This window comes from Sphingomonas sp. HMP6, assembly GCF_013374095.1.
Lineage (GTDB): Bacteria > Pseudomonadota > Alphaproteobacteria > Sphingomonadales > Sphingomonadaceae > Sphingomonas.
This window is the reverse complement of the sequence record NZ_AP022672.1, coordinates 724344-781335: the sequence shown is the minus strand read 5'-3', so window position 1 is coordinate 781335 and position 56992 is coordinate 724344. Positions and strand designations below refer to the sequence as shown.

Here is a 56992-nt window from a genome sequence, read left to right as displayed (position 1 = left end):
TCGCGGGGCGTCGGCGTTTCGCGTTGTTGGACATGCGCTGAGAATGGTGCCCCCGAGTGGATTCGAACCACCGGCCTGCGGTTTAGGAAACCGTCGCTCTATCCACCTGAGCTACGGGGGCATCGTGGGCTTTGGTAAAGCGCACGCTCGGGACGGTCAATCGGCGGGTTGGCGCGTTGGCTGGCGGATTAGGATTGCGAGAGCAAGACCTTCCAGATCGTACGCCGCCCGCCTACCATGCCGCATGACCCCGAACGACCAGACCGAAATCGCCTTGCGGATCGTCGTCGAACATCCCGTGCCAGGCGTACCCCACAGCCTGCAGGCCAAGGACGACACGCCGCTCGATCCCAAGGTTTCACTGGCTGGAGAACCGCTTGCGTTCAACATTACGGTTCGCGTCGGGCCGGGGCCGAAATTTTTCGGGGACCAAGTTCGGCGGGAGGGTCCTGTGCGCCGCTTCGTCTATGTCCGCATCGGTCAATCGGCGGGCGATGGCCAGTCGACATGGAACCGGCGCATGAAAATCGACGTCCACGATATTGCGAAAGATCTGTTGGACCGCGCTATCCGTGGCGAAGGCGTGCTGGAAATCACCGTCAACGGAACGGCTAAAGACGGCACGCCCGCCTGCGCCACGGTCGCGCGCACCGATCAGCGCCTCCACTAACGTCTTTCGATCAATTTACCGCCTCCGGCGGCACGATCGGCAGCGGTAGAGCGGCCACGGGCACACCCTCGTCGATCAGCGCCTTCGCTTCCGCCAAGGTGGTTTCGCCGTGGATCGGCGCAGTGGCCACATCGCCCTCGTGCATCGCACGCGCCGTATCGGCAAAGGCGCGGCCGACCCATCGCGACTTGGCCAACGCCTGTGCCTGCGCCGTGGCGAGCGCGTGGAGTGCTGCCTTCAACGCCGCCGGGCTTGGCAAAGCGTTGGTCTGCGGGGTCGGAGCGACCACCGTGCGCGTATTACCCTTTGCGCCGACGTTGGGCGCCATCACCGCCTTCACGATCTCGACATCGCCGCATATTGGGCACGCCAGCAGTCCGCGCGCGCGCTGATCCTCATACGCCGCGCCTGACCCGAACCACGCCTCGAACACATGGCTTTGCGGACAGCGCAGATCGAAGACGATCACGCCTGCGTCACGACAGGGATCGGGCGGCGATGCGCGATGACCGGCACGCGGGCGCGCACATCGGCGATCCGCGCCGGGTCGATCTCGGCATAGCCGATGCCGGCGCTCTCACCCATGTCGAGGAGAATCTCACCCCACGGATCGACCACCAGCGAATGGCCATAGGTGGCGCGGCCATCGGCATGGTCACCGGTCTGCGCGGCGGCAACGACATAGGCCCCCGCTTCAATCGCACGCGCGCGCATCAGCACGTGCCAATGCGCGGCGCCGGTCGGGCGTGTGAAAGCGGCGGGGATCGCCAGCACCGTTGCACCCGCATTGCTGAGGGCACGGTACAGATCGGCGAAGCGCAGATCGTAGCAAATCGACAGGCCGATCGCGCCGATCGGCGTCTGTACGACCACCGCCCCCTCGCCCGGCGCATAGGAGGCGGATTCGCGCCAACTCTCACCGGTCGGCAAATCCACGTCGAACAAATGGAGCTTGTCGTAACGCGCGCGGATCGCACCCGTATCGTCGATCACGAAGGCGCGATTGGCGAGCTTACCGCCGCCGTTCAGCACCGCGAGCGAACCGATATGGACCCACATGCGATGCGCCGCCGCCGCCGCGCGTACCGCCGCCAGCACGACATCCTCGTCCTCGCTGCGCAGCACCGCCGCTGCCCGCGCCCGGTCGCGATCGAGCAATCCGGACATTTCGGGCGTGAACAGCATCACCGCCCCGTCCGCCGCTGCGCTCGCAACCGCGTCTACCAGGATGCGCGCATTGGCCTCGGGGTCGATCCCGCTCGTCACCTGAGCGAGCGCGATCTTCATGCGGCGAGCAGCGCGTCCAGCTTGCCCGCACGATCGAGCGCGGCAAGATCATCCGATCCGCCGACATGCTGCCCGTTGATGAAGATCTGCGGCACCGTACTCGCACCGCCCGAACGTTCGAGCATCTCGGCGCGCTTCGGCCCGCCCATCGTGATGTCGAATTCCTCAGGCGAAGTGCCCTTCGCCGCGAGCAATTTCAGCGCGCGCGAGCAATACGGACAGAAGGCTTTGGTGTAGATTTCGATCTTGGCCATGGGGCAGAAATGTGGGCTGACCGGGTGATTGTCAATTCCCAGCGCCCGTGAGAGTCATTCTTCATCGTCCAGCACGCGCGTCCAGCACAGGATCGTCACGCGCGCGGCACCGGCGCGGAGCAGCACCCGAACGCACCCATCGGTGGTCGCGCCGCTGGTGTGGACATCGTCGATCAACACGACCGACTGGCCCTTCAGCACGGCGTGCGGATCAACCACGCGAAACACGCCCGCAACCGCGCGCGCCCGCGCCTTGGCCCCCATCCCGCGCAAGGGCGGCGTGGCCTTGACCCGGCGCAGCAGCAGTGGATCGTTCGGCACCCCCGTCGCCCGGGTGAGCGCGCTCGCGATCAAGGCCGACTGGTTGAACCCGCGCGACCAGATGCGCCAGCGGTGGAGCGGCACCGGCACCAGCAGATCGGGAGCCTCGGGCATCAACCGCGCCATTTGCCGCCCGACCGTTTCGGCAAAGGCGGTGCGCCCGCCATACTTCAGCCGCAGCACGACGGTGCGCGCGACATCTCCGTACGCCACCGCCGCGCGGATCCCGGCATGGCGCGGCGGATCGGCGAGGCACCGCGCGCAGTGCGCGTCCGATCCACGATCATAGTCGAACGGCACATTGCACCCGGCGCACCACGGCGGCCCCAGAAATCGCAACGACCCCCAGCACGTCGCGCAGAAGCGGTGGTCTTCGCCCGTTACCGCGCCACAGCCGGGGCAGCGCGGCGGCAGCGCGAAATCGGCGATATAGCGAAAGGGGGCGAGCCAGAGCGACACATCGCCCTTGTCGCGTGCGCGGCGGAACGGCACAAGCCACCCGATGTCGCTCTCCCCCTCAACCGATGTTCCGGAAATCTTCGATCGCGCCGCACGCCGCGTGCGCCGCGACCGTGCCGCGCCGATCTTTGCCGACTTCGATTTCCTCCGCGCGACTATGCTCGACGGGATTGCGGAACGCCTCGCGAGCGTGACGCACCGTTTCACCGATATGCTCGATCTCGGCTGCTTCGACGGTGCCATGCCGGCGCCCGATGGCGCGACGGTCACGCGCTGCGACGCGGGCGCGCTATTCGCTGCACAAGCGGGCGGCGTGCAAGCCGATGAAGACCGCTTGCCCTTTGCGCCCGGCAGCTTCGATCTCGTGATTTCGGCCGGCGTGCTTGATAGCGTCGATGATCTTCCCGGTGCCCTGACGCTGATCCGCCGCGCGTTGCGGCCGGACGGGCTGTTCCTCGCGGCGTTCTGCGGTGCCGGCACGCTCTCCACCCTGCGCGCCGTGCTGCGCGAAGCAGAGCGCGACCGCCCCGCCGCGCGGATCCACCCGCAGATCGACGTACGTTCATCGGGCGATCTGTTGATGCGCGCGGGCTTCGCGCTGCCCGTCGCGGATGTCGAAACGTTGACGGTGCGCTATGGCTCGATTGGCGGCATTCTGCGCGATCTGCGCGGTATGGGTGCGACCAACGTTCTGCGCGCACGCACCCCGCTGCGCCGCGATACGCTGGCGCGCGCCGCCGAGCTGTTCGCTGCGCGCGCCGACCCGGACGGGAAAACGCCCGAGCGTTTCGACCTGGTCTACCTGACGGGTTGGTCCCCTGCCCCATCGCAGCCAAAACCGGCGCGACGGGGCAGCGGAACGGCGTCGCTGGAGGGGGCACTCCGCCGTCCTCCGGGGGTCGGGGAGGGTTAGATGCGAGATGCGGCGATGATCTTGCCGCCCTTGCCCTGCTGAACGAGGATGGCGCTGCGATAAGCCCGGTCGCCGGGTGCCGGGACGCCGAACGTTACGGGCGCGCCGTTCCAATGTCCGAGCGCGACGAGCGAGCGGACGACGTTGCGATGATCGAGCGACCGCCCGCCATTTTCCCCCGCACGGATCGGTACCGTCAGCGTGCGCGGATCGTATTGCACGATCCACACGGTCGCATGCCCCCTGCCCTTGCCGACGGTGACCTTGCCGTTGGCTGCCATGATCTGCGGGCCGCCGAGGCCACGCGCGTTATCGTGGATCGCGCGCGCGAGGGTTTGCGGGTTCGCGCCGACCACAGTGCCGCCGCCGTTGATGATGACCTGCGGCGTCGCGACTTGCCCGCGCCCGGCGGCATTCGAATAATCCCACTGCCGCGCGGTGTAAGCGGGCTTGGCGAACGTGTCCTTCCAGCCGAGCTGATCCCAATAGGTCACCGCAAAATTGAGCGCGAGGATGTCGGGGCGCGCCGCGAGCGCGTTGACGTTCGCATTGGCAGGCGGGCAATCCGAACAGCCCTGGCTCTCGAACAGCTCGACCACGGTCGGATGCACGGCATCGGCCCCGGTCGATACCGCCGGCGCTGCCACCGCCGCGGTTACCCCGCCGCTCGGATCGATCGGATTGAACCCGCCGAACGCAAAAGCGCCGCTTACGGCTAATGCGGCACTGGCGAACAGCAGGGAAAACGATGCGGTGCGAGTCATGGTATCAAATCTCCGGCGGGCGATGCGTCACACCGTCATCGACGCGACATGCCGCTCATTCGCGGAAAGCGCGTGCGGCGTTACAGGCTGCGTCGGAGCCGACGCGCCGCTGCGAAAGCGGCTCGGGTCCGCCCCATAAGCCAAGGCGAAGGCGCGGCTGAAATGGCTGCGACTGGCAAAGCCGATGCTGGCGGCGATCACTTTCACCGGCAAGCGCGTCGATTTCAGCAATTCGGCGGCATGATGCAGCCGCGTTTTGGCTACGAAGGCCATCGGGCTCATCGACAAGGTAGTCGAAAATTCACGCGCGAAGGCCGATCGGCTCATCCCCGCAATGCTGGCAAGGCTCGCGACGCTGTGCTGCGCGGCCGGCGTGTCGAGGATCGCCGTGATCGCCTTGCCCAGCCGCGGATCGCGCAACGTTCCGAGCACGCCCGAGCCATGCCCGGCGCGCGCGAAATGCCGGCGCAGCACGATGATGAGGCACGCCTTCATCAAGGCGCCTGTCAATGCACGCGTGCCCAGCGCGCCGCCGCCAATCTCCTCGATCATCATGCGATAGCCGCTCTGGACGATCGCCAGATCGGAGAGATCCTCGACGATCGGGCGTCTTACCGCGTCAAGCAAGCCGAACGAGCCCGAGATGTTCGCGAACACCAGGCCGCACACGACGCGTACGTCGCCGGGTGCTCCCTCGGCAGCATCGAACAGCATCAGGCCGTCGCGGGTCATCCGACAATTGTCGGCCGCACCGACATCGCGCGCAGGGTGCTGGTCCGCCGCGATCACTTGGGAGACGCCGGGTGGAACAATGACGACGCTGCCGGGCGGGCAGATCATGACCGGCTGGCCCGGCACGGTCAGGTACATCGTGCCCGACAGCACATAATGCACCTCGATCGCCTTGCTCGCACCACCGATCAGTCGGAGACCCTTGCGCACCTCGCACACCGCGAATGCCTCGACGGCGACGTCCATCGTCGCCAGTAGGTGATCGAGAAGAGGTTCGGGCATGACGCACTCCAGCGAGGGGAATGCGCGCTATACGCCACTTATCGGTCGATCGTTACGCGGCCGATCTAGCCCGGATTATTCATCGGGAGCGATAATCGGTGGTGGCGATCGTGGTCTAAGTCTTTGGTTTGGAGTAGAGAAAGGGTGCTTACGCCATCCCTCTGCTCCAGACAGAAAGTGCCACGACCGCCATGGCCGACGATAGTGGGTTCTCCTTCACCTTCCCAGCCATTCGTGGTCGAAAAATCACCGCCGCGTTCGACGGCGGTCGGCTGACGTCGGACGGCGGCGTGCTACTGCTCGCACAGGCCGAGCGGCGGTTGGGGATCGCGGATCGGCTCGCCGCCTGCATCGCTGATCCGCGCGATCAGGGTCGGGTGATCCACCGGGTCGCCGACATCTTGCGCGCCCGCATGCTCGCGATCTCGTGTGGGTATGAAGACGCCAATGATCTCGACGCCCTGCGGCATGATCCAGGGTTCAAGCTGGCGCTCGGCAAACTGCCGGGTGATCCGTTCGGGCTGGCCAGCCAGCCGACGATGAGCCGGTGGGAAAACGCGCCGACTACGCGCGAGTTGATCCGTCTGACCGGTACGCTGGTCGACCTTTATTGCGCGAGCTACCCCGTGCCACCTGCGGCGGTGACGCTCGACATCGATGATACCGTCGACGTCGTACACGGCGCGCAGCAGCTCTCTTTCTGGAACGGCCACTACGGCGAGCGCTGCTTCCTGCCGATCCATGTCTACGACACCGCTACCGGGCGGCCGGTTGCGATGCTGCTGCGCACCGGCAAAACGCCGTCGGGCAAGGAAGTCGCCGGCCATGTTCGCCGGCTCGTGCGACGTATCCGTCGCCACTGGCCCGATACCCGGATCACGCTGCGCGGCGATGGTCATTACGGTCGGCCAGAGCCGATGGCCTGGTGCGAGGCGAACGGAATCGACTACATCTTCGGGCTGCCCGGCAACCGCACGCTCCACGCCGATCCCGTCATCGTTCGGGAAGGCGATGCCTGCGCGACCGACCGGGCATTGCAGGGACTGGTCGAACTAAGGCGTTACGCAGAGACGCGCTACGCTGCGAAAACCTGGGGGAATACCGAACGTCGCGTCGTTGCTCGCATCGAGGCGAGCAGCCTCGGCCTCGACATCCGCCTCGTTGTCACCTCGCTTGCCGAGGGCAGCGCTGAACGGATCTATGACACGCTTTACTGCGCCCGCGGCCAGGCGGAAAACTTGATCAAGCTGCATAAAACGCAGCTGAAGAGCGACCGAACCTCCTGCTGCTCGGCCAACGCCAATCAGATGCGGCTCATCCTTCACACCGCCGCCTACTGGCTGATGTGGGCCGTGCGGCACGCTATGCCCGCAACCGCCACGCTCCGCACCGCCGAGTTCGCGACCATCCGCCTGCGGCTGCTCAAGGTCGCCGCGCGCGTCGTCGAAACCACCAGCCGCATCCGCATCGCCTTCGCAAGCGCCTGTCCCGATGCCGCGCTGTTCCGATCCATCGCGCTCAACTTGCGCACCACGGGACCATGATCGATGCGGCAGTGGCCGCCAAACGAACCCCGCCCATCAACTCCGCCCCAAACTGTGAACCCGCGATGAGACAGGCGCTTGGGACCCATGCGCCCTGCCTGCGGCTACACGACGCCTGCGCTGACCCATCGGCTGAGAAACGCTGCCGGTGAATAGATCAGGCTAGTCGGCTCCGCGCTATACGATTGCTGGACGATCCGGCACCGGATCAGCCGATCATGCCGTCTCCGGCACCTTTCGCGAGCATCCGCCCGATCGCATCGAACAGCGAATCCATCGCGACCGGCTTGAACAACACTTCATCCGCACCGTCGGCGAGACACCGCTCGCGCAGATCGACCGCTGTATCGGCGGTCAGAATGATAACCGGAAGTTGCGCTTTCGCATCGCCACGCGCGCGGATGTGCCGCAACGCTTCGAACCCATCCATGCCCGGCATGCGCAAATCGAGGAGGACCATTTCGAAATCATGCTTGCCGATCAGCTCGAGCCCGATTTCGGCACTTTCCGCACCGGTCATGGTCGCACCGGCGACATCCAGCATATCCTTCACGACACGCCGGTTCATCGGGTCATCTTCGATGAACAGGATGTTCATCGTCTGCGGCTCGCGCGACGATCAAAGGTGGAGGGTGCGGGCATATCGGCCATCTCTATCGGGTCACGCCGCTTGCGATACAAGTCGATTGAGCCCGGCTTCGCCGCGACTTGGCGCATTGAACAAGATGGCGGCAAGCGCTGCACCGGCGATCGGCTTGGCGATGACATGGTCGATGCCGAGTGCGGTGAACCGATCGCGATCGGCCGCATCCGGCGCAGGCCACAGCAATGCCGTTATCACGTCGAGTCCGCCCAGCGCTTGCAACGCAGCGTCGACATCGTCCGCCGCTTTGATCGTCGCATCATCGATTAGCACGCGGGCCACGCGGCGGGTGCCGATGTGCGCAATCGCCTCATCGGCGCTCGACGCGAACAGCACAGTCCCGGCGCGCGCTTCCAGGACAGCGCGCAGCATCGCGCGTGAAATCGGATTGCGGTCCAGAATCAACAGCGCGCCAGGCCCGCTCGGGGCTTCGTCGGGCGTGGCGTCGGGTGCTTCAGCGAGCAGCAGCGGAATTTCGAGCGTGAAAATGGTCCCGGCATTTGGCGTGCTCGAGACGCGAACATCGCCGTCCATCGCCTGCGCGAGGTTGCGACAAATCGCCAGCCCCAGGCCAGTGCCGCCATATTTGCGCGTCGTCCCCGCATCGACCTGGCGAAACGATTCGAAGATGATGTCCAACTTGTCCGGGGGAATGCCGAGGCCGGTGTCCGCGACCGATATCGACAGCATCGTATCGCTGGCAAAGGCGCGCACGGTGACATCGCCACTATCGGTAAACTTCAGCGCATTGGACAGCAGGTTGAACGCGATCTGGCGGATCCGCGCCGGATCGCCTTCGATCATCGTCGGTGCCTCTTGCACGTCCAGCGTGAAGTCCAGACCCTTGGCGCGGGCTTGCTCCTCCCACATCCGGCAAACGTCGCGCAACGTCGCCGTCAGATCGAACGGCACGCGCTCGATCGTCAGATTCCCGGTTTCCATCTTCGCAATATCGAGAATGTCATCGACCAGCGCGCGCATCGTGAGGCCCGCGCCGTGCACGACGCCGATCCGGTCACGCAGCGGCGCGCTGAGCGCCGCATCGGCCAACATCACTTGCGTCATCCCGAGAATGCCATTGAGCGGCGTGCGGATCTCATGGCTGGTCGTGGCAAGGAATTCGGTCTTGGCGGCCAGCGCCTTGCCGAGTGCGGCGTTGGTCAGGCCAAGATCGACGTTGGCAGCGCGCACTTCGTTACGGCTGCGCCGGATTGTGATCAAACCGAACGCAAGCATCGCGACGATGATCAGCGACGCGAGACCAAGCACCGCAAAGATTTGCTGCTGCGTCTGGGCGCGTTGCTTCGCGTCATCGATATTGCGCTGCAACTGCGCGCGCTTCAGCTTTTCGATCTTTAGTTCCTGATTGGCAAAATCGAACCGCGCGGCGGCAAGCGACGTATTGGCCGACGCCGCCAGCGTGGAGGTCTTGTCATCAAATTTCTTGAGCGCCTCCAGGTGGAGCAGCGCTTGCCCCTGGTTTCCGGTTTTCTTGAAGATGTCGTACGCCGTCTGGTGTCCCTCGCGCAGATCAAGCGTGGAGCTTTCGGTGCCGACCATGCCAAATGCCCGCCGGATCAGACGCTCCGCCTCACCCATGCGTCCGTGGAGCCGCGCCGACCAAGCCGAAAGCACGAGAAAGTGCGCGCGCGACGACGCGGCATCGCCACCCCGTGAAGCCTGGAACCCCAATGCGATGCTGCGATCAGCGGCGCTGAGTTGCCCCGCCTCCAATTGACCACGCGCGATATTGCGCAGCGTCTGGCCTTCAAGATTAGGGCTTTTCAGCGCGCGGGCGACCTTTAGCGCTTCGCGGAACTCAACTTGCGCCGCGGCAAAACGATGAAGTTCCTGCAGCGACACCCCGCGATTTGTATATACCGAGAAAAGAAGCTGCTGATCTGCCTGATATACATCCAGCGCTTGCTTGAAGTATTTCAGCGCATTCTCGTGATCGTCCGCTTCCGTGTAAAGGACACCCATCAATACCAATGCGATCGCTTGGCTGCGGGTTTCGCCGATCGAACGAAACACATCGTGCGCTTGTTGATAGGCAGCTAATGCGCCCGCCACGTCTGCCTGCGCTGTCATCAACCCACCACGCGATAGCAAGAGGTCGCCATTCAATTTGGTGACCACCCCTGCCTTGGAAACCATCCTGATGGCGCTGTCGATCAGCGGCGCGGCGGCGGCAGCGTTATTTAGACGGACATAGGCTTCGCCTTGCAACCATTTCGCTGTCGCGATTGCGACGGTTTTCTGCCGGTCCGGCATCGTGGATGCCATCTGCTCGGCCGCTTTCGCCTGGACGATGGTCTGCGCCGGATCAATCAGCATTTGTGCCCGTGCATCGGCGATCAACGTCTCGAACAGGGCGCTGGATGCCACTGGCGCTTGCGCGGTTGCGGCAGCTATGACGAGGCGTGGCTCGACCGAGGCAAGCAGCAAGATCGCAAACGCGCGGAGGTAAAGGCGCCTCATCACGGCGACCATGCTCGTGAAGTCGTTAAGACCGGGCTAAGCGGCTAACACTTATGTTCAAGCGCTTTTCCAAAAGGTCGCTGGGCGCTTGAACATCGACTGGCGCGCGTCCTCCAGCGGGCGCGCAACATCGTCGCGCAAGTACCGCCGAAACGCGTCGATGGAGACCGGACGACTGATCAGGTACCCTTGGATCATGTCGCATCCCATCACCGACAAAAGCGCCATTGCCGCCTGGGTTTCGACACCCTCCGCGGTGACTTCCATATCCAGTGCATGGGCGAGATCGATCGTCGAGCGAACGATAAGCGGATCGCGGTTGCTGCTCGTCAACTGCAGCACGAACATCTTGTCAATTTTCAGTTCGCGCGCCGGCAATTGTTTGAGATAGGCGAGCGACGAAAGGCCGGCACCATAATCATCGATTGCAATGGTGATGCCTTGGTCTGCGAAGATCTTCAAATTCGCAATCGCGCAGTCGGGGTCGCGAATAACGGCAGTCTCGGTAATTTCGAATCCGATTTTAGCGCCGCCGTCGCGGACCTTTTCGCACGCCGCTTCAACGAACGATTTTTCACCCAGCAACTGCCCAGAAATGTTGACGAAAATCGTAAGATCGTGCCCATCTTTGGCAATCGTCCGCTGGTCTCGAATGACTTCATCCAGCGTCCAAAGCGTCAGCGCCGAAATTTGCCGCGCTTCCTCGGCTACCGTGATGAAATCGCTTGGCAGGATCAGGCCGCGCGTCGGGTGCTGCCAGCGCACTAGCGCCTCCGCACTCGCGACTTTTTGATCGCGCACATGCAGCTTGGGCTGATATTGTAGAAACATCTCGCCATTTACGATGGCAAGCGGCAGTTCGCGCGTGAGCGTCAGACGGTCGAACGCCGGCGTTCCAGCGGACAGGTCGCGAAGCACGCTGCGGCGCTCTTGCCGCGCTTCCTCCAACGCTCCTTCGGCTTCTTCGGTAAGCCGGACATCCTCGGTCGTACCGATCGGCGCACCGGCAGCGCCGATGACAATCTCGATCGTGTGCATTTCATTGTCGATATCGAACGGCGCTGAAATCGCAGCACGCAATTGTGCATTCGTGGTTTCGAGGTCGGCGTAGGAAGCACCGTCGAACGTTAGTTCGATCGTCGGCCGACCGATTACTGTCGATATTGTTGTCGGCAAAGCGGAGACGATCCGTTTTTCTAGGTCAAGTACCAACGCGTCGGCGCGCGTCCGACCGAGATATCGCCGCAACGCCGCAAAGTTCGTTATCTCAACAAAGGCGATGAAGGTCCAGGTTAGATCGCGGCCGACCCCATCGGATAGCGCGGGTAGTATCCACGGCGCCGACCCACTATTTCCCGAATTACGCCGGGGGATTGGGCCAGCGAGTTGTGGCGCCTCAATCCTGTCATCGGGCTGGCGTAAGACCGCTTGTGTCGGTCGGCGCGTTGCCGCTGGTGGATGCCGGGCGTTTCCCATGGCAATCGCGGTACTCCAAAGGCCTCAACGAACGGTTAAGCAGTCTTTCCGCGACTCCCGACCTTGGCCGATCTTGATTTGCTTTGTCCTTAAGATTCCATTAAGAATCTTGTGCACTCGCCTGAGTGCACAAGGGAGAAACGTTATGTTGAGCTTCATTCTGAAACTGGTTTACGGCGAAACTTCGCGCCCCTGGTAAACCGACCATCCGATCCGATGCGGAGCTAACTCGGTCGACTTTTGAACGGGTTATTGCCGGATCGGATCGGAACTCTCACATCCGACAACGCTCCAATCCGAATTATGTATTGAGTCTACTCAGGCCGTTTCTTTCCCGATTCGGGACACACGAAGTTTCCAAGAAACCCCGGCGGAATTGGTCAAAAAAAAGAGCTAAGTAAGAATTTTGGCGCTTTTGTAGCGTTGAAAATCACGCCATCGCGTCACAAAGCCGCGTCATGAACGCCGCGCCACGCTCGAATTGCGTAATTTCCATATATTCATCGGCTTGATGTGCTTGCTCGATCGAGCCGGGGCCGCAGATGATCGTCGAGAAGCCAGCCCCCTGAAACTGGCCCGCTTCCGCCGCATAGGCAACCGCGCGCGCAGGTCCATTGTCACCGGCCAGCCGCCGCGCGAGCAACTCGGCCGGACCGTCGATCTCGGGCGCGAAGGACGGCGTGGCGGAGCGCCGCTGGACTTGGACCCCGGCGTCGGAAAACTGCCGCTTCAAAGCCGTATCCTCCGCCCCGCAGGCGGCGAGAAACGGGGCGATGATCGCATCTGGGTCCTGACCGGGTGGCGTGCGCAAATCGAACACGAAGCTGCATTCGCGCGCGAGGATGTTGACCGCGGTCCCACCCTGGATCAGCCCGATTGTAAGGGTCGCGTGTGCCGGATGGTAAAGCGATGCCGGATTGCCATGGTCTTCCAGCGCGGTCGCCAGGTCGCGCAACCGCGCCATCAGGCCGACCGCGACCATATTGGCCGAGATGCCGAGGTGCGTCAGGCTCGAATGCGCTTCGTGGCCGGTCACGGTCACGCGCCAGGTCGAGATGCCCTTGTGCCCGCTGACGACCTCCATGTTCGTCGGTTCGCCCACGATCACCGCGAGCGGGCTCGGCAGACCGGTGACGAGTTCGCGGATCATCGACGGGGCGCCGAGGCAGCCCACTTCTTCGTCATACGAGAAAGCCAGGTGCAGCGGACGCGCGGTCTGCCCCTTTGCAAAGGCCGGCACTGCCGCCAGCGCAAGCGCCAGAAACCCCTTCATGTCGCACGTGCCGCGCCCGTACAGCCGCTCGCCGCGCCGGGTCAGCGTGAATGGATCGCTGCTCCATGCCTGCCCATCGACCGGCACGACATCGGTATGCCCCGACAAGACCACGCCGCCCGGCACCGAAGGCCCGATTGTCGCGTAAAGATTGGATTTTGTGCGATCCGCGTTCACCACCCGGCGGCTGGCCACGCCATATCCGTCCAGAAAGGCCTCGACATATTGGATAAGCGTCAGGTTTGAATCACGCGACGTGGTGTCGAACGCGATCAGCGCTCCGAGATGGGTGAGCGCGGCGGCGCGTAAGTCCTTGGTATCCATGGCCTGGACTTTAGGCCCTTATGCCCGCCCGTGCCAGTCACCCGCTCGGCGTTTCGTCCCAGCCGCCGCCGATCGCCTTGAACAGCGCCGCCGTGTCCACCCGCAATTGGGCGTCGCTGGCAACCAGCTGCTCGCGCGCGATCAGTACGCTGACTTGTGCGTCGATCAGCGCGGTCTGCGCGACGAAACCGGTGCGATATTGCGCGTTCACGGCGCGGGCGGTCGCTTCGGCATCGGCAACGGCGCGCGTCAGCGCAGCATTGCGCCGCCGTTCCGCATCGATCCGCGCCAGCGGGTCTTCAACGTCGCGGAGTGCGCCAAGAACGGTCGCCTTGTAACGCAGATACGCCTGTTCGCGGTCTTCCTTGCGGATGCCCACCGTCGCCTTGCGTCGCCCCCAATCGAGCAGCGGGAAACTGACGCCGCCGACACCGGTCGCCTGGATGCTGTCACGCGACAGCAGCGACGCAAGCGAAGTCGACAGGAATTCCGCCATCCCCGTCAGCCTGAACTTCGGATACAGATCGGCAACGGCCACCCCGATGTCGGCGGTGGACGCGGCCAGTTGGCGCTCGGCCGCGCGGATATCCGGGCGGCGGCGGAGCAAGTCCGACGGCAGGCCCGCCGGCACCACCGGGATCGACGCAGGCGCGACCGGCAGGGCCTTCAACACCGCGCTCAGGCTTTCGGGCTCGGCACCGAGCAGGATACCGAGCGCATGGATGCGGACGCGCGTATCGGCGCGCAACGGCTCGAGCCGCGCCTCGAGGCTGGTGATCGACTGGCGCTGTCGTGTCACATCGATCTGCGGGCTCAAGCCAACCTTCGCGATGTTCCCGGCAATCTCCAGCGCGCGCCGCTGGTGCCCGCGCTCTTCCTCGACGACGGCAATCTGCGCCTGATCCTGACGCAACGCGAAATAGGCTTGCGCCACTTCGGCGCTCAGCGTCACCGCGGCATCGCGCTGCGACCAGATCGCGGCATCGGTTCGCGCAACCGCGCTCTCCACCCCACGCCGCCCACCGCCGAACAGGTCGATCTCCCAACTTGCATCGAACCCGGCGGCAAAGGTGGTGATGCCACCGCCGGGCAAAGCGATGCCGCCGCCCGAGGAACTCCCGCCACCGCTCCCGCCCGAGAACAGGCTTGCGAGCGAAGAAAACCCCGCATTCTTGCTAAATTCGACGTGCGACACATTGCCGACCGCGTGGACCGTGGGTCGACCGACCGCGTAAGCCGCAATCTCCTGCAGCCGTGCTTGCCGCACACGGGATGCCGCGATCGCAACGTCGGGGCTGTCCTTCAAAGCGCGCTCGACCAGCGCGGTCAGCACCGGATCACCAAACGTGGTCCACCACCGCGCGGGATCGACCGCCGCGCCGGACGCGCTGCCTTGCGGCTCGGCAAAACTCGGCGGCACGGCCAGCGTCGGCGCGCGATAGTCTGGGCCAACGGTGCAGCCGGCAAGCAGCGTCGCTCCGAGGAGCGCAATTGCCACGGATAAGCGGGTCAATGTCCCATGCCTCCACCACCGCCACCGGCCTTGCCGGGGCGCATAAAGAATACCAGCGGTGCCACGCACAGCACCACGATCATCAACGATTGGAACACATCGAGAAAGGCGAGCATCGCCGCCTGCCGCTGCACCGTCTGATACAGCACGGCAAGCGGCGTCGTCGCGTCGCCGAACGCCCCTTGCGCCTTTTGCATCCAGTCATTGTAATTGGGATTCAACGGGTTGAGCGGATTGACCAAATTCGATTGATGCCGCTGCAACCCGGTCGCCAACAACGTCTGCGAGATCGAAATTCCGATCGATCCACCCAAATTGCGCGCGATATTGAGCAAGCTCGATGCCTGCGCGGTCTTGTTCTGCGGCAGGCCGACATAGGCGACGGCGTTGATTGGCACGAACAGGAACGGCAGCGCCATGGCCTGGAACAGCCGCGCGATCGCCGCATCGTGAAAGGTGATGTCGGCATTCAGGTGCGTCATGTTCCACAATGCAAACGCCTGCACGAGCAACGCCGGAAACAGCAGCAACCGCACATCGACTTTGCCGGACAGGCGCCCCGCAAACGGCACGGCCGCTAGCGTCGCAAGCCCGCCGAACGTCAACGCCAGCCCCGCCTGAAACGACGTGTACCCGAGCACTTGCTGCAACATCTGCGGGATAAGCTGCGTCGTGCCGAACAGGATCATGCCCGTCACCCCCATCATCAGCAGCGTGAGCGAAAGATTGCGGCTCTTCAGCAATTTCAGATCGATCACCGGATCGTCGTTATTCAGCTCCCACAGCACCAGCGCGATCAGCGAGACCGCCGAGATCGTTGCTGTCGTCACGATAAAGCTGCTGGCGAACCAATCCTCGCGAAGCCCGCGGTCCAGCGTATATTCGAAGAAGCCGAGCCCGAGAATGATCAGGATGATCCCGATATAATCGACCCTAATGCCGCGCTTCAGCAGCTTGGCGTGGTCGTCCTTTATCGCTTTGGGCTCGTCGACGAAGATATTGACCAGAAACAGCGACGCGATCCCGATCGGCACATTGATCAAAAACACCCAGTGCCAGCTCGAATTTTCGGTGATGTATCCACCCAGCGTCGGTCCGAGCACCGGCCCCACCACCACCACGATCGCAAAGGCAGCAAACGCCATCCCGCGCAACCGCGGCGGGAAGGTGTCGGCTAGAATCGACTGCTCGACCGGGGCGAGACCGCCTCCGCCGATGCCCTGCAGCACGCGCGCGATCACCAGCGTCGTCAGATTGGGCGCAAGCCCGCACAGCAACGACGACAGGGTGAACAACGCGATCGAGATCATGAAATAGCGTTTCCGCCCGATCACGTCGGACAGCCAGCCGCTGATCGGGATGATGATCGCATTGGCGACGAGATAGCTGGTCAGCACCCACGTCGCCTGGTCGTTCGAAATCGACAGGCCACCGGCGATATGATCGAGCGCGACGTTCGCGATCGAGGTGTCGAGCACTTCCATGAAGGTGGGGATCGAAATGATCGCCACGATCAGCCACGGGCTGTAGCTGCCCGCCGCCGATCGTGAGGGATCCCAGCCGTCCTGCGCGCCGGCCGTCGCCATCCTAGCGGACCTTCACCGTCGGCACGACCGACATGCCCGGCCCGAGCGGGTATTTACGCGGATCGGGGCCACCCGGCTTCACGTCGAACTCGATCCGAACCGGGACGCGCTGCACGACCTTCACGTAATTCCCCGTCGCATTTTGTGGCGGCAGCAGCGCGAACGCCTGCCCTGCCCCACGCTGGACCGAATCGACATGCCCGGTGAATTTCACATCGGGATAGGCATCGACCGTGATCATGACTGGCTGGCCGATCTTCATCCGCTGCAACTGGGTTTCCTTGAAATTCGCAGTAACCCAGATGTGATCCGGCACGATCGCCATCAATTGCGTCCCCGGCCCGACATAGGATCCGACATTGACTTGCCGGTTGACGACCTGGCCGGAAACCGGCGCGGTCAGCCGGTTGTCGCCAAGCGTGACATTGGCCTGACGCACCGAAGCTTGCCGCGCCTCGATCACGGCGCGCGCGGCGGTGACTTGACGCCGGGCAACTTCGACATTGGCGGCGGCACTGCCAATTTGCTGGCGCGCAGCGGTCGCTTCGGCAGCGGTCGAACGCGCGACGGCGCGGGCGGCATCAAGCTGTTGCCCGGCCACCGCAGCCGAATCGATCCGCTGCAGCGCCTCATAACGGGCCAGGTCCTGCTGCGCCTTGGCCGCGGTGGCGAGCGGACCGCGCGCCTGCGCCGCAGCCTGATCGCGCGTCGCCTGTGCTGCGGCGACCTGCGCGCGCGCCTGCTCGAACTGTGCCTCGGCCTGCTTCACATCGGCGGCCGCTTCCGAAAGCCGCGCTTCCGGTCCTGACGCGCTAATCACCGCGAGCAGACGCCCTGCCTCGACATGGCGATTGTCGACGTCCGCCACTTGTTTCAGAGTCCCCGCCACGGTCGGCGAAATCCGCACGATATGCGCATCGACGAACGCATCGTCGGTCGTCTCATATTGCCGCGCGTCGAGATAATAGAGCACCGACCCGATCACGATCGCACCCACCACGACCACCAGCACGACCCAGAACAACGGCTTGCTGAAGATCGAGGGTTTCTTGGGGGCGTCGTCGGGCTTGGCGGTGTCGTCTTGCGGCTGCTTGCTCTGGTCGGCGCTCATGAACGGTCCTGGCCTTCGGTGATCAACCGGTCGAGTATGGCATCGGTATTGGCAGCAATGCGTTGCTGCAGCGTGGCAACGGCATCCGCATCGATCGTGTCGCGCTTCATCAGCTTCAACACCGTCGCACGCGACGCACGCAGGACAAGAACTTGGCCCATCAGCGTGATGACCACGATCCGCGCAGCATCGCGATCCTCGCCCCGCGTCGCGATGCACACCAATTCGCAGAGCGTTTCGAGCATCTTGCCCATCAACCCGCCGTAAATCCGGTCGAACGCTTCGGTCGGCGCCATTTGCTCGCGCATGATGAACAAAGACCAGGCCGCGCTCTTGTCGCCGGCCATCGTGTCGATCATCTGGCGCAAGATATCGTGGATGCGGCGCCGCGCCTCAACCGCACCGATCTCCGCCGAGAGATCGATCTCGTCGATGACGGGGGCCATTTCTTCGCAGAGTTGCACCGCGATGTAATCCGCCGCGGCGAGGTAAAGCCCTTCCTTGCCGCCATAATGATAGGTAATCGACGACATCGCCGTGCCCGCCGCGGTGGCGATGCCACGCGTGCTCGCGCCCTCCAGCCCCTTGGCGGCGAATTCGGCGATCGCGATCTCGAGCAGTCGGTGTTGCAGCATAGCGCGCGCTATTAGTTCGTTCGAACGAACACCGCAAGCAACAATGTCGCTAGGACGTGCAAGCATCCCGTCGAGCGACACGTTGCGTAGGCGTCAGACCGAAGCGGTCTCGCGCGCCACAGCGACCGGCGCGGGGTTGGAGAACTCCATCCCGTCGTCGACCGATCCGTAGCGCAGCGCGAGCAGATCGCGCGCGTAATTCTGATGCACGCGCCACGGCGCTTTGCTGCCCTGCTTGGGGAATTTCTCCATCGCGCGCGTCACGTAACCCGAGCTGAAATCGAGGAACGGCGCCGGCGTCAGTTCGACATCGCCGACCCGCGGCGTCGCCTGCCGCAGCCCGCGCGCCTTCATCGTATTGAGCAAGCGACAGACATAGGCGCAGGTGAGGTCCGCCTTCAGCGTCCACGACGCATTGGTATAGCCGAACGAGGTCGCCATGTTCGGCAGGTCCGAGAACATCATACCCTTGTAATTGAACGTCTTGGACAAATCGACCGGCGCGCCGTCGACGCTGAACGTCACGTCGCTCAGCAATTGCAATTCCAGCCCGGTCGCGGTGACGACCACGTCCGCTGCCAGCTCCTCGCCCGATGCGAGCGCGATGCCGCCGGGTGTGAAATGGTCGATCGTGTCGGTCACGACCGAGGCCTTGCCGCTGCGCAACACTTCGAACAGATCGGAATCGGGGACGAGGCACAGTCGCTGATCCCACGGATTGTATTTCGGCGTGAAGTGCCGGTCGATGTCGTACTCCGGCCCGAGCTCATCGCGGACCATCCCGATCAGCCGGTCTTTCACCTTCGCCGGGCGCTTTCGCGCCATGTTGAAAAAGAACATCCCGAACAGCACGTTGCGCCAGCGCACCAGGCTATAGGCAAGTTTCGCAGGCAGTTTGGAGCGCAGCCAGTTCGCGGCCGCATCCTCGGCCGGGCGCGAGACGACATAGGTCGGGGAGCGCTGCAGCATCGTCACATGCGCTGCCGTATCCGCCATCGCCGGGATCAAGGTGACCGCCGTCGCGCCACTGCCGATCACCACGACCTTCTTGCCCGCGTAATCGAGATCGTTCGGCCAGAATTGCGGATGCACGATCCGCCCGGCAAAGCTATCGGCGCCTTTCCACTCGGGCGTGTGGCCACGCGCGTAATTATAATAGCCGCTGCACATGAAGAGGAAATTGCAGGTGTAGCTCACCGGCCCGTCCGGCCCCTCGGCATCGACTGTCCAGCGTGCGTCGGCGGTCGACCAGGCGGCGCGCTTGACATGGTGCTTGAAGCGAATGTGCTGGTCGATTCCGAAGTCGCGCGCCGTGTCGCTGACATACTTGAGGATCGACGGGCCATCGGCGATTGCCTTGGCCTCGGTCCACGGCTTGAACGAATAGCCAAGCGTGTACATGTCCGAATCCGAACGGATGCCGGGATAGCGGAACAGATCCCACGTCCCGCCAAGCGCCGCCCGCCCTTCGAGAATGACGTAAGAGCGATCCGGGCTCATCGTCTGCAGATGATAGGCCGCGCCGATCCCGGACAGGCCTGCGCCGACCACCACAACGTCGAAATGTTCGATTGTCATATCCGGCACCGTCCTCGTTCGAGGATACCCGATATTCGATTTTTCGGCTTACGGGAAGAGATAGGTTGCGATTAGAAATCTTTCTTGTAGCGCACCGTGATATTCGAACCGCCAAACGACCCCGCCTGCGACAGCACGCTGAGCGCCTTGGTCAGTGAGACTTCCAACTGCGTCGCGGTAAACCCGCGCGAGTCGGTGATCACTTCGACATAGATGTTGTTAGTGATGTACTTGCCCGCAGCCAGCGACGTCCCGCGCCCGGTCGCTTCGTCCGCACCCAGAATTCGAAGCCGGTCGATTCCCGCCACCGAGCGCAATTTGCCGAGCGGATTGAGCCCGCCGCCCGATCCGCGCAGCGAATTGAGCGCGGAGGCGAGCTGGATCGCCTGGATCGCCGACAGATTCGTCACAGAATCCCCAAACAGCAAGCGGCTCAGCACCTCATCCTGCGGCAGCGCGGGGGTTGAGTTGAACGCGATCTGCGGCTTCTGCCCAGTGCCGGTAACGTCGATCACCACCGTGATGTCGTTGGTCGTCGTGGTGGCGCTGAGTGCGATCTGCGGATCGGCCAGCGGACCGCCGTCGAAGCGCACATCCCCCTTGGTCACGTCGAAACGCTTGCCCGCGAACGAATAGGTGCCGCGCACGATCTGCAGCCGCCCGACGATGCGCGGTGCCGCCGACGTCCCCTGGACGCGCAAGTCCATCTCCCATTCGGACTCGAGCCCCATGCCCGACACGAACAATTGATTGTCGGAGCGGACGCGCAGATCGAGCTTGAACAAACCGACCGGTGCCTCGGCAGGTCCGGCGGCGGCGGCCTTGACTAGGTCGCTCTTGCGGCGGACCCCGGTCAGTTCGGCGACTTCGGCCTGGCCCTGACGGATGATCTCGTAGCGCGCCTCGGGAATGCGCAAATCGCCCTTGATCAGTCCGCCATTGGCCTTGCTGTTGGTGACCGCGATCGTGCCCGTCGCCGTCGCGCCGAGCGCATCGCTGCGCGCCAATCGCGCATTGTTGAGCGTCGCGCGGAAATCGATCGGGAAGCCCGCGGCCGAGGAAAATCCGACCGAACCCTGCGCCTGCACGGTCCCCTCGCCCGCGCGCGCCGACATTTGTGTGATCTCCAGCCGGTCGCTGGTGAAACGCCCGGCCAGCTTCATCTGCGTCAGCCGCGTGCCATATGTCTCATTGTCATAGGTCAGCGAATCGGCACGGATCAGCCCGGTCAGTTGCGGCGCATCCACGCGCCCGCCGAAATCGGCGGCAAGCGCGATCGGGCCCGACAATTGTTGCTTCGACAGCCCGGCGAAAGAAAACAGCACGCCCGAGGGACCATTGTAGCGAATGCCGCCAGACAGCGGTGCCGACAGCAGCCGCTCGGTCCAACTCGCGCCACCGCCCAGCGGCCGCAGCGCCGCGACCAGCCGCCCGACCGTCGTGCCGCCGCGCTGGATCAGCGCGCGCGCCTCGCCACCGGCGTTGCTCAGCCCGACCTGCGCCACCAGATCGACCGGCTCGGATACGCTGGCGAGGCTGGAGCGCGTGAAGTTCTTCACCCGGAATTGCCCGGCGATCTGCGGGACCGAAGCACCGCGCGGCTGCGTGTAATCGAGCGATCCTGTTGCCGATCCCCCCAGCCCAAGATCGGGGATCAGCGCATTGGCGACTGACAGATCGAGCGCATCGAGCCGCAATTTCGCTGACAGGCCGGAGCCATAATCCGCTGCAATCCGCGCCGATCCGGCGCTCTTACCCGCGCCGAACCCGATGCGTGTTGGCTGCAGTCGATACACGCCGCGGTCGATCTCGATCCGCGCCGGGGTATCGGTCTTGAAATCGATCCCGTTCGCCTGGCCCTGCGTCGCGACCAGCCACAATTTCGGGCTGAGCCGCGCGTTGGCGGCGACGCGGAACGGCACGCCGTTCGATCCTTGCGCCACAACCTGCGCGGTGCCGCTGCCGCCGGTGTAATTCACCTTCGCGCGTGCAGTGGATAGCACCGTCGGCCCATACCGCAGGTCGGCGACCTGCGCGTCGGCGACAATCTGCGGTGCGTTGGCATAGAGCACCGCGCGCGCGTTGATGATTGCGCGGCCGATCGTGAAATCCACATCGCCCGGAATCTTCGCGTTGTTCGCCCGCGCCGCAACATCGACGCGCTGCACTGACCCTTGCGCACCCAGCAACGCCGCGCCGCTGATGCCAGACCCGGCAAAGGTCACGCGCCCGCCGAACGGACCGCTGCCAAGTTGCTGGACGCGCCCCTTGAAATCGACCCCAGCGAAGCGCGCGTTGCGGATATCGACGGTCAATTGCTTGGCCGGATTGACCAGCAAATCGGCGCTGAACGGGCCATATTGCGTCCCACCCTTGGCCAGGACTGCGTAGGCGGAGCCGGTCCCGCGCACCCGCGCCTCGAGGTTTACGAGCCCGACCCCGACACCCGGACGCGGCGCGCGCAGCAAAACGACGGGCTGCGTCGCCGTGCCCGAAACCCGCGCGAACAGCGGCCCGTAGGCTGTCGAATAGGCATCGGCATCGACCAGCAAAGGCCCCTTCGGATCGTACCGCCCCTGCCCGCGCGTCACGCGGAATTGCGGCGCATTCAGCCGCAAATTGCGAAAGGTGATAATCCCGTTCGGATCATAGCCGACATCCGCCGTCGCCACCGCATTCCCGCCCAGGAAGCTCCGCGCGCCTTCGTTGAAAATCTGCGACGTCCGCGCCGCGACATGGCCGGTAATCCCGAACCCGCCGCTCGGCACCGTTATCAATTTGGCATCGGTGCGCAGCGATACGATCCCGACCCCGTCGATCCGGTAATCGTTGACGCGCCCGTTCAGCGCACCGCGATACAGGCCGGTCGACAGATCGGCGACGACCAGGGCAGTCGCATCGATCTTGCGCGATCGGATCTTCAAATTGTCCGACAGCAGCTTGTCACCCGCAATCGCGAAGTCGCCGTTGATCGTCACGTTATCGAGCAAGCCGCCCGCCGCCGCGTTCAGCCCCGTCACGCGCGCAGCACGCGCGGCGACCGGAACGATGATATGGTCGGTGTCGATCCGCGCCAGCCCCGACGCATAGAGCCGCTCGACCCGCGTCTCGCCAAAGCCGAGCACGCCCGCCGTCACGACATAATTAACCGTCGGCGTGGCGAATTTGCCGTCGAGCACCACGCGCGCGGTAACATCGCGCCCGTTCAAATTGGGGGCGATCGCGCCGGGGGTGAGCAGCCGCGCATTGACCGCGAACTGCCCGAACGTGCTCGCCGCAAAGTCGAGCAAGCCCTTGGCATCGACCGCCAGCGCATCGGAACGCGCGGTCGCCGACAGCGTCATCTTGCGCTGATCGAGCGTCGCATCGGCCGCAATATCGAGGCGTGGCGCGGTCAACCGCGCGAGCGGATTGGTCGGCGTCGCCTGATCCTTCGGCGCGCCGCCTGGATAGAGTCCGGGATTCGCCGAGCCGCGCACCGTGAAGCGCCCGCTCTTCGCGGTCAGCGCCAGATCGGCAAACGATGCACCGCCCAGCGTCCCCGAGGCCTTGCCGGTCCACGCCTTCCAGCTTCCCGTGCCGCCAACCGTGAAATCTACCGGCGCCTTGATCCCGCTCATCGCCGCGACCACGCCATTTGCGGGCGCCGTCAGCCGCGTGTCGATGTCGAGCAAATCGCGATCGGGTACCGCGTCGAGCTTGAAGCGCAACCGATCCCCACCCGCGACGCCCGCCCCGGTCAACGCGGCCACATCCGCCGTCACTTGCGCGCGACGGTCGGCAATATGCGTCGCCCCGTCGATCCTGAGGATATGCACTGTCCCCGTCACCGGCTTGGCCAGGACCATCCGGTCGACCGTCAGCCGCCCGATATCGATGTCGAGATCGGGCAGGATCGGCGCATTGGGGTCGCTCGGTACTGGCTTGAACACCGGCGAGCGCGCCATCGTCACCCGTGCCGCCTGCGCCGACTTCACATCGATATGGTTGCTGGCATAGGCGAACGGTCGCCAATCGACCGCGATCCGGGGCGAACTCAGGAACACCCCCTGCGGATCGCTGACACGTACGTCGGTCAGCACCATCTTCCCGTAAAGCGAACCCTCGATCCGCCCGACCTTGATGTTGAGTCCTGCGGCGGTGGTATAGTCGCCCAGATAGTTCGCGATGACCCGTCGCCCGGGAGCGGTGTTCAGCCCCAGCACGACCAGCCCGACCAGCGCCACCAACCCGATCAACGCGACGCCGGTCCATTTCAGCACGCGTTGCCAAAGCGGCGCGCGCACCACGATCACCTCTTCGTCGGCCATCAGAACGCTTGTCCGATCGAGATGTAGAGCGCGACCTTGCCGTCGCCCTTGCGTGGGTTCAGCGGCGTCGCGACGTCGACGCGCAGCGGCCCGAAATTGGTATAGAAGCGCCCGCCAATACCGGCACCCAGCCGCAAATCGCCACCCTTGGGCAGCGAACCTTCATAGGCATTGCCGCCGTCGATAAACGGCACGATCCCATAATTGCCGAAGCGATAGCGCGCCTCCAGCGCGAATTCGTTGATCGATCGCCCGCCGACCGGATTGCCCTGCGGGTCGAGCGGCCCAAGCCGCTGGAAGCCGTAGCCGCGCACCGATCCGCCACCGCCGCCATAATAGCGCCGCGACGGCGCAAGATCGTCGCGGCCCGTCCCCGCGATCGACCCCGCGCGGACGCGCCCGGCCAGCACGATGCTGCCGCCGACCGGATAATAGCCGCTCGCCTCGATCAGCGTCCGCGCATAGGGCCGCACCGCGCCGCGCACCGACGTCTCCGGGCTGAGGCTGAATTTCAGGCGATAACCCTTGGTCGGATTGAGCAAGCTGTCCGACCGGTCGAATTCGACCTGCCCCGGGAGCGCAGCGATGAAATAGGTGCCGCGCTTGCGCGCGCCCAGCCCGAAATCGAACACGCTCTCATTCGTGCCGGTCAGTTCGAAGCCATAGGCATAGGTGAATTTCTTCTGCCAGATCGGCGTAGAATCGTACGAAATCCGACCCGAAACAGTGGTCGTGAAAGCATCGAACGCATCATAATTCGAATGGTTGGCACCTGCCGTCAGCGTCACCGTCTTGTCGCGCCGCCCGGCATTGGCGCGGCGGAAGGTAACGGTCGCCCCCTGTTCCTGCGTCCCCGCCACCGCCGTCGCGATCAGCGCGCCTTCGGGCGGGAACAAATTGCGGTGCGTGAACGCACCTTCCAGCCGGATACCCTGCCCGGTGCTGTAGCCACCGCTTACCGACAATGACCGCGGCGGACCGCGTTCCTGCTCGATCAGCAAATTGACCTGCTCGGTCCCGTCGGGATTGAGGTTGCCGGTCCGCAGCGGCTCGACCGAGACGGTGGCAAACAGCCCGGTCGCAATCAACGCCGCGCGCAGATCGTCGACTTTGCGATTATCGTAGAGTTCACCGGGCTTGAAGCGTGTCAGCACGCTGACATGCTCGGCCCCGAACGCCAGCCGCCCCTCGGTGGTGAACGTGCCGAACGACGCGCGGGGGCCGGTATCGACCGGCAAGGTGTACGCACCCGTCCCGGCCAGATCGTCGAGCAGAATATCGCGCTGGCCGACCTTGGTGAACGGATAACCCCGTTGCGGCAGGATCAGCGCGACGTTCGCCTCCGCCCCCTGCACGCGCGCGGCGTCGATTGGATCGCCGATCTTGAGCGCAAGCTGACTTTCCACCAACCCCGGCGGCGTCGTCGGCTGCGCCTGAACGGTGATCGACCCGAGCGTATATTGCTTGCCGGGCGTCGCCGAAACAACTGCGCGCACGCGCGCCGTCTCACCGGGAATCACCTCCAACGTGGAAACGGCAGTCCCATCATAATACCCGAGCGACTTCATCAGCCGCACCGCCAGCGCCTCATCCTCGCGTGCGCGCGCCGAAACGACCGTCGCATTGGGCGCCTTGCCGCCGCCACTCTTCAACGCCGAGAGGCCGTTGAACTGCCCGGTGAGGCCAACCGCATCGAGCCCGCGCAGCGCGGTATCATAGCGGATGTCGGGCGCCTTTGCGTCCGTCACGATCACGTCGTTGAGCGGCGTCGTGTCGAACGCCGACAACGCCGGCAACGGTTGGATCAATTCGGGAGGTGCAGCCACTTCAGGCACCGCTGGCGCTACTGGCAGCATCGGCTCCAGCGGCGCGTTGATGTCGTTCGACAGCGGCGGCAACGCCTTGTCGAACGCATCGTCGGTTACGATCGGCGGCTCTGCCGTTTGCTGCGCCGCCGGTGGGGTCACCACGACAACCGGGGGCGCTTGCTGCGACTGCGCCGACATGGCGATCACGCTTGTCGAAAAAGCTCGTAAAAACAAAGTGTTTGCGTCCCCGCTCGATTGCACAGGTGCCACGCAAACAGCCCGTACTTTGTCCCTACAACGCGCGAGCCGCCGTTCGTTTCCCTAAGCCGCCTTTAATCGCAAACGATAAGCGTGCAGCAGCGGCTCGGTATAGCCACTCGGTTGCGTGATCCCCTCGAAGACCAACGCCCGCGCCGCCTGCAAGGCCAGGCTTTCGGGATGCCCCGCCATCGGCCGGTACAGCGGATCGCCCGCATTTTGCGCGTCGACCTTTGCCGCCATCCGCTCGAACGCGGCATCCACCTCCTCGCGCGTCGCGACACCGTGGAGCAGCCAGTTCGCAATATGCTGCGACGAAATGCGCAGCGTCGCGCGATCCTCCATCAGGCCGATGTCATGGATGTCGGGCACTTTCGAACACCCCACCCCCTGGTCGATCCACCGCACCACATAGCCGAGGATGCCCTGCGCATTGTTGTCGAGCTCCGCGCGCACTTCCTCCGGCGTCCAGTTGCGCCCCTGCGCGACCGGCACGGCGAGCAACCGATCGAGCCCCGGCACGGCTTCCTTCGCAATCTCCTTCTGCCGCGCGAAAACGTCGACCTTGTGATAGTGCATCGCGTGCAACGTCGCGGCGGTCGGCGACGGTACCCAGGCGGTGTTCGCGCCCGACATCGGGTGGCCGATCTTCTGCTCCATCATGTCGGCCATCCGGTCGGGTGCTGCCCACATCCCCTTGCCGATCTGCGCCCGCCCCGCGAACCCGGCGGCGAGCCCGATCCGCACATTGCGATCCTCATACGCCTTGATCCAGTCGCTCGCCTTCATCTCGGCCTTGGGGATCATCGGCCCGGCGCGCATCGCGGTGTGCATTTCATCACCGGTGCGATCGAGGAAGCCGGTGTTGATGAACACCACGCGGTCCTTCACCGCCCGAATGCACGCGGCGAGATTGGCCGAGGTCCGCCGCTCCTCGTCCATCACGCCCACCTTGACCGTATGACGCGCCAAACCGAGCAAATCCTCGACCGCATCGAACAGATCGTTGGTGAACGCCGCCTCGTCCGGCCCGTGCATCTTCGGCTTGACGATATAGACCGAACCCGCGCGGCTGTTCCTGAACGTGCCCAGCCCGCGCAGATCGTACAGCGCGATCGTGCTGGTGACGATTGCATCAAGAATCCCCTCGGGCGCTTCGCTGCCATCGGGCAGGCGGATCGCCGGGTTGGTCATCAAATGCCCGACGTTGCGCACGAACAGCAAGCTGCGCCCCGGCAGCGTCAGGCCGTCGTCATAAACCCGGTCGGGATTGAGCCGCCGCGTCACCGCCTTACCGCCCTTGTCGAACGTGTCGGCCAAATCGCCCCGCATCAGCCCGAGCCAATTGGCATAAGCCGCGACCTTGTCCTCGGCATCGACCGCCGCGACCGAATCCTCGAGATCGCAAATCGTCGTCAGCGCGGATTCGAGGATGACGTCGGCGATATGCGCGGGATCGTCGCGTCCGATCGGATTGGCGGCGTCGACCACGACCTCGATATGCAGCCCGTTGTTCACGAAAAGATAAGACGCACCCTTCCGCCCGACCAATTGCGCCGGGGTCCGCAACACCGGCGCATCGTCATTCAGCAAGTCTTCCCAACGCCCCTGCGCCAGCGGCACCGCCTGATCGAGAAACGCCTTTGCCGCAGCCACCACCTGCCGCCCGCGCACCGGATCATAGCCACCCGGCACCGCCATCCCCGGCAACGCATCGGTGCCATAGAAGGCATCGTACAGGCTCCCCCAGCGCGCATTGGCGGCGTTGAGCAGGAAGCGCGCATTGAGGATCGGCACGACGAGCTGCGGCCCGGCCATCGTCGCGACTTCGGCATCGACATTTTCCGTGCCGATCGTGAAGGGCGCCGGTTCGGGCACGAGATAGCCGATCGCGCGCAGGAACGCCTCATCGACCGCCTCACCCGCCTCATAGCGCGCGTCGATCTGCGCTTGCAGCGTGTCGCGCACCGCCAGCAAAGCGCGGTTGCGCGGCGCGAACCTCGCGTAGATTCCCGCAACACCCTGCCACCAGCCCGCCGCATCGATCCCGAGCCCGGGCAGCACGCGGTCTTCGATAAAGCTGGCGAGCGGGGCGGCGACCGAAAGGCCGGCGCGGTCGAGCATGTCGGGCATAAATCCTCCTTGGGAAACGTAAGCGCGGCCTGGGGAGGGCTGACCCCGCGCTTAGGCCAGCAGGGGCGCCTGCATCAACCCCGTTCCGCGCACCCGTGCTCCTGCGAAGGCAGGAGCCCTGATCAACGAAGCGCAGCCCCCGCAACCCAAAGCTCCGGCCTCCGCAGCAGCACGACTACCGCTCGCTATCGAACGGTGCCGCCGACGCTTCGATCCGCTCGAGCATCGCGGCGAACGTCGCGATTTCCGTGGGGGTGAAGCCGGCAAACACCTCCGCCTCCAGCTCGAGCGCTTTCGGCGCGACATCCTCGTACAGCGCGCGGCCCGTGGCGGTCAGCACCAGCAGATGCGACCGCTGGTCCCCCGGATTGGGCCGCCGCTCGACCAGCCCGCGCTCGACCAAAGTCGCCGCCGCCCGGCTGACCGTCACCTTGTCCATCCGCGTCGCCACGCCCAGCGCCTGCTGCGTCGCGCCCGCCCCCTCGGCGATCACCGCGATCAGCCGCCATTCGGGGATCTTGAGCCCGAACAGCGCCTGATAGGTGCTCGCAATCGCCGCCGACACCCGGTTGGAGGCGATCGACAGGCGATAGGGGAGGAAATGGTCGAGCTTGAGTTCCGGCATGATGCCGCGACGTTACGGGATGGACGGCTCTGCGCAAGCCCGCTATATGGTTACATATGAAACCAGTTGGAGTGGATAGCGTGACCCCATCCGAGACCAAGCCCGAAAATCCGATGGGCCTGAACGGCTTCGAATTCGTCGAATTCACCTCGCCGAACCCCGAGGCAATGGCCGATCTGTTCGAGAAGATGGGCTTCACGCACGTCGGCACGCACAAATCCAAGAATGTCCGCCGCTACGCACAAGGCGACATCAACTTCCTGCTCAACATGGATGAAGCGGGCCAAGTCGCCGGCTTCCGCAACGCGCACGGACCCTCCGCCAATGCGATGGCGTTCCGCGTTGCGAACGGCGCGGACGCGGTAAAACTCGCGCTCGACCGCGGCGCGACTCAGGTCACCGGCCACCACGGCCCCGGCGAGCTCGACATCCCGGCGATCGAAGGCATTGGCGGCGCCAACCTCTATCTGGTCGACGCAGCATCGCGAATCTACGACACGGATTTTACCCCCACCGGTGCCGGCGTCGACGATCACAGCGTCGGCCTCCACACGCTCGACCACCTCACCCACAATCTGCAGCGCGGGCGGATGAGCTATTGGGCTGACTATTACGAGCGCATCTTCAACTTCCGCCAGATCCGCTATTTCGACATTGAGGGCCAATCGACCGGCCTGTTCAGCAAGGCGATGACCGCGCCCGACGACAAGATCCGCATCCCGCTGAACGAAAGCCAGGACGAGCATTCGCAGATCGAAGAGTTCATCAAGGACTATAAGGGCGAAGGCATCCAGCATCTCGCGCTCGCCACCGACGACATCTTCACCACGGTCGACACGCTGCGCGCCAACGGCATCCGCTTCCAGACGACGCCGCAGACCTATTTCGACCTGATCGACAAGCGCCTCCCCGGCCACGGCCATGACGTCGAGGAAATGCGCAAGCGCGACATCTTGATCGACGGCGCGCCCGAGACCGGCGGCGGGCTGCTGCTACAGATCTTCACCGAAAACATGGTCGGCCCAATCTTCTTCGAAATCATCCAGCGCAAAGGCAATGACGGCTTTGGCGAGGGCAATTTCAAGGCGCTGTTCGAGTCGATTGAATTGGACCAGATCCGCCGCGGCGTGGTCCCGGCCAAGGTCGAGGCGTAACCGATCCGAGGGGGCAACCGGGTGCCCCCTCCACCGTTCGTTTCGAGCGCAGTCGAGAAACCGAAACGAGCGCACCGCCAGGCTTCTCGACTGCGCTCGAAGCGAACGGAGTGTACGATGACCACCTACCAAACCGGCTTCGGCAACCACTTCGCCACCGAAGCCATCCCCGGCGCGCTCCCGATCGGCCGCAACTCGCCGCAGCGCCCCGCCTTCGGCCTCTACGCCGAGCAGATCAGCGGCAGCGCCTTCACTGCGCCGCGCCACGAGAACCACCGCTCATGGCTCTACCGGCTGCGCCCGAGCGCCGCGCACCCCGCCTTCACGCGCTACCAAGGCGCGCCGCTGTTCGCGCCCGGCCAGTCGAAAGAACCGCTCGCCCCCAACCGCCTCCGCTGGGGTCCGCTCGACGTGCAGGACACCGACTGGCTCGACAGCCTCACCACGATGCTCGTCGCGGGCGAAGGCCCGCGCACGCAGACCGGCGTAGCAATGCACCTCTACCGCTGCGCGAAGGACATGGAGAACCGCGCCTTCGCCTCGGCCGATGGCGAGTTGCTGATCCTGCCCGAACAGGGCGCGCTCACCCTCCTCACCGAACTCGGCCGGATCGACGTGAAACCCGGCGAGATCGCGCTCATCCCGCGCGGCGTCCGCTTCCGCGTCACCCTCCCCGATGGCCCCGCGCGCGGCTATGTCGCCGAAAACCACGGCCAGCCCTTCCGCCTGCCCGATCTCGGCCCGATCGGCGCGAACGGCCTCGCCAACCCGCGCGATTTCGAAACCCCCGTCGCCTGGTTCGAGGATGTCGAGGGCGACTACCAACTCGTCCAGAAATTTCTCGGCAGCCTATGGACCACCAACCTCGGTCGCTCCCCGCTCGATGTCGTCGCGTGGCACGGCAATTACGCGCCGTGGAAGTACGATCTCGCGCGCTTCAACACGATCGGCAGCATCAGCTTCGATCATCCCGACCCGTCGATCTTCACCGTGCTGACCTCGCCCAGCGACGTGCCCGGCACCGCGAACGTCGATTTCGTAATCTTCCCGCCGCGCTGGCTCGTGGCAGAGGACACCTTCCGCCCGCCCTGGTTCCACCGCAACACGATGAGCGAATGCATGGGCCTGCTCTACGGTGCCTATGACGCCAAGGCCGACGGTTTCGTCCCCGGCGCGCTGTCGCTACACAATCAGATGAGCGGCCACGGTCCGGACGTAGCGTCATGGCAAGGTGCGACCAATGCGGACCTGAAGCCCCAAAAACTCGACAGCACGATGGCGTTCATGATCGAGAGCCGCTGGGTCTTCACCCCCACCGATTTTGCGCTCCAAACCAGCGCGCTGGATGCGGAGTACGATCAGGCGTGGGACGGTTTCCCCAAGGCGATCCTCCCCGCCGCTTGATCCAGATCAGACCCATTCTTTCGGAACTTAGCGCCCGAAAATGCGTCTTATTGGGCATGCCTACCCCATCGACCCCCCTCTTCCCTTGGCGTCACCGCGCCCAGGGTGATTTCCAGGCGTTGCTCGACGCCCATGTCGCAGCGGCCGAATTCCCCTGCGTCGGTGCCAAGGCCGCGCTCGCCAAGGGCACGCTATCGGTGCTCGCCTGCGACCGGATCGACAGCGCGTGGGACGACCTTCGCATCCACGACGGCCTGCTCAACTTCGCCGCCGATTATCGCAAAAATCCCGGCCTCTTCCGCAGCTTCGCGGTGATCTTCGGTGGCCCCGACGATCTGAGCGAAGAAGCGTTCGAGGCGGCGCTGTGGCAACGCGCGCAATCGCTCTCCGACAAGGACCATTGGCGCGGCCAGGGGTATGACGCCGGCGTCAGCGCCGATCCCGACAGCCCGCATTTCTCGCTGAGCTTCGGCGGCGAAGCGTTCTTCATCGTCGGCCTGCACCCGCGCGCCAGCCGCCCTGCGCGGCGTTTCGCGCAGCCGACGATGGTGTTCAACCTCCACGACCAGTTCGAAACGCTCCGCGCGCAGGGGCGCTATGAGGGCATGCGCGAGAAGATCCTCGTTCGCGACGAAACGCTGGCGGGGTCGCGCAACCCGATGCTCGCCCGCCACGGCGAGTCGAGCGAAGCGCGCCAATATAGCGGCCGCGCGGTCGAGGATGGCTGGAAGTGTCCCTTCTCTTATGCAGGCGCACCCGATTGAGCGACACGATCGAAATTCCAGAGCGCAGCGGCACCGCCTTTCGGCTAGCGGCCGGCCAAACGCTGACCGTGATCGATCCACGCGGGATGCAAGTGGCCGACCTGCTCGCCTACAATGCCGATGACATCGCCGAGGTCATTTCTTCAGGCCGCACGCTCGATTATGCCGAGACGATCCGGCTCACCACCGGCCACACGCTCTATTCGAACCGCTCGCGCCCGATGCTCGAAATCATCGCGGACACCGTCGGCGTCCACGATTTCCTGCTCACCCCGTGCAGCTACGCCACCTTCCACCATTTTTACCCAGACCTGCCCCCGCACCGTGGCTGCTTCGGCAATCTCGCGGCGGCGCTCGCCCCGTTCGACATAGGCGAGGACGATATTCCCATCGCGTTCAACTGCTTCATGAATGTGCCCGTCGATCCCTCGGGCAAGCTCTCGGTCCTCCCGCCGATCAGCAAAGCCGGCGACCACATCACCTTCCGCGCCGCAATGGACCTGATCATCGGCCTCACCGCCTGCTCCGCCCCGGCGAGCAACGGCGGGAGCTTCAAGCCGATTGCATATCGGATCGATTGAGCCGGACCACACCTTTCGTCACCCCGGACTTGGTCCGGGGTCCACCGCGGTCTGGCCAAACCATCGGTTGCGTGCACGGCGCGGTGGATGCCGGAACAAGTCCGGCATGACGGAAGTTACTTCATCTGCCGCTTCACGCTAGCCATCGTCGCCTTGCCATAAGGCGGCTTCAGCCCCGCCAGCTTCGCCACGTCGAGCTTCGCCTGCTTGTACACCGCTTTGGCATGGCTGAACGTCTTGAACCCGTCGGTCCCGTGATACGACCCCATCCCCGACGGCCCGATCCCGCCGAACGGCAGTTCCTCCATCGAGACGTGGAACACCACATCGTCGAGCGTCACCCCGCCTGAGATCGTCCGGTCGAGCACACGCCGCCGCTCGGCTTCATCCGGCCCGAAATAATAGAGCCCCAGCGGCCGGTCGCGCCGGTTCACCTCGCCGATCGCATCGTCGATCGCGCGATAGCTGCGCACCGGCAGGATCGGCCCGAACAGTTCCTCCTGCATCACGATCATGTCGTCGGTCGCGTTCCGAACGATGTGTAGCGGCATTTTCCGCGCGTTCGATCCGGCGAAATCCTCGCCCGCCGGATTGACCACCTCGACCGTCGCCCCCTTGGCGCGCGCATCCGCGACCCAGTCGGTCAGCCGCTGATGATGCCGGTCGTTGATGATCGCGGTATAATCGGGGTTGGCGAGCAAGGTCGGATACATCGCCGACACCGCCGCCTTGATCCCGTCGACTACCGCTTGTTCCTGCGCCTCGGGCACCAGCATGTAATCGGGTGCGAGGCAGATTTGTCCGGCGTTGAGCATCTTCCCGATCGCGACGCGCTCGGTCGTCTTGGCGATATCGGCACCCTTGCCGACGATCACCGGCGATTTGCCGCCCAGTTCCAGCGTCACCGGCGTCAAATTGTCGGCAGCCGCATGCAAGATGTGCCGCCCGATCCCGGTCGCGCCGGTGAAGATCAGATGGTCGAACGGCAGCTCCGAAAACGCTTTCCCCACATCCGCCCCGCCGCTGAAGAAAGCGAGTTCGTCGGTGGGAAAGTATTTGGGGCACACCTCTTCGAACAAAGCCGCCGTGCGCGGGGTGAACTCACTCGTCTTGACCATCACCCGGTTGCCCGCCGCAAACGCGCCCGCGACCGGCCCCATCACCAGATTGACCGGGAAATTCCACGGCGCGATCACGCCGACCACGCCCTTGGGCTGATATTCGACCCACGCCTTGGCACCAAGCAGCCCAAGCGGGAATTGCACCGCGCGCGTGTCGCGCCGCATCCATTTCTCGACCGATTTCAGCGCGTGCTTCAACGGCGCGATCGACGACGCGATATCGGTCAGCATCGATTGTTCGCGGCTGCGATGCCCGAAATCCTCGCTCAGCGCGTCGCAGAACGCATCGGCATTGTCGGCGATCATCGCGACCGCGCGCTTCAGCCGGTCTTTCCGCGCGCCGATCGTAACCGGCAATTCCTCCATGAAACCCGCGCGTTGGAGTTTCAGAACATCCTGCATCGTCATGTTGCGCATCCTATCATCCCCGCGACCGGCACCACGATGCTGTCCTGCCCCGCCCGGTCGATTTGCAAAATTCCCTCGGGCACCATCGCCCCGCCGACGATCGACCCCCGCGTCTCGATCTTTAGCGTCAGCTTTGCAGCGGTACTGCCGCCGCCATAATCGTTCGTCTCGGCAAAGCCGAAGCCGCCCGCGCCGACTTGCGCGCTGCGTTCCAGGTCGATGATCGTGCCCCCGATCGACAGCCGCAACCGCGCCGGATCGGCCTGCGCCATCGCCACCAGAGCGCGCGTCCCCGTCGCGGTCCAGAGGTAAGCGGCACACCCCCGCGCGGGCAAATCCTGCCGCGGGATCGCCCCGATCGGCAAGCCATCGATCGACGGCGCGGGCACTGCCGGAGCAGCCTGGGTGAGCGCGGCGAGAAAGAGAAAAAGGCTCATGCCACCGATCCTAACAGGAACAACCACGCCGGGTAAGCGGCGATCGCGAGCAGTGCGCCGAACGGCTTGGCGTCGGTCAGCGCCGCACTCTTCCCCGTCACCATTCCGACCAGCACGATCGCCAGCCCCGTCAGCGCGGCGAGAAACAGCACCACCGGCAGCATCTGCCACCCCAGCCACAGCCCGATCGCGCCGAGCATCTTCGGGTCACCCCCGCCGAGCCCAACGCGCTTGCGGATCAGGCGATACCCCTCCCCGATCAGCCACAAGGACGCGAAGCCAGCGGCCCCGCCGATCAGCCGGTCCGCAAGCGGCGGTTCCACACCCAGCACCCCGGTGACCAGCCCCCCGATCGCCAACGTCACCGTCAACACGTTGGGCAACACGAAATACGCCAGATCGAGCGCCGCGAGCGTCAGCAACAGCCACCCGAACACCGCGCCCGCCAGCCCAACCGGCCCCGGCACCGCCAACCCCGCCAGCACGCCGACGAACACACAGCCAAGCTCGATCTGCCAGTGGCGCGGGTCGATCCGCGCGCCGCACACCCGGCACAGCCCGCGCGTCACGGCAGCACTCAACAGCGGCACCAGATCGCGCGCACCCAGCGGCGCATGACACGCATCGCACTGCGACCGCCCGTGGAGCACGGAATGCTCGTGCGGCCAGCGGATCACCAGCGTCGCCAGAAAACTGCCCGCCACCGCGCCCAGCCCGCCGAGCAGCACCGGCCAAAGGATCGTCGCTGTCGCAAGGTCGGGCATCACAGCGCCTTAAGCGTTGCGCGCGGGTTTGTAATCCGGGATCGGCTGTCCTAGATCGCGGGCACATCCGCCGCGAAAGGCCCACAATGTCCACCGATCCCGTCGTCATCGTTTCGTATGCCCGCACCCCGATGGGGTCGTTCCAAGGCGCGCTGACCGGCGCGACCGCGACCGAGTTGGGCGCAGCTGCGGTTGGCGGCGCGGTCGCGCGCGCGGGCCTGTCGAGCGATGCGATCGAACGGATCTATATGGGCTGCGTGCTCGCCGCCGGCCTTGGCCAGGCCCCGGCGCGTCAGGCCGCACTCAAGGCCGGCCTCGGCCAGCATATCGAGGCGACGACCGTCAACAAGATGTGCGGATCGGGCATGATGGCGACGATGCTCGCCGCCGATGCGCTCGCTGCCGGTTCGGCCGATTTGCTGATCGCGGGCGGGATGGAGAGCATGACCAACGCGCCCTACCTCTCGCTGCGCCACCGCGGCGGCGCGCGGATCGGGCATGATGTGTTGAAGGATCACATGTATCTCGACGGGCTCGAAGATGCCTATGAACCCGGCAAATTGATGGGCAATTTCGCCGAGGACACCGCCGCCGTCTATCAATTCACCCGCGGCCAGATGGACGATTACGCGATCGAATCGCTCCACCGCGCGCAACGCGCGCAGACCTCCGGTGCATTCGACCGCGAGATCGTCGCGGTCGAAGTGGCCGGCCGCAAAGGCCCGACCACCGTCAGCCTCGACGAGCAACCCGCAAAGGGCGACGTCGCCAAGATCCCGACGCTGAAACCCGCTTTCTCGAAGGACGGCACGATCACCGCCGCCAACGCCTCGTCCATCTCGGACGGTGCCGCCGCGTTGGTGATGACGCGCGCGAGCGTCGCCGAAAAGCTCGGTCTCACCCCCATCGCGCGGATCGTGGCGCAAGCGGCGCACGCGCACGCCCCATCGCTCTTCACCACCGCGCCCGTCTTCGCGATGCGCAAGGCGCTCGAGCGTGCAGGCTGGTCGGCCAAGGATGTCGATCTGTTCGAGGTCAACGAAGCCTTCGCGGTCGTCGCGATGATCGCAATGCGCGATCTCGACATCGCGCATGACAGGATCAACGTGAACGGCGGTGCCTGCGCGCTCGGCCACCCGATCGGCGCGAGCGGCGCCCGCATCCTCGCAACGCTGCTGTCTGCCCTACAAACCCACGACCAAAAGCGCGGCCTCGCCTCGCTCTGCATCGGCGGCGGCGAAGCGACCGCGGTCGCAGTGGAATTGATGAACTGACTTAATTCCTCCCCCAGCTCGCTGGGGGAGGGGGACCGCCAGCCTTCTTCAGGCTGGTGGTGGAGGGGTAGTTACGAAGCGCAGCGCTCATGGCTACCCCTCCACCATTCGGCAGAAGATGCCGAATGGTCCCCCTCCCCGTCCCGGGGAGGATTTAAGGTAAATCCAACCGATAGTACCGACTAAACGCGGTATCGACGTACCCCGCAAACGGCCCACACGCCACAAACCCCGCCCCCGCATACAACGCCCGCGCAGGCGCAAACGGCGCGTTAGACCCGGTCTCCAGACTCACCCGCCGATACCCCCGCCCGCGCGCCTCGGCGATCAGATGGTCCAGCATCGCCCGCGCAACGCCCCGCCGCACATGCGCGGGCGCAGTCCGCATCGATTTCAACTCGCCATGCCCCGGATCGAGCTGCTTCAACGCCCCCATCCCGAGCAGCGCCGCGCCCTCCCACAAAGTCCACAACGTCACATCAGCCGCGCGCAACCCGCTCAGATCGAGCGCGAACACCGCGCCCGGCGGCGAATTCTCGAATGCGGCGCGCAAATGCAATTCAACCAACGCGACCACATCCGGATGCGTCAGATCGTCCCGAACGATCCGCCGGCCGTCGCCAAGCGCACTCAATTGAGCACTTCGCCCGGTTCGACACCCCACAGCCGCACCGCCTCGACATAACCGCCGCGCCCGCGCACATCGAAATGGCACCAGCCGCGCGCGCATTTGCTCAAGCGGCCCACCACGCCCGGCGCGGCGCGCCACCGCACCCGCCCGCCCTCGCGCGGCGAATCGCGCAGCTCGGCGACCGTACCCATCACCAAAGCGGTGCGGGTCTCGCTGACCAAAGTCCCCATCATCCACCCTTGTGTGCCGCCTGGATCCTCGACCTTGTACCACGCGCCGGACCCGTAAATATCGAGCACCTTTACCGGCAGATCGGCGCGCTGATACAGCCAGCTTGCCGGATACCCCCGCCCCGGCCCAGTGCGCATCCGCGCCTTGCCCGCCGAAATCGAGCCGAAATACGGCGTCTTCTTGGTAACCAACGCGGCGATCGACGGCGCGGCCAACGCCACTGCCGTTACTGCCAGGATGATCCGGCCCCCGATACGCATGCTTCGCCCCTTGGAAATTCCCCGTCTGTCTACCGTGCTTCATACCCCCGCTTCAACACCCGTTGACGCAGGCAAACGCCTCCGCCAAGCCTGTGCCATGCCCGAAATGAGACGCGTCCCGAACCCGAAGATCGTCGTGACTCGCGAATTGCCCGATGCGGTGATGAGCCGGATGGAGCAATTGTTCGACGCGACGATCCATCGCGGGCCGACCGGCTTGTCGCGCGATCAGCTCGCCGTCGCGATGGCGACATGCGACGTACTCGTCCCCACCGTAACCGACGAGATCGATGCCGATCTCATCGCGAATGCCGGCCCCGACCTCAAACTCATCGCCAATTTCGGCGCGGGCGTGAACCATATCGCGCTGAAGGCGGCGCGTGCGCGCGGCATCATCGTCACCAACACGCCCGGCGTCCTGACCGAGGATACCGCCGACATGACGATGGCGCTGATCCTCTCGGTCCCCCGCCGCCTAGCGGAGGGCGAGAAGCTCGTCCGCTCGGGCGAATGGAAGGGCTGGAGCCCCGGCGGGATGCTCGGCCACCGCATCGGCGGAAAGGCGCTCGGCATCATCGGCATGGGGCGGATCGGCCAGGCGGTGGCACTCCGCGCACGCGCCTTCGGCCTGTCGATCCATTACCACAACCGCCACCGCCTCCCCGCCGTGCTCGAAGCGCAGCTCGCCGCGACCTGGCACGAGAATCTCGACGAGATGCTCGCCAGCATCGACATCCTGACGCTCCACACCCCGCGCAACGCCGACAGCGAAGGTATGATCGACGCCCGCCGCATCGCCTTGCTCCGCCGCCACGTCCACCTCATCAACACCTCACGCGGCGGCATCGTCGACGAAGACGCGCTCGTCGCCGCGCTGGAGGCGGGCGCACTCGCCGGAGCGGGCTTGGATGTGTGGAAGCACGAACCCCAAATCGACCCGCGCCTGCTCGCGCTCCCCAACGTCGTGATGACCCCGCACATGGGCAGCGCCACCTACGAAGGCCGCCTGGCGACCGGCGACAAAGTTATCGCCAACATCCGCATGTGGGCCGACGGCCACCGCCCGCCGGATCAAGTGCTGGAGGGGTGGGCTTAAGCCCGGCATGTCGGATTTCGAATTCGTCTTCGCGCTGTTCGGCCTGCTGCTCGGGCTGACGCTCACCGAGGTCCTCGCGGGCTTCGCGCGCGCGATCGAAGCGCTGATCCGTCCCGGCAATCACCACCGCATCGGCTGGCTCACGCCACTGCTCGGCCTGTTCGTGATCCTTGATCTGCTGTCATTCTGGCGCGCTGCATGGACCGGACGAGACCTGGTTTCCGTGACCCCGCTGTGGTTGCTGGCGTTGACCGGTTTCGCGAGCGCCTATTATCTTGCGGCCCACCTCCTCTTCCCGCGCGAGGCCGACGATCAAACCGATTTCGATGCGCATTTCTTCCGCGTCCGGCGGATCGTGATCGGGGTGATGCTCGCGCTGTTGGCAGTCCAACTCGGCTGGTATGCCAGCATCCCGGACTTGGCGGCACGGTTGGTCCGACCCTTCCCGCTGATCCTCACCGGAATCCTGATCGCGCTGATGATCGCCGCAATGACCGTGCGCGGCGAGCGCTGGAGCCGGGCCGTGATGCTCGCGCTCGTGGGGCGGTATCTGGTGATGTATTTGTTGTAGGGCTGTGGGAGGGCGGCAAGGTCATCGCCAACATCCGCATGTGGGCCGACGGGCTCAGGCCTCCGGATCAGGTGCTGGAGGGCTGGGCTTAGTTCGGTCCTAAGTGGTGCGGTCAGTACATCGGCAAGACAGCTCAAGCAAAGCCCAAGTTGGCGTCGGTAACGCGGAAAGGCGATGTGCGTACCGTCACTATCACCCGTGCGGCATTAGTGCCAATATCCGGGATGGGTTGCAGCAGGGTGTCCGTTTCAACGCTCACTTTAACGACAAGCGAGTCATCTTCTAGAAGACAGAAGAAAGGTTTCTCATCAGGTCCCGGTGAGATTTTTGATCCCAACTGTGCCTCTGACTGGGGCATTGATAGCCCATCTAGCAAGGTCTTGAGGCGATTATCAATGTCACCTGCGCGAAGTACGCTGCCTACTCGGTCATCGCGCAAAAAGAGTACGTCGAGGTGAACTCCCACCTCCAAATTTCGCGTAATTAGCGGCACGAAATTATACGCACCAAGTGCATGCTTATTGGCGAGAAACGGTATTGAATTTATATCATCCGGACGACCAAATATCTTAGAGCCCGGTCTTGGCATCACACCCGTTGTAAGTGGTTTTCCCCAACTCGATAGATATGGACTAATCTCCCAGAAACGGCGAAGCTGCTGGTGAAAAACTCTTCTGATGTCCTGTTTATGCGTAGCTCGAGCGGATTGAACACCGCCCTTGTTGCTTTCAGCTAAAACCAAGCCCTGATAAGTAAGTCTAAATTGCATTGCTTTTCCAAATGGCACTCATGTGGGCTAGCGAAAAGATGCTTTTTCGGCGCAAATTAGTCGGTTCGACTCGCCGGATGAACAACCACATCAGTCGTCGTAAAATCTCGCCCCGCAAACAGCAGCGCCTCGCCGCGTTCCTTGGCAACGGCATAGACCATCAGGTCGAGCAAGTTCAGCACGCCGCCGCGCCCGTTTCCCTTGCCGTAACGAATCTGCGCCTCGGCGGCGATGGCCGCGTGGCGGGCATTCCAAGCGAGCGTTTCCATGCCCGCCTTGGTCAAATCCTCCAGAAACGTTTCGGCGCGATCGCCGAATGTGAAGCGCCGGTTTCGCGAGACCGTTGAAAACTCTAGCCGGATCGGAGCCGGCAAGATCAACGACGGTTCGCTGAACAACGCCGCCATGAGCGCCGCGTGACCATCCTCTTCGTCAAGGATCGCGATCAACGCAGACGTGTCGATGATCAACGCGGCAGCCCATTTTCATCGTACATCTCGTCATCGATCTCAGCCATAACGGAATGAGAGCGCTTCGGGATCGAAGCCACGAGCGCGCGTATCCGGGATATGATCGCCTCCCGATCCTCAACCGGTGGCAAGGGCATCCGCTCCAGCGCTTCCTCGATCACCTGCGCCTGACTGCGCCCATCACGCGTCAACAGCGCAAGCCGCTCTGCCGCCTTCGTGGAGCGGATCGTGATTGGTTGCTGGCGGCGGCGGGCAGTCGTTGTGGCCATATCACCGATATATCATAATCGGGTCGCACCGTGCAAGTACGCGTGCAAGCCAGCTTAGATATCGCCCCGCTGTCCTACCAAACCAAAGCCATGATATGCTCAATCCGTTCTTTCAAACCGTCGATCCCGCCCGCCCCTCCAAGGTCCGCACTCCCGGCACCGCATTGATGCCCGATGGTGCGGCTCGTGCGACTTTACGCGGACTGCATCAACGCTCGATGGTGCGACTCAAGTGTGACTTTAAGCCCACCCGCCCCGACAATGCCGTCGGAAGATCACCCCCCAACCCCCTCACCGCGCATGGAAAAAGTCGTAAAGCTGCTGCGCCACCGCCGCGCTCACCCCCGGTGCCTTCTGCAGGTCCTCCAGACTCGCCCCCCGCACCGCCCGCGCCGTGCCGAAGTGCATCAGCAGCGCCTTCTTCCGCGCAGGCCCAATCCCCGGCACGTCATCCAAAGGTGACGCGCCAATCGCCTTCGCCCGTTTCGCCCGGTGCGCGCCGATCGCGAAGCGATGCACTTCGTCGCGCAGCCGCTGGAGGTAGAACAGCACCGGCGCGTTGACCGGGAGCTGGAACTCGCGCCCGTCGAGCAGGTGGAACACTTCGCGCCCGTCGCGGCCGTGCATCGGGCCCTTGGCGATGCCGACCAGGCACACGTCCTCGATCCCCATCTCCTCGAGCACCGTCTTGACCGCGTTCAACTGCCCGCGCCCGCCGTCGATCAGCACCAGATCGGGCCAATCACCCGCATCGCGATCCGGATCCTCGCTCTGTGCCCGCGCGAAGCGCCGCTGGAACACTTCGCGCATCATCCCGAAATCGTCGCCCGGTTTTGTCTCGGGGTTCTTGATGTTGAACTTGCGATACTGGCCCTTGCGGAATCCCTCCGGCCCCGCGACGACCATCGCGCCGACCGCATTGGTCCCCTGGATATGGCTGTTGTCATAGACTTCGATCCGATCGGGCGGCTCGGCCAGGTCGAACAATTCCGCCACTTCGCGCAGCAATTTGGCTTGCGTCGTGCTCTCCGCCAGCCGCCGGTCGAGCGCTTCCTCGGCATTCCGCTTGGCTTGGTCGAGCAGCCGCCGCCGCGTGCCGCGCTGCGGCATCGACAGCGTCACCTTGAAGCCGACCCCCGCCCCCAGCGCCTCGCCGAGCAATTCGCCCTCGTCCAGATCGCGGTCGAGGAAGATCGTCTTGGGCGGCGGCACTTCCTCGTAAAATTGCGCGAGGAAGCCGGTCAGGATCTCATCCTCGGGCACATCGGCGGTGTGCGCCGGGAAGAAGCTGCGATGCCCCCAATTCTGCCCGCCACGAATGAAGAAGGCCTGGATGCCGATCACACCGTTCTTGTTGGCCATCGCGAAGATGTCGACATCGCCCATCCCCTCAGCATTGATCGCCTGGCTGCCCTGAATGAAAGTCAGCGCGCGCAGCCGGTCGCGCAGGATCGCGGCGAGCTCGAAATCCATCGCCGCCGCGGCGACCTCCATCTGCCCGCCGAGCTTGGCCTGCACTTGCGTAGATTTGCCCGCGAGGAAGTCCTTCGCGTCGCTCACCAGATCGGCATAGCCTTCCGTGTCGATCCGCCCGACGCACGGCGCCGAGCATCGCTTGATCTGGTACAGCAGGCACGGCCGATCGCGATTCTTGAAGAAGCCATCGGTGCAGCTCCGCAACAGGAACAGCTTCTGCAGCGCGTTGAGCGTGTTGTTGACGCTGCCCGCACTGGCGAACGGCCCATAATAATTCCCCTTCGCCCGCCGCGCCCCGCGATGCTTCTGGATCCGCGGAAAGTCGTGATCGGCGCGGAGCAGGATGAAGGGAAAGCTCTTATCGTCGCGCAACAGCACGTTATACGCCGGGCGATAGCGCTTGATCAGCTGCGCTTCGAGCAGCAGCGCCTCCGCCTCATTATTGGTCGTGACGATCGTCATGCTGCGGGTCTGCGCGACCATCCGCTGCAGCCGCTTGGTCAGCCGCTCGACCTGCGTGTAATTGGTGACGCGGTTCTTGAGCGCCTTGGCCTTGCCGACATACAGCACGTCGCCGCGCGCATCCTGCATCCGGTACACACCGGGCCGCGCGGGCAGCGTCGCGAGCACGTTGCGGATCGCCGCGATCCCCGCCTCCAGATCGGGCGCATCCCCCGCCCCGCGCACGGCAAAGGTCGATTTCTCTTCATTGAAACGATCGGGAGCATCGGGACGGGACATAGCCGACGATCTAGGCATTCCCGCGGGCAGATGCCACGGCCTTCATCGCTGGGTTCGACGACGGCGCGGTGCTAACAGCGCCGTCATGTATATCTCGATCACTGGCCTGAAGCTAAAAGGCCCGCTCTCCGCACCGCGCTTCTGGTGGCATGCGCTGCGCTCGATGGCGCAGGCCCGCAAGGCGCCCGGCATCCTTTCAGTCGATGCGCGGCTGATCGACGGCATCCACCATACGCTGACAGTGTGGCAAGACCGCGCGGCGATGCTCGCCTATCTGCGCAGCGGCGCGCATCTGCAGGCGATGCGGGCGTTCCACGGCATCGCGACCGGCGCGGTCATGGGGTATGAGGCCGATACGTCACCGACCTGGAAGGAGCTTCCCGCGCTCTGGCGTGACCGCGGGCGGTGGGTGACGCCGGGCAAGACGTGATGCCCTGCCCGGCGCGATCCCTTACTTGATCGCGGCCAGATCAGCCTTGACCTTGGCCAGCGCCGCATCGCTCAGCGCGCCTTGCGACATCGGCGCGACTTGGTTGAGCGACATGCCCTTGAACTGATCGTACATCGGATGCGCAGTGATGTTCGCCAGATCGGCGTCGAGCACCGCCTTGGCGGCAGGATCGGACGCGATCGTTTCGATCGGCGTGTCGAGCGTGAACTTAGCGGTGCCTTCAGCGGCGGGCGCGGCAGGCACAGCAACCGCCGGGGCGGCGGGTGCGGGCGCAGTCTGGGCGGCAAGCGGGGCGGCGGTCAGCGCGACGATCGCAGCAAAAAGGACAGACTTCATGGGGGAGCCTCTTTCGAAAAGAAAGCGGCGCGAATCGCCGCTGATCGCTGTGTAGCGAAATCAGTGGCAAAACGAAATGGACCCGCCGGACGGCGGGCCGGCACGCTTCAGTTGAAGCGGCCAAGCCCGGAAATGGTACGGTCGACCAGCGCCTTGTCGGCGTCGGCGCCGTGGCGTTCGGCGATGATCGCGGCGGCGGCACGTGCCGCTGCGTCGGCTGCCAGCGCGCGGACCTCGGCGATCGCACCGCGCTCGGCGGCGGCGATCTTGTCCTCGGCCATCGTCTGGCGACGCGCGATGAGATCGGTCAGATCGGCTTCCGCCTTGGCCAGCATCGCTGCGGCTTCAGCCTCAGCCTGCGCGACGATCGCGGCGGCATCACCAGCGCTTGCCGCATTGCGTGCCTTGGCTTCGGCGAGTTGTGCCTCGGCCTCGGCACGGAGCTTGGAGGCTTCGTCGAGTTGGTTGCGAATGGTCGCGATCCGCGCATCGAGCGCGCCGGCGATCATCTTGGGCACCTTCTGCCAGATCATGATGCCGATCACGACCAGCATCGACAGAGCTACGAAGCCCGGTGCGGTTATGCCCAGGAAGGAGGGTTCGTGATGCAGCTCGGCCACGCCGGTATGCGCAACGGTGTTGAGCGTGGTCGATTCGACCGCAGGATTAGCCATGTGCCAGTTCCGCCTTAACGCGCATTTCGATAGTCGCGCGGTCGACCGCCACGCCCGAAAGCTTGGCGACGATCTGCTCGACCGCATCGGTGGTCGCGGTCTCGATTTCCGCCAGTGCGGCGGTCTTCGAGGTTTCGATCTTGCCGGTCGCAGTGGCAAGTTGCTCCGCCATCGCGGCATCGCTCGTCTTCAGACTGGCCTCGGTGCTCGCGGTCGCCCGCAGCTTGGCTGCACCGATCGCGACCGTCGCCTTGCTGCGCGCGGACTCGAGCCCGGCTTGATAGTCACGCTCGGACGCGAGCGCGGTCGCGCGCGCGCCCTCTGCCGCGGCGATGTCCCCCTGGATACGAGCGTTGCGGTCTTCGACCGTCTTCTCGATCTTAGGAACCATCGCCTTGCCGATCCCGAAATAGATCAGCGCGAAGACGATCGCGAGCCAGAACAGCTGCGATGCGTAGATCTCGCCGATTTGGGATAGCTGCGGCATGGGGCGCGCTCGCTCTTACTTGACGACGAAGAGGATGAGGATCGCGACGACGAACGCGATCAGGCCCAACAGCTCCGATGCGGCGAAGCCGATGAACAGGCGACCCTGCTGGCCGTCTGCCGCGCCGGGGTTGCGCAGTGCGCCTTCAAGGAACGAGCCGAACACGTTGCCCACGCCGAGTGCGGCGAGACCGACACCGATCGCTGCCAGGCCGGCACCGATGTACATTGCACCAAGATCAGTCATGATTAACTCCCTAGAAATACGGTAGATTGGTTGTTGAAAACTCTAGTGCAGATGCACCGCGTCGTGAAGGTACAGCGACGTGAGCAAGGCGAACACATAGGCCTGGATCGCGCAGACCAGCAGCTCGAGCGCGCTGACCCCGACGATCATGATGAAGCTGAGCACGCCGACGACCGACCCGAGGCCGCCGCCTGCGCTGAAGCCCTGCACCACGAAGCTGCCGAACACTTCGAGCAGGATGTGGCCCGCCGTCATCGCGACGAACAGTCGCAGCGCGAGCGAGAAAGGACGCACCATGAACGACACGAACTCGACCGGAATGATCACCGGCATCAGCCACAGCGGAGCACCGTGCGGCACGAACAGCGTGAAGAACTTCAGCCCATGCTTCCAGAAGCCGACGCCGAGCACGATCGCAAACGACAGGAACGCCAGCACCGCGGTCACCGTGATATGGCTCGTCACCGCAAAGGTGTGCAGCCCCGGCACGATCGACAGCGGCAGGACACCCACCAGATTGGCGAACAGGATGAAGTAGAAGAGCGAGAAGATGTACGGCGCGAATTTCTTGCCGCCGCTGCCGATGTTCACCGACACCATATTGTCGATGAAGCTGACCGCGTCTTCCGCGGCAACCTGCCAGCGGCCTGGCACGAGCTGGCGCTTCAAACCGCCCGAGATGAACACCGCGAGCAACACGAACACGACGACCATGAACAGCGCCGAGTTGGTGAAGGACACGTCATAGCCGAACAGCTCGATATGGCGGCCCAGGACGGGCTCCACCATAAACTGTTCCATCGGATCGATTTTGCCGGCGCTCACTCAGCACGCTCCTTAGAGATCTTCATGATATTGAGGAACGCCCCGACAATCGCGAGCGTCAGGACGATCAGCAGTCCCCAGGGGGACGTACCCAGCCACTGATCAATCGCCCAGCCCATCACACCACCGCCAAACAAGGCGCCGAGCAGCAGAGCGAGAACCTTCGAACCCTGCCCATAGCCCTTGGCTTGCGGCACCGACACGCCACCGCGCGACTGTCCGGCCGCTTTTGCCGAAGCAATGCGGGCGTCCAAATCGTCAGTCTGGCGGTCGTCGGCCAAGGGCGGCTATCCTGATAAGAAAACGCCGCGATGCTGTTGGCACCGCGACGATGGACATCGGGGAACAACGATGGCCTGAACCAGGCCGCCGTTTCACGGGCCGTTTAGGAAGGTGACCGGGGGGTGTCAACTCTTGTGCGCGCGCCCTGCGCGTTCCCATGCGATCCGTTGCGCATCGGCACGCGGGGAGATAGTCCTTGGAACCGATGAGCAACCCTGCCCCCGATCATGCCGGACATCGCGGGCGGCTTCGCCAGCGGTTGCTCGAACAGGGTGGCGAGGGTCTGCTCGATCACGAATTGATCGAGTATCTGCTGGCGCTTGCGATCCCACGGCGCGACACCAAACCGCTCGCCAAGGCGCTGCTGGCGGAGTTCGGCGGCATCGGCGGGCTGTTCACTGCCGATGCCGAAGCATTGATGCGCGTTTCCGGGATGGGCGAAACGAGCGCCGCCGCAATCAAGATCGTGCAGGTCGCCGCGTTGCGCCTGCTTCGCGCAGAGGCAAGCGCAAAGCCGGTGCTAGCAAGCTGGCAAGCGCTGATCGATTATCTTCACGTCGACATGGCGCATCGAACGACCGAGCGTGTCCGCGTCCTCCACCTCAATACGCGCAACGTCCTGATCCGCGATGAGGTGATGAGCGACGGGTCGATCGATGAAGCCGCAGTGTACGTGCGCGAAGTGATCCGCCGCGCGATTGATCTGGGCTCGGCGGCGATCATCCTGGTGCACAATCACCCCAGCGGCGACCCGGCACCGAGCCGCGCGGACATCGACTTGACTCGAAAGGTCGCCGAGGCCGGCAAGCGGCTCGGCATCGCGCTGCACGATCATATCATCATCGGCGCAAGCGGACATTCGAGCTTGCGGGCGATGGGCTTGCTATAGCCTTGCCTCCGGTCAAGTGACCCGCTCGTTTCGAGCGTACTGACCTAGCCCAACCCCGTTCGGGCTGAGCCTGTCGAAACCCTGCCTGCAACAACTGCTTCGGGAAGTGTGTCAAGCAGCCCTTCGACAAGCTCCGGGCATACGGGATCGCTGCACCCCGTTAAGCGCACACTGCTCCAGACGCGCAAAAACCGCCGCCCCGGCTTGGGGCGGCGGCCTTCGTAAATCAGGCGTTTAGCCTGATCTATTCACCGGCAGCGTTTCTCAGCCGATGGGTCAGCGCAGGCGTCGTGTAGCCGCAGGCAGGGCGCATGGGTCCCAAGCGCCTGTCTCATCGCGGGTTCACAGTTTGGGGCGGAGTTGATGGGCGGGGTTCGTTTGGCGGCCACTGCCGCATCGATCATGGTCCCGTGGTGCGCAAGTTGAGCGCGATGGATCGGAACAGCGCGGCATCGGGACAGGCGCTTGCGAAGGCGATGCGGATGCGGCTGGTGGTTTCGACGACGCGCGCGGCGACCTTGAGCAGCCGCAGGCGGATGGTCGCGAACTCGGCGGTGCGGAGCGTGGCGGTTGCGGGCATAGCGTGCCGCACGGCCCACATCAGCCAGTAGGCGGCGGTGTGAAGGATGAGCCGCATCTGATTGGCGTTGGCCGAGCAGCAGGAGGTTCGGTCGCTCTTCAGCTGCGTTTTATGCAGCTTGATCAAGTTTTCCGCCTGGCCGCGGGCGCAGTAAAGCGTGTCATAGATCCGTTCAGCGCTGCCCTCGGCAAGCGAGGTGACAACGAGGCGGATGTCGAGGCCGAGGCTGCTCGCCTCGATGCGAGCAACGACGCGACGTTCGGTATTCCCCCAGGTTTTCGCAGCGTAGCGCGTCTCTGCGTAACGCCTTAGTTCGACCAGTCCCTGCAATGCCCGGTCGGTCGCGCAGGCATCGCCTTCCCGAACGATGACGGGATCGGCGTGGAGCGTGCGGTTGCCGGGCAGCCCGAAGATGTAGTCGATTCCGTTCGCCTCGCACCAGGCCATCGGCTCTGGCCGACCGTAATGACCATCGCCGCGCAGCGTGATCCGGGTATCGGGCCAGTGGCGACGGATACGTCGCACGAGCCGGCGAACATGGCCGGCGACTTCCTTGCCCGACGGCGTTTTGCCGGTGCGCAGCAGCATCGCAACCGGCCGCCCGGTAGCGGTGTCGTAGACATGGATCGGCAGGAAGCAGCGCTCGCCGTAGTGGCCGTTCCAGAAAGAGAGCTGCTGCGCGCCGTGTACGACGTCGACGGTATCATCGATGTCGAGCGTCACCGCCGCAGGTGGCACGGGGTAGCTCGCGCAATAAAGGTCGACCAGCGTACCGGTCAGACGGATCAACTCGCGCGTAGTCGGCGCGTTTTCCCACCGGCTCATCGTCGGCTGGCTGGCCAGCCCGAACGGATCACCCGGCAGTTTGCCGAGCGCCAGCTTGAACCCTGGATCATGCCGCAGGGCGTCGAGATCATTGGCGTCTTCATACCCACACGAGATCGCGAGCATGCGGGCGCGCAAGATGTCGGCGACCCGGTGGATCACCCGACCCTGATCGCGCGGATCAGCGATGCAGGCGGCGAGCCGATCCGCGATCCCCAACCGCCGCTCGGCCTGTGCGAGCAGTAGCACGCCGCCGTCCGACGTCAGCCGACCGCCGTCGAACGCGGCGGTGATTTTTCGACCACGAATGGCTGGGAAGGTGAAGGAGAACCCACTATCGTCGGCCATGGCGGTCGTGGCACTTTCTGTCTGGAGCAGAGGGATGGCGTAAGCACCCTTTCTCTACTCCAAACCAAAGACTTAGACCACGATCGCCACCACCGATTATCGCTCCCGATGAATAATCCGGGTTAGCCCTTTTGCGACAGGAAACCCGTAAGCTCGGTTTGCGACACCTTTTTGTTCTTGTCGGTATCGGCCTGCGCGAATGCCTGGTTCAGCCACGACTTCGTGGCGGGTGTCGTGGCCTTGGTCGATGGATCGCTCGCAGTCTTCAGCGCGACCATCCACGTGCCGAATTCCTTGGCGCTCAGATTCCCGTCGCCATTCTTGTCGTAATTCGGGAATTCCTTCGTCACGACATCGGCCACCTGCGTCGCTGCGGCCGGCTGGGTTGCGGCGACCGCATCCTGCGCCGGGACGGCCATCGATTCGGCCGGAGCCGCTGTCTGCGGCGCGGGTTGCGACACCATTGCTGGGTCAGTCGTCGACGGCGCCGTCGGGGGCGTTTGCTGCGACATGTCCTGCGCCGGGGCGATCTGCGCGAGAGCAGGCGCAGAAAAAGCCATGGCGCTTGCAAGAAATGCGTATTTCAACATCGGATGTCTCCATCGTTCGATTAAAACTCTTGGTCGGGCCGACCAGTGCGTTTCATGCAACCACCGATCGTACCGCAAGATGTTCAACCGCCATGCAGTCGAAACGCTCCCGATTCGGCCGATTTGAAGGCGCGCCCCGTCCCTGCTAACGCGCAGCCTGTCGTGGTTTGGAGCCGATTCCGCGATGGCCCGTCCCTGCCGACCCAAGGAAACCCAATGATTCCCCGTTATTCCCGCCCCGACATGGTCGCGATCTGGACGCCGGAGGCGCGTTTCCGCATTTGGTTCGAGATCGAAGCGCACGCGACCGATGCGCTGGCGGAGCTGGGTGTGGTGCCGAAGGAAGCCGCCGCCGCGATCTGGGAACGCGGGGCGTTCGAGGTCGAGCGGATCGACGAGATCGAGCGCGAGACCAAGCATGACGTGATCGCCTTCCTAACCAACGTCGCCGAACATGTCGGCCCGGAAGCGCGCTTCATGCACCAGGGCATGACCTCGTCCGACGTGCTCGACACCTGCCTGTCGGTACAGCTCGCGCGCGCGAGCGATCTGCTGCTCGCCGATCTCGACGCGTTGCTGGCGGTGCTGAAGCGCCGCGCGATCGAACATAAGATGACGCCGACGATCGGCCGCAGCCACGGCATCCATGCCGAGCCGGTCACCTTCGGGCTGAAGCTCGCGCAAGCCTATGCCGAATTCGCCCGCAACCGTGCGCGCCTCGTCGCGGCGCGCGCCGACATCGCCACCTGCGCGATTTCGGGCGCGGTCGGCACCTTCGCCAATATCGATCCGTTCGTGGAGGCGCATGTCGCCGAGAAGCTCGGCCTCACGATCGAACCCGTTTCGACCCAGGTCATCCCGCGCGACCGCCACGCGATGTTCTTCGCCACCTTGGGCGTGATCGCCTCCTCGATCGAGCGCCTCGCAACCGAAGTGCGCCATTTGCAGCGCACCGAAGTGCTCGAGGCCGAAGAGTTCTTCTCGCCCGGCCAAAAGGGCTCCTCGGCGATGCCGCACAAGCGCAACCCGGTCCTGACCGAAAACCTGACCGGCCTTGCTCGCATGGTGCGCGGCTACGTCACCCCCGCGCTGGAAAATGTGGCGTTGTGGCACGAGCGCGACATCTCGCACTCCTCGGTGGAGCGCTATATCGGTCCCGACGCGACGATCACGCTCGACTTCGCGCTGGCGCGGCTGACCGGCGTGATGGACAAGCTCGTCGTCTATCCGGCGCGGATGGACAAGAACCTCAACAAGATGGGCGGCCTCGTCCATTCGCAGCGCGTGCTACTCGCGCTCACGCAAGCGGGAGTCAGCCGCGAAGACGCTTACCGCCTGGTCCAGCGCAACGCGATGAAGGTGTGGGATTCGGACGGCGCACTGTCGCTGATGGAATTGCTCAAGGCCGATCCCGAAGTCACCGCCGCGCTTTCGGTGGCGGAGATCGAGGACAAGTTCGACCTCGGCTATCACCTGAAGCATGTCGACACGATCTTCACGCGGGTGTTCGGCGACGCCACCGCGTGAACCAACCGCGCGCCGCCTCGCAGATGCTGATCGCGCGCGCCGCCTTGGCGGTGGCCGCGCTCGCTTTTGCCTGGGGGGCGGCGCGGCTCGGCCTGCACGCGGCGGATGCGTTCGCCGATCCGTTCGGGCGCGATTATGGCGAGGGCGTGGTGTGGCAGCAGATGCTGCGCATCATCGACGGCACGGGCTATGCGCCGCTGCAGGAATTCCCGGCGTTCGTGTTCAATTATCCGCCGGTCTATCATCTGGTGACGGCGGCGACGGCATCAGCGCTAGGGCTTGATCAGCTCTTCGCCGGGCGGCTCGTATCGCTCCTTTCGACGATCATTGCGGCGATTCTGGCAGGCGTGGTGACCGGCAGCGCAATTGGGCGGGGTGAAGACCGGCGCGTGCGGCTCGTCGCCGGGGCAATCACCGCGCTGAGTTTCGCCACCCTCCCGCTGTGGCTCACCTCGGCGCTGCTGATGCAGATCGACATGCTGGCGCTGGCCTTCACGATGGCCGGGCTGGTGCTGGTCGTGCGCGCGGTGGAGCGGCCGGGCCTCGCGATCGGCGCGGGCGTGCTGTTCACGATCGCGCTTTACACCCGCCAGACCAGCCTGCCCGCCCCCGCCGCCGCCTTCCTGATCCTGCTGGTTGCCCGCCCGCGCGCCGCATGGCTGCTGCTCGGCAGTGCGATCGTGTCGTCGCTGATCGCGCTCGGCCTGATCCAGGCCACGCAAGCGTCCGCGTTCCTCACCAACATCATTTTCTACAATCTCAACCGGATCGCGTGGGACCATGCGACTAAGGCGCTGCTCGTGCTGCTGGCGAACATCGTGCCGATCGCACTCGGCGGCATCGGGTTCGCCGTGACGTGGCGCCGACTCGATCCACGCCGCTGGCGGCAGTGGCGCGAGCGGATGGCGACCGAAAGCGGACTGGCGGCGAGCGCAATCGTCCTGTTCATGGTGGTGATCAAGACGCTGATGCTGCCAATGATCCTGAAATCCGGCGCCAACGACAATTATCTGATCGATTGGTTCGCCGGACTCGCGATCCTGACCGGCCTTGCGATCGTGCCGGTGATTCGCGCCGCCACCGCGCATTCATCTGCCCCCAGCGGGGTACTACTGCTGCTGATCGGGCTGGGCCTGCCGATCCAGATGCTAGATCCACCGATCGCGCCTGATCCCGCCAGCACCCAAAACCGCGCAGCGATGCAGGCGCTGGTCGCGCGCGTGCGGGCAAGTACGAAGCCGGTGGTGAGCGACGACATGGTGCTGCTCCGCCGCGCCGGGCAAGCGGTGGTCTGGGAACCGGCGATGATCGCCGAATTGGGCAGCGCGGGCGTGTACGACCAGGCAAGGCTCGCGGCGCACGTCCGGCGTGGCGATTTCGGGTTCTTCGTGACGCATGGCGACCGCGGCGATCTGATCTACGATCAGCGCTTCACGCCCGTCATCGCCGACGCGATCGACACAGCCTATCCGCGACGCGAGCGGGTCGGTCCACTAACGCTGCATTTGCCGCGCTAAAAGCGAACTTCGAACACCAAAGACTCCATTTGGAGGTTTGGATTCGCGCCTCGAACGGTCACGATTGCATTTGCTGCATGTGCGAAAGCGCGTAACAAAGTTGCGCAAAAGTGTAATAATCTCCAGATGTGTCGGTGCCGGAACGAACCGGCAAACGGAGACCCAACGATGCGCATTATCGAAAAGCTGGCCAGCGGCCTGATCGCCGCGGCCGGTGTCGCGCTGTTGGTAGAGGTCACCCTGATCCTCTGACCCATCAGCCCAAACCGCCCCTGCTTCTGTCGGGGCGGCCCGGCTGGGGTCGGGAGTCTAACATCAGGGGCGAGCCATCTGCCCGCGCCGGGTCAGCCCCAGGCGCTCTTCATTTTCTGAAAGAAACCCGTGCTCTGTGGGCATTCCTTGCCCGTCTCGGTCGCGCGGAATTCCTCAAGCAATTCGCGCTGACGACCGGTGAGGTTGCTCGGTGTTTCGACTTCGATACGGATCACAAGGTCGCCGCGCCCGCGCCCTTGCAGCACGGGCATACCTGCACCCCGCTGACGCAGTTCGCGCCCGCTTTGCGTGCCCGCCGGAATCTTGATCGGATGGCGCACGCCGTCCGGCCCTGGAATATGGATCTCCCCGCCAAGCGACGCGGTCGTGAAGCTGATCGGCGCGCGCGCGAACAGGGTATTCCCCTCGCGCTCGAACAGCGGGTGCCGCGCGACATGCAGGAAGATGTAGAGATCACCCGCGGGCGCGCCGCGCATGCCGGCCTCACCCTCGCCGGTCAGGCGGACGCGCGTCCCCTCATCGACACCGGGGGGAATGTTGACGGTGCGCGTCTTGGTTTTTTCGATGCGACCCTCGCCGCGGCAATTACCGCAGGGATCAGCGATCGTCTGACCGGCGCCGTGGCACGATGGGCATGTCCGCTCAACCACGAAGAAGCCCTGTTGCGCCCGCACCTTACCATGGCCGTGGCATGTCGCGCAGGTTTTGGCCGAAGTGCCTTTGGTTGCGCCGCTGCCGTTACAGACATCGCACGCGCCAGTGACGTCGATCGTAATCTCGGTCGCTTTGCCGTGGAAAGCGTCTTCGAGCGTGATCTCCATGTCGTAGCGCAAGTCCGCGCCACGACGCGGGCCACTGGCACCGCCACGCTGCCCACCCATGAACTCGCCAAAGATATTCTCGAAAATATCGGAGAAGGCGCTGAAATCCTGCGCGCCGCCGCCACCGCCCTGCTGCTTGAACGCGGCATGGCCATAGCGATCATAGGCCGCACGCTTTTGCGGATCCTTCAGGCAATCATAGGCCTCGCTGATCGACTTGAAGCGCGCCTCGGAATCGCTGCACCCGGGATTCTTGTCCGGGTGATAGCGCATCGCCAAGCGCCGATAAGAGGATTTGAGCGTACCATCATCGGCATCGCGCTCGCATTCCAGCAATTCGTAGAAATCAACTTCGGTCGTCATGCTTGGCCCCCGCCCTGCCCGTCATCCACGCACATAGAGCACGGATGACGGGAGGTGCGCATCAGTTTTTACGCTTTGGTATCATCGACTTCGGAGAATTCCGCGTCGACGACGTCTTCCTTCGGCGCGTCTGCCTCGCCCGCTGGCGATGCCTCGGCCTGGGCCTGCTTCTCGTAGATCGCCTGACCGAGCTTCATCGCGACCTGCTGGAACTTCTCGCTCTCGGCCTTCATCGCCTCAGCATCGTCACCTTCGAGAACGGTCTTCGCCGCGGCAATCGCTGCCTCGATCTCGCCCTTCAGGCCTGCATCGACCTTGTCACCATTGTCGGCCAACTGACGCTCGGTCGTGTGGACCAGCCCGTCGAGCGTGTTGCGCGCTTCGGCCGCAGCACGACGCTTCTTGTCCTCCTCGGCGAACTGCTCGGCGTCACGCACCATCTGCTCGATGTCGCGGTCCGACAGGCCACCCGAGGCCTGGATGCGGATCTGCTGCTCCTTGCCGGTGCCCTTGTCCTTGGCCGACACGTTGACCAGACCATTGGCATCGATGTCGAACGTGACCTCGATTTGCGGCACGCCGCGCGGTGCAGGCGGAATGCCGACCAGATCGAACTGGCCGAGCATCTTGTTATCCGCCGCCATTTCGCGCTCGCCCTGGAACACCCGGATGGTGACCGCCTGCTGGTTGTCGTCCGCGGTCGAATAGGTCTGCGACTTCTTGGTCGGGATCGTGGTGTTGCGATCAATCATGCGGGTGAACACGCCACCCAGCGTCTCGATGCCGAGCGACAATGGCGTCACGTCGAGCAACAGCACGTCCTTGACGTCACCCTGCAGCACGCCCGCCTGGATTGCGGCACCCATCGCCACGACTTCGTCGGGATTGACGCCCGAATGCGGCTCCTTGCCGAAGAAGTCCTTCACGACCTGGCGGACCTTGGGCATACGCGTCATACCGCCGACGAGCACCACTTCGGTGATGTCGGCTGCCTTGACGCCCGCATCGGCGAGCGCCTTGCGGCACGGCTCGAGCGTACGCTGGATCAAATCGTCAACCAGCCGTTCGAGGTCCGAACGGGTGATCTGCTTGACGAGATGCTTCGGACCGGTCGCGTCCGCCGTGATGAAGGGCAGATTGACTTCGGTCGTCGCTGCCGATGACAGCTCGATCTTCGCCTTCTCGGCCGCTTCCTTCAGACGCTGGAGCGCCAATTTGTCCTTGGTAAGGTCGATCCCTTCAGCCTTCTTGAAGTCGTCCGACAGGAAATTGAGCAGCTTGTTGTCGAAATCCTCGCCGCCCAGGAACGTGTCACCATTGGTCGCCTTCACTTCGAACACGCCGTCGCCGATCTCGAGGATCGAGATGTCGAAGGTGCCGCCGCCAAGGTCATAGACCGCGATCGTCTTGTTGGTGTCCTTGTCGAGGCCATAGGCCAGCGCCGCTGCGGTCGGCTCATTGATGATGCGCAGCACTTCGAGACCCGCGATCTGCCCGGCGTCCTTGGTCGCCTGGCGCTGCGCGTCGTTGAAGTAGGCCGGAACGGTGATAACCGCCTGCGTGACCGTCTCGCCGAGATACGCCTCAGCGGTTTCCTTCATCTTCTGCAGCGTGAACGCCGAAATCTGCGACGGGCTGTAATCCTTGTCGCCTGCCTTCACCCACGCATCGCCGTTCTGGCCCTTGACGATGGTGTAAGGAACCAGCTCGGTGTCCTTCTTGGTGATGGGATCGTCGAAGCGGCGGCCGATCAGTCGCTTCACGGCGAAGATCGTGTTCTCGGGGTTGGTGACCGCCTGGCGCTTGGCCGGCTGGCCGACCAGCCGCTCGCCATCCTTGGCAAACGCGACGATCGACGGCGTGGTGCGCGCGCCCTCGGCGTTTTCGATGACCTTGGGCTTGCCGCCTTCCATCACGGATACGCAGCTATTGGTCGTGCCGAGATCGATTCCGATTACTTTTGCCATTGGTCCTCTGGGGCCCCCGTCTGTCAAAAAATTGCCATTCCGCCGCGCCCTCAGATCAAGCGACGCGACACTCACCCGGCGGATATAGGGGGGCTTTCGCTTGTCGCAAGATTTCACCGCACGTACAGAAGCGCGTGTTGTTCCCAACATGGGAGAAAGTCGTTGTTCCGTCGGTTCCTCAGTGTCGCCCTGCTTCCCCTCGCCGCGTGCACCCAGCCGCCGCCCGCGCTGTCGGTCGACAAGGGCTATATCCGCCTGAATGCGGTGCCGAGCCGCCCGGCAGTGGCCTATTTCACCATCCACGGCGGCACCTCAGACGTGACGCTGCTGTCGGTCAGCACCGCGGTATCGGTAAAGAGCGAGCTGCATGAATCGATGAGCTCGGGCAACATGGCGAAGATGACGCCGATCGGAGATTTTCCGGTTCGTGCCGGTTCCACCAATGTCTTCGCACCCGGCGGCAAGCATTTGATGCTGTTCGATATGAACCCCGGGATCAAGCCCGGGCGCGCGGTCAAGCTGACCTTCACCTTCTCGAACAATCAGCGGATCGACCTCGGCGTGCCGACGATCGCGGCGGGTGCGCCCGC

General features: G+C 64.4%; 53 protein-coding genes and 1 tRNA gene (1 of these 54 running past the window's edge). 15 read left to right on the top strand and 39 right to left on the bottom strand.

What is annotated here, in order from left to right; translation table 11 throughout:
* Positions 1–44: 44 nt before the first annotated feature.
* Positions 45–121: transfer RNA gene (locus tag HMP06_RS04035), tRNA-Arg, on the bottom strand.
* A gap of 123 nt (positions 122–244) precedes the next feature.
* Between HMP06_RS04035 and HMP06_RS04030 the strand changes: the two genes are divergently transcribed.
* Entirely contained in the window at positions 245–670 is a 426-nt protein-coding gene (locus HMP06_RS04030; protein WP_176495945.1) for a DUF5990 family protein, read from the top strand.
* 10 nt (positions 671–680) lie between these two features.
* Here HMP06_RS04030 and HMP06_RS04025 read toward each other — a convergent pair whose 3' ends face one another.
* Genes HMP06_RS04025 through HMP06_RS04010 form a run of 4 tightly spaced genes read right to left on the bottom strand, consistent with a single transcriptional unit; the run spans position 681 to position 2991 of the window.
* Entirely contained in the window at positions 681–1139 is a 459-nt protein-coding gene (locus HMP06_RS04025; protein ID WP_176495944.1) for a DUF1178 family protein, read from the bottom strand.
* Positions 1136–1957, bottom strand: a complete 822-nt coding sequence (locus HMP06_RS04020; RefSeq protein ID WP_176495943.1) for a carbon-nitrogen hydrolase family protein — start codon at positions 1955–1957, stop codon at positions 1136–1138. The genes HMP06_RS04025 and HMP06_RS04020 overlap by 4 nt, the downstream gene beginning before the upstream one ends.
* Positions 1954–2211, bottom strand: coding sequence for a glutaredoxin 3 (grxC, locus tag HMP06_RS04015; RefSeq protein ID WP_176495942.1), 258 nt, complete (start codon positions 2209–2211; stop codon positions 1954–1956). Before grxC ends, HMP06_RS04020 begins: the two co-directional genes overlap by 4 nt.
* Before the next feature lie 54 nt (positions 2212–2265).
* Positions 2266–2991, bottom strand: coding sequence for a ComF family protein (locus HMP06_RS04010; RefSeq protein WP_176498352.1), 726 nt, complete (start codon positions 2989–2991; stop codon positions 2266–2268).
* Positions 2992–3034: 43 nt separating this feature from the next.
* On the opposite strand from HMP06_RS04010, the gene HMP06_RS04005 reads away from it, so the two are divergent.
* Positions 3035–3904: a class I SAM-dependent methyltransferase gene (locus HMP06_RS04005; protein WP_176495941.1), complete on the top strand. Its 870-nt coding sequence runs from the start codon at positions 3035–3037 to the stop codon at positions 3902–3904.
* Here the strand turns inward: HMP06_RS04005 and HMP06_RS04000 are convergent.
* On the bottom strand, positions 3901–4668 hold the full coding sequence (locus HMP06_RS04000) for a DUF1223 domain-containing protein (protein ID WP_176495940.1): 768 nt from the start codon (positions 4666–4668) through the stop codon (positions 3901–3903). The two genes, HMP06_RS04005 and HMP06_RS04000, sit on opposite strands and share 4 nt — an antisense overlap.
* Positions 4669–4695: 27 nt before the next feature.
* On the bottom strand, positions 4696–5682 hold the full coding sequence (locus HMP06_RS03995; RefSeq protein ID WP_176495939.1) for a helix-turn-helix domain-containing protein: 987 nt from the start codon (positions 5680–5682) through the stop codon (positions 4696–4698).
* Positions 5683–5873: 191 nt separating this feature from the next.
* On the opposite strand from HMP06_RS03995, the gene HMP06_RS03990 reads away from it, so the two are divergent.
* Positions 5874–7226, top strand: a complete 1353-nt coding sequence (locus tag HMP06_RS03990) for an IS1380 family transposase (protein WP_176495742.1) — start codon at positions 5874–5876, stop codon at positions 7224–7226.
* Between the two features lie 208 nt (positions 7227–7434).
* Here HMP06_RS03990 and HMP06_RS03985 read toward each other — a convergent pair whose 3' ends face one another.
* From HMP06_RS03985 to HMP06_RS03925, 13 genes are all read right to left on the bottom strand, one after another.
* On the bottom strand, positions 7435–7824 hold the full coding sequence (locus tag HMP06_RS03985) for a response regulator (protein ID WP_176495938.1): 390 nt from the start codon (positions 7822–7824) through the stop codon (positions 7435–7437).
* Positions 7825–7887: 63 nt separating this feature from the next.
* Positions 7888–10350, bottom strand: coding sequence for a sensor histidine kinase (locus tag HMP06_RS03980; RefSeq protein ID WP_176495937.1), 2463 nt, complete (start codon positions 10348–10350; stop codon positions 7888–7890).
* Between the two features lie 57 nt (positions 10351–10407).
* Positions 10408–11388 carry an EAL domain-containing protein gene (locus HMP06_RS03975; protein ID WP_232089856.1) on the bottom strand — a complete coding sequence of 327 codons (981 nt, stop codon included), beginning with the start codon at positions 11386–11388 and terminating at the stop codon, positions 10408–10410.
* An 868-nt stretch (positions 11389–12256) separates the two neighbouring features.
* Complete coding sequence (argE, locus tag HMP06_RS03970) at positions 12257–13423, bottom strand: acetylornithine deacetylase (RefSeq protein ID WP_176495936.1); 1167 nt, start codon at positions 13421–13423, stop codon at positions 12257–12259.
* A 37-nt stretch (positions 13424–13460) separates the two neighbouring features.
* A complete protein-coding gene (locus HMP06_RS03965; RefSeq protein ID WP_232089855.1) occupies positions 13461–14921 on the bottom strand; it encodes an efflux transporter outer membrane subunit in 1461 nt (486 codons plus the stop codon).
* An 11-nt stretch (positions 14922–14932) separates the two neighbouring features.
* A complete protein-coding gene (locus HMP06_RS03960; RefSeq protein WP_176495934.1) occupies positions 14933–16522 on the bottom strand; it encodes a DHA2 family efflux MFS transporter permease subunit in 1590 nt (529 codons plus the stop codon).
* Position 16523: 1 nt separating this feature from the next.
* Complete coding sequence (locus HMP06_RS03955) at positions 16524–17633, bottom strand: HlyD family secretion protein (RefSeq protein WP_176495933.1); 1110 nt, start codon at positions 17631–17633, stop codon at positions 16524–16526.
* Positions 17630–18268 (bottom strand): CerR family C-terminal domain-containing protein, encoded by a 639-nt coding sequence (locus HMP06_RS03950; RefSeq protein WP_176495932.1) that lies wholly within the window; start codon positions 18266–18268, stop codon positions 17630–17632. The genes HMP06_RS03955 and HMP06_RS03950 overlap by 4 nt, the downstream gene beginning before the upstream one ends.
* 93 nt (positions 18269–18361) lie before the next feature.
* Positions 18362–19846 carry a flavin-containing monooxygenase gene (locus tag HMP06_RS03945; RefSeq protein WP_176495931.1) on the bottom strand — a complete coding sequence of 495 codons (1485 nt, stop codon included), beginning with the start codon at positions 19844–19846 and terminating at the stop codon, positions 18362–18364.
* A gap of 71 nt (positions 19847–19917) precedes the next feature.
* On the bottom strand, positions 19918–24156 hold the full coding sequence (locus HMP06_RS03940; RefSeq protein WP_176495930.1) for a translocation/assembly module TamB domain-containing protein: 4239 nt from the start codon (positions 24154–24156) through the stop codon (positions 19918–19920).
* Complete coding sequence (locus HMP06_RS03935; RefSeq protein WP_176495929.1) at positions 24156–26162, bottom strand: autotransporter assembly complex protein TamA; 2007 nt, start codon at positions 26160–26162, stop codon at positions 24156–24158. Before HMP06_RS03935 ends, HMP06_RS03940 begins: the two co-directional genes overlap by 1 nt.
* A 123-nt stretch (positions 26163–26285) precedes the next feature.
* Complete coding sequence (locus tag HMP06_RS03930) at positions 26286–28355, bottom strand: malate synthase G (protein WP_176495928.1); 2070 nt, start codon at positions 28353–28355, stop codon at positions 26286–26288.
* Positions 28356–28530: 175 nt separating this feature from the next.
* Entirely contained in the window at positions 28531–28980 is a 450-nt protein-coding gene (locus HMP06_RS03925; RefSeq protein ID WP_176495927.1) for a MarR family winged helix-turn-helix transcriptional regulator, read from the bottom strand.
* A gap of 113 nt (positions 28981–29093) precedes the next feature.
* Between HMP06_RS03925 and hppD the strand changes: the two genes are divergently transcribed.
* The 4 genes from hppD (at position 29094) to HMP06_RS03905 (ending at position 32883) form a co-directional block, all read left to right on the top strand.
* Positions 29094–30134, top strand: a complete 1041-nt coding sequence (gene hppD, locus HMP06_RS03920) for a 4-hydroxyphenylpyruvate dioxygenase (RefSeq protein ID WP_197940739.1) — start codon at positions 29094–29096, stop codon at positions 30132–30134.
* Between the two features lie 117 nt (positions 30135–30251).
* Positions 30252–31538 (top strand): homogentisate 1,2-dioxygenase, encoded by a 1287-nt coding sequence (gene hmgA, locus HMP06_RS03915; RefSeq protein ID WP_176495925.1) that lies wholly within the window; start codon positions 30252–30254, stop codon positions 31536–31538.
* 56 nt (positions 31539–31594) lie between these two features.
* Positions 31595–32302 carry a guanitoxin biosynthesis heme-dependent pre-guanitoxin N-hydroxylase GntA gene (gene gntA, locus HMP06_RS03910; protein ID WP_176495924.1) on the top strand — a complete coding sequence of 236 codons (708 nt, stop codon included), beginning with the start codon at positions 31595–31597 and terminating at the stop codon, positions 32300–32302.
* The gene (locus HMP06_RS03905) at positions 32299–32883 is read left to right on the top strand and encodes a DUF1989 domain-containing protein (RefSeq protein WP_176495923.1); all 585 of its coding nucleotides are present in this window, start codon (positions 32299–32301) and stop codon (positions 32881–32883) included. The genes gntA and HMP06_RS03905 overlap by 4 nt, the downstream gene beginning before the upstream one ends.
* A 116-nt stretch (positions 32884–32999) precedes the next feature.
* Here HMP06_RS03905 and HMP06_RS03900 read toward each other — a convergent pair whose 3' ends face one another.
* From HMP06_RS03900 to HMP06_RS03890, 3 genes are read right to left on the bottom strand one after another with little or no spacing between them, the layout of a single operon-like run.
* Entirely contained in the window at positions 33000–34412 is a 1413-nt protein-coding gene (locus tag HMP06_RS03900; protein WP_176495922.1) for a coniferyl aldehyde dehydrogenase, read from the bottom strand.
* Positions 34409–34849, bottom strand: coding sequence for a hypothetical protein (locus tag HMP06_RS03895; RefSeq protein WP_176495921.1), 441 nt, complete (start codon positions 34847–34849; stop codon positions 34409–34411). The genes HMP06_RS03900 and HMP06_RS03895 overlap by 4 nt, the downstream gene beginning before the upstream one ends.
* Entirely contained in the window at positions 34846–35613 is a 768-nt protein-coding gene (locus HMP06_RS03890) for a prepilin peptidase (protein WP_176495920.1), read from the bottom strand. Before HMP06_RS03890 ends, HMP06_RS03895 begins: the two co-directional genes overlap by 4 nt.
* Before the next feature lie 86 nt (positions 35614–35699).
* Here HMP06_RS03890 and HMP06_RS03885 point away from each other — a divergent pair, with 86 nt between their 5' ends.
* Positions 35700–36887, top strand: a complete 1188-nt coding sequence (locus HMP06_RS03885) for an acetyl-CoA C-acyltransferase (protein WP_176495919.1) — start codon at positions 35700–35702, stop codon at positions 36885–36887.
* A gap of 154 nt (positions 36888–37041) precedes the next feature.
* Here the strand turns inward: HMP06_RS03885 and HMP06_RS03880 are convergent, their stop codons facing one another.
* Positions 37042–37521 (bottom strand): GNAT family N-acetyltransferase, encoded by a 480-nt coding sequence (locus HMP06_RS03880; protein WP_232089854.1) that lies wholly within the window; start codon positions 37519–37521, stop codon positions 37042–37044.
* Entirely contained in the window at positions 37518–38009 is a 492-nt protein-coding gene (locus tag HMP06_RS03875; protein ID WP_176495917.1) for an SH3 domain-containing protein, read from the bottom strand. The genes HMP06_RS03880 and HMP06_RS03875 overlap by 4 nt, the downstream gene beginning before the upstream one ends.
* 97 nt (positions 38010–38106) lie before the next feature.
* Here HMP06_RS03875 and HMP06_RS03870 point away from each other — a divergent pair, with 97 nt between their 5' ends.
* Both HMP06_RS03870 and HMP06_RS03865 read left to right on the top strand, forming a co-directional pair.
* A complete protein-coding gene (locus tag HMP06_RS03870; RefSeq protein ID WP_176495916.1) occupies positions 38107–39105 on the top strand; it encodes a 2-hydroxyacid dehydrogenase in 999 nt (332 codons plus the stop codon).
* Between the two features lie 7 nt (positions 39106–39112).
* Entirely contained in the window at positions 39113–39676 is a 564-nt protein-coding gene (locus tag HMP06_RS03865) for a hypothetical protein (protein WP_176495915.1), read from the top strand.
* A 133-nt stretch (positions 39677–39809) separates the two neighbouring features.
* Here the strand turns inward: HMP06_RS03865 and HMP06_RS03860 are convergent, their stop codons facing one another.
* From HMP06_RS03860 to uvrC, 4 genes are all read right to left on the bottom strand, one after another.
* Complete coding sequence (locus HMP06_RS03860; RefSeq protein ID WP_176495914.1) at positions 39810–40445, bottom strand: hypothetical protein; 636 nt, start codon at positions 40443–40445, stop codon at positions 39810–39812.
* Positions 40446–40501: 56 nt separating this feature from the next.
* Positions 40502–40915 carry a type II toxin-antitoxin system VapC family toxin gene (locus HMP06_RS03855; RefSeq protein WP_176495913.1) on the bottom strand — a complete coding sequence of 138 codons (414 nt, stop codon included), beginning with the start codon at positions 40913–40915 and terminating at the stop codon, positions 40502–40504.
* On the bottom strand, positions 40912–41184 hold the full coding sequence (locus tag HMP06_RS03850) for a hypothetical protein (RefSeq protein ID WP_176495912.1): 273 nt from the start codon (positions 41182–41184) through the stop codon (positions 40912–40914). Before HMP06_RS03850 ends, HMP06_RS03855 begins: the two co-directional genes overlap by 4 nt.
* A gap of 291 nt (positions 41185–41475) precedes the next feature.
* Complete coding sequence (gene uvrC, locus HMP06_RS03845; RefSeq protein ID WP_176495911.1) at positions 41476–43401, bottom strand: excinuclease ABC subunit UvrC; 1926 nt, start codon at positions 43399–43401, stop codon at positions 41476–41478.
* An 85-nt stretch (positions 43402–43486) separates the two neighbouring features.
* Here uvrC and HMP06_RS03840 point away from each other — a divergent pair, with 85 nt between their 5' ends.
* Complete coding sequence (locus tag HMP06_RS03840; RefSeq protein ID WP_176495910.1) at positions 43487–43831, top strand: hypothetical protein; 345 nt, start codon at positions 43487–43489, stop codon at positions 43829–43831.
* A gap of 21 nt (positions 43832–43852) precedes the next feature.
* Here HMP06_RS03840 and HMP06_RS03835 read toward each other — a convergent pair whose 3' ends face one another.
* The 6 genes from HMP06_RS03835 to HMP06_RS03810 form a co-directional block, all read right to left on the bottom strand.
* Positions 43853–44188 carry a hypothetical protein gene (locus HMP06_RS03835; protein WP_176495909.1) on the bottom strand — a complete coding sequence of 112 codons (336 nt, stop codon included), beginning with the start codon at positions 44186–44188 and terminating at the stop codon, positions 43853–43855.
* Between the two features lie 107 nt (positions 44189–44295).
* A complete protein-coding gene (locus HMP06_RS03830) occupies positions 44296–44862 on the bottom strand; it encodes a F0F1 ATP synthase subunit B family protein (RefSeq protein WP_176495908.1) in 567 nt (188 codons plus the stop codon).
* Complete coding sequence (locus HMP06_RS03825) at positions 44855–45349, bottom strand: F0F1 ATP synthase subunit B family protein (RefSeq protein WP_176495907.1); 495 nt, start codon at positions 45347–45349, stop codon at positions 44855–44857. The genes HMP06_RS03830 and HMP06_RS03825 overlap by 8 nt, the downstream gene beginning before the upstream one ends.
* 15 nt (positions 45350–45364) lie before the next feature.
* Positions 45365–45577, bottom strand: coding sequence for a F0F1 ATP synthase subunit C (locus tag HMP06_RS03820; protein ID WP_010164404.1), 213 nt, complete (start codon positions 45575–45577; stop codon positions 45365–45367).
* 60 nt (positions 45578–45637) lie between these two features.
* Positions 45638–46420 carry a F0F1 ATP synthase subunit A gene (locus tag HMP06_RS03815; RefSeq protein ID WP_176495906.1) on the bottom strand — a complete coding sequence of 261 codons (783 nt, stop codon included), beginning with the start codon at positions 46418–46420 and terminating at the stop codon, positions 45638–45640.
* On the bottom strand, positions 46417–46701 hold the full coding sequence (locus HMP06_RS03810; protein ID WP_176495905.1) for an AtpZ/AtpI family protein: 285 nt from the start codon (positions 46699–46701) through the stop codon (positions 46417–46419). Before HMP06_RS03810 ends, HMP06_RS03815 begins: the two co-directional genes overlap by 4 nt.
* Before the next feature lie 206 nt (positions 46702–46907).
* Between HMP06_RS03810 and radC the strand changes: the two genes are divergently transcribed.
* The gene (radC, locus tag HMP06_RS03805) at positions 46908–47591 is read left to right on the top strand and encodes a RadC family protein (RefSeq protein ID WP_176495904.1); all 684 of its coding nucleotides are present in this window, start codon (positions 46908–46910) and stop codon (positions 47589–47591) included.
* 400 nt (positions 47592–47991) lie between these two features.
* Here the strand turns inward: radC and HMP06_RS03800 are convergent, their stop codons facing one another.
* Together HMP06_RS03800 and HMP06_RS03795 are read right to left on the bottom strand one after the other, a co-directional pair.
* Positions 47992–49344, bottom strand: a complete 1353-nt coding sequence (locus tag HMP06_RS03800) for an IS1380 family transposase (protein WP_176495742.1) — start codon at positions 49342–49344, stop codon at positions 47992–47994.
* A 122-nt stretch (positions 49345–49466) separates the two neighbouring features.
* Complete coding sequence (locus HMP06_RS03795) at positions 49467–49934, bottom strand: EF-hand domain-containing protein (protein ID WP_176495903.1); 468 nt, start codon at positions 49932–49934, stop codon at positions 49467–49469.
* A gap of 216 nt (positions 49935–50150) precedes the next feature.
* Here HMP06_RS03795 and purB point away from each other — a divergent pair, with 216 nt between their 5' ends.
* Positions 50151–51461: an adenylosuccinate lyase gene (purB, locus tag HMP06_RS03790; RefSeq protein WP_176495902.1), complete on the top strand. Its 1311-nt coding sequence runs from the start codon at positions 50151–50153 to the stop codon at positions 51459–51461.
* Positions 51458–52978 (top strand): ArnT family glycosyltransferase, encoded by a 1521-nt coding sequence (locus HMP06_RS03785; protein WP_176495901.1) that lies wholly within the window; start codon positions 51458–51460, stop codon positions 52976–52978. The genes purB and HMP06_RS03785 overlap by 4 nt, the downstream gene beginning before the upstream one ends.
* Positions 52979–53322: 344 nt before the next feature.
* Here HMP06_RS03785 and dnaJ read toward each other — a convergent pair whose 3' ends face one another.
* Together dnaJ and dnaK are read right to left on the bottom strand one after the other, a co-directional pair.
* A complete protein-coding gene (gene dnaJ, locus HMP06_RS03780; protein ID WP_176495900.1) occupies positions 53323–54435 on the bottom strand; it encodes a molecular chaperone DnaJ in 1113 nt (370 codons plus the stop codon).
* Positions 54436–54503: 68 nt separating this feature from the next.
* Positions 54504–56402, bottom strand: a complete 1899-nt coding sequence (dnaK, locus tag HMP06_RS03775; protein ID WP_176495899.1) for a molecular chaperone DnaK — start codon at positions 56400–56402, stop codon at positions 54504–54506.
* 162 nt (positions 56403–56564) lie between these two features.
* On the opposite strand from dnaK, the gene HMP06_RS03770 reads away from it, so the two are divergent.
* Positions 56565–56992 carry the 5' portion of a copper chaperone PCu(A)C gene (locus HMP06_RS03770; RefSeq protein WP_176495898.1) on the top strand. The gene runs 13 nt beyond the window's last position, so only the first 428 of its 441 coding nucleotides appear in the window; it begins with the start codon at positions 56565–56567; its stop codon lies off the right edge, out of view.

What these genes read in the sequence shown, in the direction of transcription:
- HMP06_RS04030 (WP_176495945.1), top strand. Translation starts at nt 245, where the DNA reads ATGACCCCGAACGACCAGACCGAAATCGCCTTGCGGATCGTCGTCGAA.
- HMP06_RS04020 (WP_176495943.1), bottom strand. Translation starts at nt 1,957, where the DNA reads ATGAAGATCGCGCTCGCTCAGGTGACGAGCGGGATCGACCCCGAGGCC.
- grxC (WP_176495942.1), bottom strand. Translation starts at nt 2,211, where the DNA reads ATGGCCAAGATCGAAATCTACACCAAAGCCTTCTGTCCGTATTGCTCG.
- HMP06_RS04005 (WP_176495941.1), top strand. Translation starts at nt 3,035, where the DNA reads ATGTCGCTCTCCCCCTCAACCGATGTTCCGGAAATCTTCGATCGCGCC.
- HMP06_RS04000 (WP_176495940.1), bottom strand. Translation starts at nt 4,668, where the DNA reads ATGACTCGCACCGCATCGTTTTCCCTGCTGTTCGCCAGTGCCGCATTA.
- HMP06_RS03995 (WP_176495939.1), bottom strand. Translation starts at nt 5,682, where the DNA reads ATGCCCGAACCTCTTCTCGATCACCTACTGGCGACGATGGACGTCGCC.
- HMP06_RS03990 (WP_176495742.1), top strand. Translation starts at nt 5,874, where the DNA reads ATGGCCGACGATAGTGGGTTCTCCTTCACCTTCCCAGCCATTCGTGGT.
- HMP06_RS03985 (WP_176495938.1), bottom strand. Translation starts at nt 7,824, where the DNA reads ATGAACATCCTGTTCATCGAAGATGACCCGATGAACCGGCGTGTCGTG.
- HMP06_RS03980 (WP_176495937.1), bottom strand. Translation starts at nt 10,350, where the DNA reads ATGAGGCGCCTTTACCTCCGCGCGTTTGCGATCTTGCTGCTTGCCTCG.
- HMP06_RS03975 (WP_232089856.1), bottom strand. Translation starts at nt 11,388, where the DNA reads ATGCACACGATCGAGATTGTCATCGGCGCTGCCGGTGCGCCGATCGGT.
- argE (WP_176495936.1), bottom strand. Translation starts at nt 13,423, where the DNA reads ATGGATACCAAGGACTTACGCGCCGCCGCGCTCACCCATCTCGGAGCG.
- HMP06_RS03960 (WP_176495934.1), bottom strand. Translation starts at nt 16,522, where the DNA reads ATGGCGACGGCCGGCGCGCAGGACGGCTGGGATCCCTCACGATCGGCG.
- HMP06_RS03955 (WP_176495933.1), bottom strand. Translation starts at nt 17,633, where the DNA reads ATGAGCGCCGACCAGAGCAAGCAGCCGCAAGACGACACCGCCAAGCCC.
- HMP06_RS03950 (WP_176495932.1), bottom strand. Translation starts at nt 18,268, where the DNA reads ATGCTGCAACACCGACTGCTCGAGATCGCGATCGCCGAATTCGCCGCC.
- HMP06_RS03945 (WP_176495931.1), bottom strand. Translation starts at nt 19,846, where the DNA reads ATGACAATCGAACATTTCGACGTTGTGGTGGTCGGCGCAGGCCTGTCC.
- HMP06_RS03940 (WP_176495930.1), bottom strand. Translation starts at nt 24,156, where the DNA reads ATGGCCGACGAAGAGGTGATCGTGGTGCGCGCGCCGCTTTGGCAACGC.
- HMP06_RS03935 (WP_176495929.1), bottom strand. Translation starts at nt 26,162, where the DNA reads ATGTCGGCGCAGTCGCAGCAAGCGCCCCCGGTTGTCGTGGTGACCCCA.
- HMP06_RS03930 (WP_176495928.1), bottom strand. Translation starts at nt 28,355, where the DNA reads ATGCCCGACATGCTCGACCGCGCCGGCCTTTCGGTCGCCGCCCCGCTC.
- HMP06_RS03925 (WP_176495927.1), bottom strand. Translation starts at nt 28,980, where the DNA reads ATGCCGGAACTCAAGCTCGACCATTTCCTCCCCTATCGCCTGTCGATC.
- hppD (WP_197940739.1), top strand. Translation starts at nt 29,094, where the DNA reads ATGGGCCTGAACGGCTTCGAATTCGTCGAATTCACCTCGCCGAACCCC.
- hmgA (WP_176495925.1), top strand. Translation starts at nt 30,252, where the DNA reads ATGACCACCTACCAAACCGGCTTCGGCAACCACTTCGCCACCGAAGCC.
- gntA (WP_176495924.1), top strand. Translation starts at nt 31,595, where the DNA reads ATGCCTACCCCATCGACCCCCCTCTTCCCTTGGCGTCACCGCGCCCAG.
- HMP06_RS03900 (WP_176495922.1), bottom strand. Translation starts at nt 34,412, where the DNA reads ATGACGATGCAGGATGTTCTGAAACTCCAACGCGCGGGTTTCATGGAG.
- HMP06_RS03895 (WP_176495921.1), bottom strand. Translation starts at nt 34,849, where the DNA reads ATGAGCCTTTTTCTCTTTCTCGCCGCGCTCACCCAGGCTGCTCCGGCA.
- HMP06_RS03890 (WP_176495920.1), bottom strand. Translation starts at nt 35,613, where the DNA reads ATGCCCGACCTTGCGACAGCGACGATCCTTTGGCCGGTGCTGCTCGGC.
- HMP06_RS03885 (WP_176495919.1), top strand. Translation starts at nt 35,700, where the DNA reads ATGTCCACCGATCCCGTCGTCATCGTTTCGTATGCCCGCACCCCGATG.
- HMP06_RS03875 (WP_176495917.1), bottom strand. Translation starts at nt 38,009, where the DNA reads ATGCGTATCGGGGGCCGGATCATCCTGGCAGTAACGGCAGTGGCGTTG.
- HMP06_RS03870 (WP_176495916.1), top strand. Translation starts at nt 38,107, where the DNA reads ATGCCCGAAATGAGACGCGTCCCGAACCCGAAGATCGTCGTGACTCGC.
- HMP06_RS03865 (WP_176495915.1), top strand. Translation starts at nt 39,113, where the DNA reads ATGTCGGATTTCGAATTCGTCTTCGCGCTGTTCGGCCTGCTGCTCGGG.
- HMP06_RS03860 (WP_176495914.1), bottom strand. Translation starts at nt 40,445, where the DNA reads ATGCAATTTAGACTTACTTATCAGGGCTTGGTTTTAGCTGAAAGCAAC.
- HMP06_RS03850 (WP_176495912.1), bottom strand. Translation starts at nt 41,184, where the DNA reads ATGGCCACAACGACTGCCCGCCGCCGCCAGCAACCAATCACGATCCGC.
- uvrC (WP_176495911.1), bottom strand. Translation starts at nt 43,401, where the DNA reads ATGTCCCGTCCCGATGCTCCCGATCGTTTCAATGAAGAGAAATCGACC.
- HMP06_RS03840 (WP_176495910.1), top strand. Translation starts at nt 43,487, where the DNA reads ATGTATATCTCGATCACTGGCCTGAAGCTAAAAGGCCCGCTCTCCGCA.
- HMP06_RS03835 (WP_176495909.1), bottom strand. Translation starts at nt 44,188, where the DNA reads ATGAAGTCTGTCCTTTTTGCTGCGATCGTCGCGCTGACCGCCGCCCCG.
- HMP06_RS03830 (WP_176495908.1), bottom strand. Translation starts at nt 44,862, where the DNA reads ATGGCTAATCCTGCGGTCGAATCGACCACGCTCAACACCGTTGCGCAT.
- HMP06_RS03825 (WP_176495907.1), bottom strand. Translation starts at nt 45,349, where the DNA reads ATGCCGCAGCTATCCCAAATCGGCGAGATCTACGCATCGCAGCTGTTC.
- HMP06_RS03820 (WP_010164404.1), bottom strand. Translation starts at nt 45,577, where the DNA reads ATGTACATCGGTGCCGGCCTGGCAGCGATCGGTGTCGGTCTCGCCGCA.
- radC (WP_176495904.1), top strand. Translation starts at nt 46,908, where the DNA reads ATGAGCAACCCTGCCCCCGATCATGCCGGACATCGCGGGCGGCTTCGC.
- HMP06_RS03800 (WP_176495742.1), bottom strand. Translation starts at nt 49,344, where the DNA reads ATGGCCGACGATAGTGGGTTCTCCTTCACCTTCCCAGCCATTCGTGGT.
- HMP06_RS03795 (WP_176495903.1), bottom strand. Translation starts at nt 49,934, where the DNA reads ATGTTGAAATACGCATTTCTTGCAAGCGCCATGGCTTTTTCTGCGCCT.
- purB (WP_176495902.1), top strand. Translation starts at nt 50,151, where the DNA reads ATGATTCCCCGTTATTCCCGCCCCGACATGGTCGCGATCTGGACGCCG.
- dnaJ (WP_176495900.1), bottom strand. Translation starts at nt 54,435, where the DNA reads ATGACGACCGAAGTTGATTTCTACGAATTGCTGGAATGCGAGCGCGAT.
- dnaK (WP_176495899.1), bottom strand. Translation starts at nt 56,402, where the DNA reads ATGGCAAAAGTAATCGGAATCGATCTCGGCACGACCAATAGCTGCGTA.